General features: G+C 68.1%; 40 protein-coding genes, 5 tRNA genes and 1 pseudogene (1 of these 46 running past the window's edge). 14 read left to right on the forward strand and 32 right to left on the reverse strand.

The window, feature by feature from the left end; genetic code table 11:
• Positions 1 to 797, forward strand: the 3' portion of a protein-coding gene (locus AC3WMR_RS16235) for a tripartite tricarboxylate transporter substrate binding protein (protein WP_492264184.1). It extends 175 nt beyond the left edge of the window; the window shows 797 of its 972 coding nt (coding positions 176-972); its start codon lies off the left edge, out of view; its stop codon occupies positions 795 to 797.
• 78 nt (positions 798 to 875) lie between these two features.
• Here AC3WMR_RS16235 and AC3WMR_RS16240 read toward each other — a convergent pair whose 3' ends face one another.
• The 7 genes from AC3WMR_RS16240 to AC3WMR_RS16270 form a co-directional block, all read right to left on the reverse strand.
• Positions 876 to 2246 carry a DUF1501 domain-containing protein gene (locus tag AC3WMR_RS16240; RefSeq protein WP_492264183.1) on the reverse strand — a complete coding sequence of 457 codons (1371 nt, stop codon included), beginning with the start codon at positions 2244 to 2246 and terminating at the stop codon, positions 876 to 878.
• Positions 2247 to 2312: 66 nt separating this feature from the next.
• Entirely contained in the window at positions 2313 to 3884 is a 1572-nt protein-coding gene (locus AC3WMR_RS16245; protein ID WP_492264182.1) for a DUF1800 domain-containing protein, read from the reverse strand.
• Positions 3885 to 3990: 106 nt separating this feature from the next.
• Positions 3991 to 4695 carry an SDR family oxidoreductase gene (locus AC3WMR_RS16250; RefSeq protein WP_492264181.1) on the reverse strand — a complete coding sequence of 235 codons (705 nt, stop codon included), beginning with the start codon at positions 4693 to 4695 and terminating at the stop codon, positions 3991 to 3993.
• A 90-nt stretch (positions 4696 to 4785) separates the two neighbouring features.
• Entirely contained in the window at positions 4786 to 5238 is a 453-nt protein-coding gene (gene azu, locus AC3WMR_RS16255; RefSeq protein ID WP_042884797.1) for an azurin, read from the reverse strand.
• Between the two features lie 207 nt (positions 5239 to 5445).
• On the reverse strand, positions 5446 to 6759 hold the full coding sequence (locus AC3WMR_RS16260) for a PQQ-dependent sugar dehydrogenase (RefSeq protein ID WP_492264180.1): 1314 nt from the start codon (positions 6757 to 6759) through the stop codon (positions 5446 to 5448).
• A gap of 88 nt (positions 6760 to 6847) precedes the next feature.
• On the reverse strand, positions 6848 to 7000 hold the full coding sequence (locus tag AC3WMR_RS16265; protein ID WP_492264179.1) for a hypothetical protein: 153 nt from the start codon (positions 6998 to 7000) through the stop codon (positions 6848 to 6850).
• A gap of 20 nt (positions 7001 to 7020) precedes the next feature.
• Entirely contained in the window at positions 7021 to 7359 is a 339-nt protein-coding gene (locus tag AC3WMR_RS16270; RefSeq protein WP_492264178.1) for a PepSY domain-containing protein, read from the reverse strand.
• A gap of 199 nt (positions 7360 to 7558) precedes the next feature.
• On the opposite strand from AC3WMR_RS16270, the gene AC3WMR_RS16275 reads away from it, so the two are divergent.
• The 3 genes from AC3WMR_RS16275 to AC3WMR_RS16285 are packed head-to-tail and all read left to right on the forward strand — an operon-like array spanning position 7559 to position 9947.
• Positions 7559 to 7906, forward strand: coding sequence for a PepSY domain-containing protein (locus AC3WMR_RS16275; protein WP_492264177.1), 348 nt, complete (start codon positions 7559 to 7561; stop codon positions 7904 to 7906).
• Positions 7906 to 8568 carry a response regulator transcription factor gene (locus tag AC3WMR_RS16280; RefSeq protein ID WP_492264176.1) on the forward strand — a complete coding sequence of 221 codons (663 nt, stop codon included), beginning with the start codon at positions 7906 to 7908 and terminating at the stop codon, positions 8566 to 8568. The genes AC3WMR_RS16275 and AC3WMR_RS16280 overlap by 1 nt, the downstream gene beginning before the upstream one ends.
• Complete coding sequence (locus AC3WMR_RS16285) at positions 8565 to 9947, forward strand: sensor histidine kinase (protein WP_492264175.1); 1383 nt, start codon at positions 8565 to 8567, stop codon at positions 9945 to 9947. Before AC3WMR_RS16280 ends, AC3WMR_RS16285 begins: the two co-directional genes overlap by 4 nt.
• A gap of 41 nt (positions 9948 to 9988) precedes the next feature.
• Here AC3WMR_RS16285 and AC3WMR_RS16290 read toward each other — a convergent pair whose 3' ends face one another.
• The 4 genes from AC3WMR_RS16290 to AC3WMR_RS16305 form a co-directional block, all read right to left on the reverse strand.
• On the reverse strand, positions 9989 to 10417 hold the full coding sequence (locus AC3WMR_RS16290) for a universal stress protein (RefSeq protein ID WP_492264174.1): 429 nt from the start codon (positions 10415 to 10417) through the stop codon (positions 9989 to 9991).
• Positions 10418 to 10428: 11 nt separating this feature from the next.
• On the reverse strand, positions 10429 to 10854 hold the full coding sequence (locus AC3WMR_RS16295; RefSeq protein ID WP_492264173.1) for a universal stress protein: 426 nt from the start codon (positions 10852 to 10854) through the stop codon (positions 10429 to 10431).
• Positions 10855 to 10982: 128 nt separating this feature from the next.
• Positions 10983 to 11786 (reverse strand): glutamate racemase, encoded by an 804-nt coding sequence (murI, locus tag AC3WMR_RS16300; protein ID WP_492264172.1) that lies wholly within the window; start codon positions 11784 to 11786, stop codon positions 10983 to 10985.
• 44 nt (positions 11787 to 11830) lie between these two features.
• Complete coding sequence (locus AC3WMR_RS16305; protein WP_492264171.1) at positions 11831 to 12751, reverse strand: LysR family transcriptional regulator; 921 nt, start codon at positions 12749 to 12751, stop codon at positions 11831 to 11833.
• An 87-nt stretch (positions 12752 to 12838) separates the two neighbouring features.
• Here AC3WMR_RS16305 and AC3WMR_RS16310 point away from each other — a divergent pair, with 87 nt between their 5' ends.
• From AC3WMR_RS16310 to AC3WMR_RS16320, 3 genes are read left to right on the forward strand one after another with little or no spacing between them, the layout of a single operon-like run.
• Complete coding sequence (locus AC3WMR_RS16310) at positions 12839 to 13414, forward strand: chromate transporter (protein ID WP_492264170.1); 576 nt, start codon at positions 12839 to 12841, stop codon at positions 13412 to 13414.
• Positions 13411 to 13935 carry a chromate transporter gene (locus AC3WMR_RS16315; RefSeq protein WP_175194041.1) on the forward strand — a complete coding sequence of 175 codons (525 nt, stop codon included), beginning with the start codon at positions 13411 to 13413 and terminating at the stop codon, positions 13933 to 13935. The genes AC3WMR_RS16310 and AC3WMR_RS16315 overlap by 4 nt, the downstream gene beginning before the upstream one ends.
• Before the next feature lie 32 nt (positions 13936 to 13967).
• Complete coding sequence (locus AC3WMR_RS16320; RefSeq protein WP_025137282.1) at positions 13968 to 14657, forward strand: DUF1345 domain-containing protein; 690 nt, start codon at positions 13968 to 13970, stop codon at positions 14655 to 14657.
• A 59-nt stretch (positions 14658 to 14716) separates the two neighbouring features.
• Here the strand turns inward: AC3WMR_RS16320 and AC3WMR_RS16325 are convergent, their stop codons facing one another.
• From AC3WMR_RS16325 to AC3WMR_RS16355, 7 genes are all read right to left on the reverse strand, one after another.
• A complete protein-coding gene (locus tag AC3WMR_RS16325) occupies positions 14717 to 15859 on the reverse strand; it encodes a methyltransferase (protein WP_492264169.1) in 1143 nt (380 codons plus the stop codon).
• Between the two features lie 156 nt (positions 15860 to 16015).
• Positions 16016 to 17683, reverse strand: a complete 1668-nt coding sequence (locus AC3WMR_RS16330) for an OFA family MFS transporter (protein WP_492264168.1) — start codon at positions 17681 to 17683, stop codon at positions 16016 to 16018.
• Positions 17684 to 17796: 113 nt separating this feature from the next.
• Entirely contained in the window at positions 17797 to 18054 is a 258-nt protein-coding gene (locus tag AC3WMR_RS16335) for a formate dehydrogenase subunit delta (protein WP_492264167.1), read from the reverse strand.
• 18 nt (positions 18055 to 18072) lie between these two features.
• Positions 18073 to 18903 (reverse strand): formate dehydrogenase accessory sulfurtransferase FdhD, encoded by an 831-nt coding sequence (gene fdhD, locus AC3WMR_RS16340; protein ID WP_492264166.1) that lies wholly within the window; start codon positions 18901 to 18903, stop codon positions 18073 to 18075.
• 22 nt (positions 18904 to 18925) lie between these two features.
• Positions 18926 to 21802: a formate dehydrogenase subunit alpha gene (fdhF, locus tag AC3WMR_RS16345; RefSeq protein ID WP_492264165.1), complete on the reverse strand. Its 2877-nt coding sequence runs from the start codon at positions 21800 to 21802 to the stop codon at positions 18926 to 18928.
• Positions 21803 to 21815: 13 nt separating this feature from the next.
• Positions 21816 to 23387: a formate dehydrogenase beta subunit gene (locus AC3WMR_RS16350; protein ID WP_492264164.1), complete on the reverse strand. Its 1572-nt coding sequence runs from the start codon at positions 23385 to 23387 to the stop codon at positions 21816 to 21818.
• Complete coding sequence (locus AC3WMR_RS16355; RefSeq protein WP_175194054.1) at positions 23384 to 23941, reverse strand: formate dehydrogenase subunit gamma; 558 nt, start codon at positions 23939 to 23941, stop codon at positions 23384 to 23386. The genes AC3WMR_RS16350 and AC3WMR_RS16355 overlap by 4 nt, the downstream gene beginning before the upstream one ends.
• A gap of 159 nt (positions 23942 to 24100) precedes the next feature.
• Here AC3WMR_RS16355 and AC3WMR_RS16360 point away from each other — a divergent pair, with 159 nt between their 5' ends.
• The 3 genes from AC3WMR_RS16360 to mobA are packed head-to-tail and all read left to right on the forward strand — an operon-like array spanning position 24101 to position 26905.
• Positions 24101 to 25171, forward strand: coding sequence for a substrate-binding domain-containing protein (locus AC3WMR_RS16360; RefSeq protein ID WP_492264163.1), 1071 nt, complete (start codon positions 24101 to 24103; stop codon positions 25169 to 25171).
• 23 nt (positions 25172 to 25194) lie between these two features.
• Positions 25195 to 26289 (forward strand): GTP 3',8-cyclase MoaA, encoded by a 1095-nt coding sequence (gene moaA, locus AC3WMR_RS16365; RefSeq protein ID WP_492264162.1) that lies wholly within the window; start codon positions 25195 to 25197, stop codon positions 26287 to 26289.
• Entirely contained in the window at positions 26282 to 26905 is a 624-nt protein-coding gene (gene mobA, locus AC3WMR_RS16370) for a molybdenum cofactor guanylyltransferase MobA (RefSeq protein ID WP_492264161.1), read from the forward strand. Before moaA ends, mobA begins: the two co-directional genes overlap by 8 nt.
• Here the strand turns inward: mobA and AC3WMR_RS16375 are convergent.
• From AC3WMR_RS16375 to moaC, 5 genes are read right to left on the reverse strand one after another with little or no spacing between them, the layout of a single operon-like run.
• Positions 26890 to 28095 carry a molybdopterin molybdotransferase MoeA gene (locus AC3WMR_RS16375; protein WP_492264160.1) on the reverse strand — a complete coding sequence of 402 codons (1206 nt, stop codon included), beginning with the start codon at positions 28093 to 28095 and terminating at the stop codon, positions 26890 to 26892. The two genes, mobA and AC3WMR_RS16375, sit on opposite strands and share 16 nt — an antisense overlap.
• A gap of 4 nt (positions 28096 to 28099) precedes the next feature.
• Positions 28100 to 28621: a molybdenum cofactor biosynthesis protein B gene (gene moaB, locus AC3WMR_RS16380; protein WP_492264159.1), complete on the reverse strand. Its 522-nt coding sequence runs from the start codon at positions 28619 to 28621 to the stop codon at positions 28100 to 28102.
• Complete coding sequence (locus AC3WMR_RS16385) at positions 28618 to 29100, reverse strand: molybdenum cofactor biosynthesis protein MoaE (RefSeq protein WP_492264158.1); 483 nt, start codon at positions 29098 to 29100, stop codon at positions 28618 to 28620. Before AC3WMR_RS16385 ends, moaB begins: the two co-directional genes overlap by 4 nt.
• Before the next feature lie 5 nt (positions 29101 to 29105).
• Positions 29106 to 29357, reverse strand: coding sequence for a MoaD/ThiS family protein (locus AC3WMR_RS16390; RefSeq protein ID WP_492264157.1), 252 nt, complete (start codon positions 29355 to 29357; stop codon positions 29106 to 29108).
• Complete coding sequence (gene moaC, locus AC3WMR_RS16395) at positions 29338 to 29826, reverse strand: cyclic pyranopterin monophosphate synthase MoaC (protein ID WP_492264156.1); 489 nt, start codon at positions 29824 to 29826, stop codon at positions 29338 to 29340. Before moaC ends, AC3WMR_RS16390 begins: the two co-directional genes overlap by 20 nt.
• Before the next feature lie 242 nt (positions 29827 to 30068).
• On the opposite strand from moaC, the gene AC3WMR_RS16400 reads away from it, so the two are divergent.
• Together AC3WMR_RS16400 and AC3WMR_RS16405 are read left to right on the forward strand one after the other, a co-directional pair.
• Complete coding sequence (locus AC3WMR_RS16400) at positions 30069 to 33818, forward strand: DUF748 domain-containing protein (protein WP_492264155.1); 3750 nt, start codon at positions 30069 to 30071, stop codon at positions 33816 to 33818.
• A gap of 74 nt (positions 33819 to 33892) precedes the next feature.
• The gene (locus AC3WMR_RS16405) at positions 33893 to 34777 is read left to right on the forward strand and encodes a dienelactone hydrolase family protein (RefSeq protein WP_492264231.1); all 885 of its coding nucleotides are present in this window, start codon (positions 33893 to 33895) and stop codon (positions 34775 to 34777) included.
• 109 nt (positions 34778 to 34886) lie between these two features.
• Here the strand turns inward: AC3WMR_RS16405 and AC3WMR_RS16410 are convergent, their stop codons facing one another.
• A complete protein-coding gene (locus tag AC3WMR_RS16410) occupies positions 34887 to 35312 on the reverse strand; it encodes a hypothetical protein (protein WP_492264230.1) in 426 nt (141 codons plus the stop codon).
• A 246-nt stretch (positions 35313 to 35558) separates the two neighbouring features.
• Between AC3WMR_RS16410 and AC3WMR_RS16415 the strand changes: the two genes are divergently transcribed.
• Together AC3WMR_RS16415 and AC3WMR_RS16420 are read left to right on the forward strand one after the other, a co-directional pair.
• Entirely contained in the window at positions 35559 to 36062 is a 504-nt protein-coding gene (locus AC3WMR_RS16415) for a peroxiredoxin (RefSeq protein ID WP_025137301.1), read from the forward strand.
• Between the two features lie 89 nt (positions 36063 to 36151).
• Positions 36152 to 37543 (forward strand): annotated as a pseudogene (locus AC3WMR_RS16420) (MFS transporter); the annotation flags it as partial.
• Positions 37544 to 37706: 163 nt separating this feature from the next.
• Here the strand turns inward: AC3WMR_RS16420 and AC3WMR_RS16425 are convergent.
• The 8 genes from AC3WMR_RS16425 to AC3WMR_RS16460 all read right to left on the reverse strand — a co-directional run bounded on the left by AC3WMR_RS16425 (position 37707) and on the right by AC3WMR_RS16460 (position 42292).
• Positions 37707 to 38582: an EamA family transporter gene (locus AC3WMR_RS16425; protein ID WP_492264229.1), complete on the reverse strand. Its 876-nt coding sequence runs from the start codon at positions 38580 to 38582 to the stop codon at positions 37707 to 37709.
• Complete coding sequence (bioB, locus tag AC3WMR_RS16430; protein WP_492264154.1) at positions 38579 to 39670, reverse strand: biotin synthase BioB; 1092 nt, start codon at positions 39668 to 39670, stop codon at positions 38579 to 38581. The genes AC3WMR_RS16425 and bioB overlap by 4 nt, the downstream gene beginning before the upstream one ends.
• A gap of 251 nt (positions 39671 to 39921) precedes the next feature.
• Positions 39922 to 41412: a PAS domain S-box protein gene (locus AC3WMR_RS16435; protein WP_492264153.1), complete on the reverse strand. Its 1491-nt coding sequence runs from the start codon at positions 41410 to 41412 to the stop codon at positions 39922 to 39924.
• A gap of 227 nt (positions 41413 to 41639) precedes the next feature.
• Positions 41640 to 41716, reverse strand: a tRNA-Asp gene (locus tag AC3WMR_RS16440).
• A gap of 70 nt (positions 41717 to 41786) precedes the next feature.
• A tRNA-Glu gene (locus tag AC3WMR_RS16445) sits at positions 41787 to 41862 on the reverse strand.
• A gap of 34 nt (positions 41863 to 41896) precedes the next feature.
• Positions 41897 to 41972: transfer RNA gene (locus AC3WMR_RS16450), tRNA-Ala, on the reverse strand.
• Positions 41973 to 42077: 105 nt separating this feature from the next.
• Positions 42078 to 42154: transfer RNA gene (locus tag AC3WMR_RS16455), tRNA-Asp, on the reverse strand.
• Between the two features lie 62 nt (positions 42155 to 42216).
• Positions 42217 to 42292 (reverse strand) — tRNA-Glu (locus tag AC3WMR_RS16460).
• Positions 42293 to 42296 lie beyond the last annotated feature (4 nt).

Below are 42296 nucleotides of genomic sequence, written 5' to 3' on the forward strand. Positions count from 1 at the left end.
TGCTGGGCCAGACCGTCATCGTGGTCAACAAGCCCGGCGCGCAGGGCGCCATCGCCGCCGACTACGTGGCGCGCCAGCCGGCCGACGGCTACACGCTGATGCTGGGCTACATCGGCACGCACGGCATCAACCCCGCGCTGCAAAAACTCAACTACGACCCGGTGCGCGATTTCACTGCCATCGGCATGGTGGCCGATTCGCCCACGCTGATGGTGGTGAACAGCGGCATCGGCGTGCACGACGTGGCCGGACTGATCAAGTATGGCCAGGCGCATCCCGACGGCCTGAGCTTCGCTTCCGCGGGCCCCGGCACGGCGCCGGCGGTGGCGGGCGAACTGTTCAATCGCGCCACCGGCGCGGCCATGCTGGAGATTCCCTACAAGGGCTCCGCGCCTGCCATGACCGACACGCTGGCCGGCGTGACGCAGGTGATGTTCCCCAGCCTGTTCAGCGCCTATCCGCACCTGAAGTCCGGCAAGATCGTCGCGCTGGGCGTGGCCGGCGCGCGCCGCGCCAAGGTGTTGCCCGACATGCCCACGCTGGCCGAGCTGGGGGTCAAAGGCGTGGACGTGGCGCAGTGGTACGCGGTGTTCGCCCCGGCCAACGCCAATGCCGACGTGGTGGCCAGACTGAATACGGCGCTGAACGGCGCGCTGCACGACCCGGCCGTGGCCCGCAAGATCGACGAGCAGGGGGCAGAGGTCCGCACCAGCACGCCGGGCGAATTGGCCGCGTTCGTGCGGGACGAGGCGGTCAAGTGGAAGCGCCTGGCCACGTCGATGCACGCGGCGCTGTAAGGGGGCGGTATCCCTGGCGGCGCGCGTTGCTGGCGCGCCGCGTTGGCGTGCACGGCAATCGCCGCCCGCCGCGTCCGGCTAGGCGGCCCCGTCCAGCAAGGCGGGCGGGGCGGCATCGAAGTGCCGCAGGTTCGGAAACACCAGGTTCAGGTCGTCGCGGCCCGCGCCGAACCAGCCGCCTAGCGCCGCGCCCAGCTGTTCCACCGCCATCGTCGGCAGCAGCCGGCCGTTGTCCACGAAGCCGGGGCCATCCGGTGCGATCTCGGGGTGCGATCCATAGTAGCGGCCGCCTCGCACCGCGCCGCCCAGCACCAGGTGGTGCGCGCCCCAGCCATGGTCCGAGCCATTGCCGTTGGACCCCAGCGTGCGGCCGAATTCCGATGCGGTGAAGGTGGTGACCTGCCGCGCCACGCCCAGCGTCGCCAGCGCATTCTGGAACACGGCCAGGGCCTGCCCCAGTTCTCGCAGCAAGGCCGGGTGGGTGTCGTTCAGCCCGGTGTGGTTGTCGTAGCCGTTCTGCGAGACGAAAAACACCTGGCGCCGTGCGCCCAGCGCCTGGCGCGCGGCGATGATGCGGGCCACGATCTTCAACTGCTGCGCCAGCGGCGAGCCGAAGTCGCCCGGCACCGCCACGCCTGACAGCGCGGCGCGCAGGCGCGTGTCGGCATCGATCGATTGCGCGGCGATGCGCGACAGCTCGCGTTCCATCAGGTGGTCGCGCGGCTGGGTGATCAACTGGCGCAAGAGCGCGGTGCAGGCGCTGGATCCGTACATATCGCGTGTCAGCAGGTCGATGCGGGTCGAGCCGTTCACGCCGACCCGATACCCGGCCACATGCTGGCCCGCCAGCAGCACGGTGCTGCCGCCGGCCGTGATGCCGGTGAAGCTGCGCTGCGCGTTGATGCTGGCATACAGGTCCGTCAGGCGGCCGGCCCAGCCCGACGACGCGCCTTCCGGCGCCAGCGCCTGCCAGTACGACTGCTGGTCGTTGTGCGAAAACAGCTTGGGCGGCAGCGGCACGCGTGCGCCGATGTAGTCGGCCTGGGTCGTGGGCACGACCAGCGGTCCCACGTTGAGCACCACGGCCATCTCGCCGCGTTCGAACAAGGGGGCCAGCGGCGCCAGCGACGGCGCCAGCGCGAACTGCGCCCCGTTGTCGGGCGCCGCCTTGCCGCGCAACGCCGTGGCCTGCAGCGCGGGGCGCGGCAGGGCGATGTCGCTGCGGGCCGCGGCATAGGCGCGATAGGCCGCGGCATCGAAGGGCACCAGGGTGTTGAACGGATCGTTGCCGCCGTACAGGAATACGCACACCAGCGCCTTGTAGTCGGCGGGCGCGGATTGCGCCGCAGCCGCGCCCAGCGCCGCCAGGTTCAACGCCAGCGGCGCGGCCGCATGGCTGGCGCCCAGGGCACAGGCGCGCAGCAGGAATTCGCGGCGATCGGGCTTCATGGCAGCACCAGAGGGTCGTGGCGATCGGGCGTCATCTCGGCTCCCGGCATGCAAGGCGGTCGCGCGTCATTTCTGCACCAGGTATTCGGGGCTGGCCGCCACCAGCATGATCGCGGCGCGCACGCGGTCGCGCGGCCGCTCGGGCGGCAGGGTGGCCACCGCCTGCGCGATGGCGGTGGCGGTGGCGCTGCTGAACGCATCGCCCGCCAGCAGCAGCGCCACCCGCGCCACCAGCGCAGCCGGGTCCCGGGCCAGCGCGATCTCGGCGGCGTAATCCGTTTGCAGGTCTTCCCAGCCGCGGTCGACATAGATCGCCAGGAAATTCAGGTAACCCGCGATGCTGGTTTCATCGGTGATCTGTAATTCCGGCGCCACCCGTCCGCGCCGCGCCAGTTCGGTCACCGGCGGGCTGTAGCGCGGCCGGAAGAAATTGAACACGCTGGCCGAACGCATGGGGCTTTGCGCCAGGCGGATGGTGTTGTCGGTGGTGTCGGGCATGGCCCAGGCGCCGTTGTTGGACGTGGCGCCGAACGCCCGCGCCCAGCCCGAGAAACGCACGATCGGCTCGCGCACCTTGCCCCATTCGGGCGAGGTCAGGTCCGGGTATCGGGCCTCGCCGTCCAGCAAGATCGCGCGCACCACGGCCCGCAGGTTGCCGCGCACGCCCCGGCCGTCGTCATTGAACGCCGCCGTCACCCGGCCGACATAGGCGGGGCTGGGGTTGCTGGTGACCAGCCGCTGGATCAGCTGTGTGCCGATGAAGGGACCCACATTGGGGTGGGCGCTGATGACTTCCATGGCCCGCCGCAGCGACAGGTAGCCGTCGGTGCCGGGCGGAATCACCGCGCCCAGAAAGCGCTTTTCCGCCAGCGAATGCAGGGCGCCGTTCAACGCCATGGGCCGGCGGTGAAACTGCACATCGGTCTCGGGGCCGTCCAGGTCCCAGCCGGTGAAGACCTTGGCCAGGCCCTGTACGTCGGCATTGCCGTAGGTTTCCACGGGCGCGCCGTTTGCCAGCCTGGCCGTGCCGTCCGGGTTCAGCTCGACCAGGCCGATGCTGAACAGCTGCATCACCTCGCGGGCATAGTTCTCGTCGGGATGGCGGCCGGTCTTGGGGTCCTCCTTGCGGTTGCCGCGATAGGTCAGCATGCAGCCCATCGACAAGTTGCGCGTGACGGCGGTCAGCAAGGCCTGGTAATTGCCCAGCGCATGCTCGGCCAGCAGGTCCATGAACCCCGCGGCGCCGAACAGCGGCCAGTTGGCGGTAATGGCCGACACGCCCACCACGAAGATCTCGGACAGCGCGAAGGCCACCCGCGTGCGCACCTGGTCTTCGGCGCTGATGAACTTGCGCCACAGGGTGGATTCCAGCGGGGCATTGATGCCGTTGCCCTTGTAGGCCTCGGTGTTCTTGCCTTGCTGCAGCAGCCAGTCGAAATGGCTTTGCGAGGGGGGCAGGTCGAGCTGGGCGTCCAGCCAGGCCGCGTAGCCGTCGCGCACCACGGCGTCGATCTGGGCGGGCGTCGGACCGAAGGTCGCCTGCGCCAGGAAGCGCGCGGCCTGGCCTGGCGTGGGCCGGGCGGACGAAGTCGGTACAGAGGCGGCGCCAGACGCCGCTTCGGACGGCGGCGCAGGCATGCAGAAAGCCCCGGGTTCGAATGCGAAAGCCTACGGTACCGAAGCGCCGGAGGCGCTTCAATACCACCATTCGGACGAGGGGATTAATGCGTTCGAATGAGACGCCTCAGACCGAGCGGGTGATGCCGCCGTCGATGCGGATGTTCTGCCCGGTGATGTACGACGAGGCGTCGGACGCCAGGAAGGCGATCAGGTCCGCCACTTCGTCGGCGGTGCCGTAGCGGCCCATCGGGATACGCACGCGGCGGTCTTCTTTTTCAGGCAGGCTGTCGATGAAACCGGGCAGCACGTTGTTCATGCGCACGTTGTGTTCGGCGTATTCGTCCGAGAACACCTTGGTGAACGCCGCCAGACCGGCGCGAAACACGCCCGACGTCGGGAACAGCGCTTCGGGTTCGAAAGTGGCGTAGGTGGAAATGTTGACGATGGCGCCCGACTTCTGGCTTTTCATGATGGGGGCCACGAGGCGCGCGATGCGCACCACGTTCAGCAGGTAGAACTCCATGCCCAGATGCCAGTCGTCGTCGCTGATTTCAAGCAGCGGGCCCTTGGGGCCATGGCCTGCACTGTTGACCACGGCATCGACGCGGCCCCATTTCTGCACGGTGGTGTCCACCAGGCGGGCCAGGTCTTCGGGGGACCGGTTCGAGCCGGTCACGCCCTGGCCGCCCAGTTCGGCCGCCAGGGCTTCGCCCTTGCCGGACGACGACAGGATGGCCACGCGGTAGCCGTCGGCCGCCAGTTTGCGCGCCGCCGCCGCGCCCATGCCGCTGCCGCCGGCGGTGATGATTGCCACTTTATCCGTGCTCATGTGTTCGTCTCCAAGGGTGTCCGGGAAACGGCCATTGTAGGGGTGGGCACGGCGGCCTTGCGGACAATCCCGCAAGGCCGGCAGGGGCGATCAGTCGACCAGTTTCAGCACGCCCTTCATCAGCGCGAAGTGGCCGGGGAACGAGCAGAAATACGTGTAGTCCTGGCCGGCGGCCAGCTTGCTGACGTCGAACGTGACCGAGTCCGTTTCGCCGCCGCCGATGACCTTGGTGTGGGCGATGACGCGGGCGTCGTCTTTCTTGACGTAGTTGTTGTCCAGGCCCGCGGCCATGCCGTCGTTCACGGCGCCTTGCATGTCGGCCTGCTTGGTCAGCACCCAGTTGTGGCCCATGGCGGTCTTGGGCAGCTTGCCGGGGTGGGTGAGCTTGACGGTGAATTCCTTGCAGCTCTTGCTGACCGTGATTTCCTTCTTGTCGAACTGCATCTGGTCGGTGCCGGCGATTTCGACCGAGCAGTCGGCGGCCAGCGCGGGGGCCGAAACCAGGGCCAGGACGGCCGCGGCGCACAGATTCTTCAACAGCATATACATGCCTCCAGGTGACGAGTGGGTTGACCGCAAGCCCGCCGGGCAATCCGGGCGGGCGTTGCGGCTATTGTCGTTCCACTCTACGCCAGATCGAACCCGGCCGCTTACGCCGGGTTTGACGCAGCGCAAGCAAGCTGCAGCGAATGGCCGGTAATCGGTCTGATAGTGACGTGGGACCGCCATTCCATCCCCGCCCGACGCGCCCTAGGGCTTGCCGCTGACCCGCCAGATCACGTTGCCCACGTCGTCGGCCACCAGCAGTCCGCCCTGGCGGTCCACCGCCACGCCCACCGGCCGCCCCTGGGCCTGCCCGGCGGCATCCAGGAAGCCGGTCAGCACGTCCTGTGCGGCGCCGTCCGGGCGGTTGTCGGTGAAGGGCACGTAGATGACCTTGTAGCCGCTGCGGGGATCGCGATTCCAGGACCCGTGCTGGCCCACGAACATGCCGTGCGTGAACGGGGCCAGCTTGGCGTCGCCCGACCACGCCAGGCCCAGCGATGCCGTATGCGGCCCCAGCGCGTAGTCCGGCACGATGGCCTTGGCCACCAGGTCCGGGCGCGGCGGCTTGACCCGCGTGTCGACGTGCTGGCCGAAATAGCTGTATGGCCAGCCATAGAAGCCGCCGTCCTGCACCGAGGTCATGTAGTCGGGCACCAGGTCGCTGCCCAGTTCGTCGCGTTCGTTCACCGCGGTCCAGAGCGTCTTGCCGTCTGGCGCCCAGGCCATGCCCACCGGGTTGCGCAAACCACTGGCGTACAGGCGCTTGGCGCCGCTGGCCACGTCGATTTCCCAGATGGCGGCGCGGCCTTCTTCGATCTGCATGCCGTTCTCGGCCACGTTGCTGTTCGAGCCCACCGAGGCATACAGCTTTCTGCCGTCGGGGCTGGCGATCAGGTTCTTGGTCCAGTGGTGGTTGATGCCGGCGGGCAGGTCGGTCACCTTGACGCCGGGCGCGGTGATGCGGGTCTGGCCTGGCTGATAGGGAAAGCGCAGCACGGCGTCGGCGTTCGCCACGTACAGCTGGTCGCCCACCAGCGCCATGCCGAACGGCGAATTCAGGCCTTCCAGCAACACGCTGCGGCTTTGCGCCGCGCCGTCCAGCCCCAGGCCCCGCAGCAGCGTGATGCGGTTGGCGCTGTCGGTGCGCGCGCCAGCGCGTTTCATGACGATGCCGGCGGCCCAGTTCTTCAGCCCGCCAGGCGCTTCGTCCGGCTTGGGCGGTGCATTGGTTTCGGCCACCAGCACGTCGCCATTGGGCAGCACGTAGAGCCAGCGCGGGTGATCCAGGTCGCGGGCATAGGCGGTGACTGTCAGGCCGCTGGCCGGCGTGGGCTGCGCGCCATCGGCCCAGCCCACGGCCTTGGCGGTGTTGACGGTGGGGATCAGGGTGGTGTTGGGGGCGGGCAGCTCAGGGTGAGGCCCCATGCCGGCCTCGACCGGCAGCTTGGCGACCTCGCCGCACGCGGCGAGCGTGCTGACGGCCGCCAGGGCCGCCGGCAACAGGGTTCGAATACGCATGATGCGGCTCCAGGCGCGGGGACGCCCCGCAGGCATTCATCATACGACTCAGCCTGCCGGGCGAGGTTCCTTGCCGTGTCGACAGGCGCTAGCGCATGTCGAACGCTTCCTGGTGCCAGCGCACGGCGCCTTGGGCCAGGTCCGCGGCGGTCAGGCGGTGGCGGGCATCGTGCACCTGCAGCGTGACGTTGCCCAATGCCTGGCGGCGTTGCGCCAGGGCGATGAGGGGCTCCAGTGTCATGCCGGGCCCCGTGGCGCGCATCAATCCTTGATGCGGCTGCGCAGTACGGCGCCGGTCTGCGCATCCACGCGCAGCTTCACGCGCTGGCCTTGCGGGTCATCGGCCTTGACGTCGTAGGCGCGGTGGTGCTCCAGCTCGATCTCGGTGATATTGCGGTAGCCGGCGGCCGTCAGGCTGTCGTAGATCTGGCGCACGGTCAGGATCTGCGCGGGGGCGGCCTGGGTGGCAACGGGGGCGGCGGGGGCCGCGGCCGGCTGCGGGGCGGCCTGGGCGAAGGCCGCGGCGCTGGTCAGGGTGGCGGCGCCCAGGGCGAAGGCGGCCAGGGTGTGGCGGATCGAAGGCTTGAGGGTCGTCGTCATGGTGATAGCTCCTTGTGGGTTGGAATATGGCCAACAGGCCGGCCATGCATGCATTATTCGGGCCGGCCCATGAACCGTTTCTGAAGCCGCCGTTCACCTGCCGTTCATCCTCGTTTCGCTATAACGAAGGCGTAGTGCCGACTCTGTTTTTCCCCGGTGTCCCGCGTTATCCTGGACGCCACCCATCACGGAACTCCCCATGACCGCAGGCAAGCGCATCGCTCTCTGGCTGTCCGGCGGCGCGCTGGCCGCGGCGCTGGCCATCGGGCCCGGCCCCGGCCGCGCCGACGAAAGCGACCACGAACAGGCCCGCCAGGCTCTGCAGGCCGGCAAGGTGATGCCGCTGCGCGCGGTGCTCGATATCGTCGAACGCGATTACCCCGGCCAGGTCATGAAGGTTGAATTCGAAGAAGACGACGGCCTCTACCTGTACGAGATCCGGCTGCTGCAGCCCGGCGGTAACCTGGTCAAGCTGAAGATCGACGCGCGTGACGGCTCCGTGCTGGGCATCAAGGGCCGCGACATCCAGTTCCGGAACAAACACTGATGCGCCTGCTCGTTGTCGAAGACGAACCCACCCTGGCCGCGCAGTTGTCCGACGCCCTGCGCCAGGCCGGCTACACCGTCGACACCGCGGCCGACGGCGCCACCGCCCACTACATGGGCGAGGTCGAAACCTACGACGTGGTGGTGCTGGACCTGGGCCTGCCCGTGATGGACGGGCTGACCGTGCTCAAGCAGTGGCGCGCCGCCGGCCACGGCATGCCGGTGCTGATCCTGACCGCGCGTGCCAACTGGCACGAAAAGGTCGCCGGCATCGACGCGGGCGCGGATGACTACCTGACCAAGCCTTTTCACATGGAAGAGCTGCTTGCCCGCGTGCGCGCGCTGCTGCGCCGCCACAGCGGCCATGCCAGCGCGCAGTGGCGCTGCGGCCCGCTGATGCTCGACACGCGCCAGGCCAAGGTCACGGTGAACGGCCAGGCGCTCAACCTGACCAGCCATGAATTCAAGGTGCTGGCGGTGCTGATGCAGCGGCCGGGCGAAGTGATTTCGCGCAGCGAACTCACCGAACACATCTACGCGCAGGACCACGACCGCGACTCCAACACCATCGAAGTCTTCATCGGCCGCCTGCGCAAGAAGCTGCCGCCGGACACCATCGAAACCGTGCGCGGGCTGGGTTATCGGCTGGCGAGCGGCGCATGACCGTGCCGCGCCCGCCCGGGTCACTGCGCTGGCGGCTGCTGGCCGGCACGCTGGCCTGGATCGCGCTGACCATCGTGCTGGCCGGCTGGGGCCTGGGCAGCCTGTTTCGCCAGCACATCACCGAGCAATTGCGGGCCGAACTGGCGCTGCACCTGAACCAGCTGACCGCCGCGGTCAGCGTCGCGCCCGACGGGCGGCCCGTGGTGGCTCCGCCGCTGAGCGATCCGCGGCTGGAGCAGCCGCTGTCCGGCCTGTACTGGCAGATCGACCGGCTGGACGAACAGGGCCGTCTGGCGGCCGCCGGCGTGGTCCGCTCGCGCTCGCTCTGGGACCAGGTGCTGGCCTTGCCCGCGGCTGACAGCGCCGACGGCGCCTACGACATCACCGGCCCCGAAGGCCATGGCCTGACCGCGCTGACACGCACGCTCAAACCCGAAGACGCCGACGCTGCCACGCTGCGCCTGGTCGTCGCCGCCGACCGCCAGGTGCTGGCCGAGCCGATCGAACGCTTCAATCACATGCTGCTGCTGTCGCTGGGCGCGCTGGCGGCCGGGCTGGTGGCGGCGGCGGTGGTGCAGGTGGCGGTGGGGCTGCGGCCGCTGGGGCGGCTGCGTCGCCAGCTGGCCGCGCAGCAGGGCGGCAACAGCGTGCGCATCGACGGCCGCTATCCCAGCGAAATCCAGCCGCTGGTCGACGACTTCAACCGCGTGCTGGCCGTCAACGCCGACATCGTGCAGCGGGCCCGCACGCAGGCCGGCAACCTGGCCCACGCCGTGAAGACCCCGCTGACGATCCTGGCCAATGCTGCTGCGCGTGAAGACGGGCCGTTTGCCCGCCTGGCGCGCGAACAGGTCACGCTGGCGCAGCGCCAGATCGACTACCACCTGGCGCGCGCCCGGGCCGCCGCGGCGTCGGGCGCCGAAGGCGGGCGCACGCCGCTGCGGCCGCCGGTCGAGGCGCTGCTGCGCGTCATGCGCCGGCTTTACGCCGCGCGTGAACTGGACCTTGATATGACCGATTTCGCCGACGGCCTGATCTTTCGCGGCGAAGAGCAGGACCTGCAGGAAATGGTGGGCAACCTGCTGGACAACGCCTGCAAGTGGGCCGCGGGGCGGGTGCGCATCCACGCGCATGCCGCGTCGCCCGACCGCCTGCAGATCCAGATCGATGACGACGGCCCCGGCATTGCCGAAGGCGAGCGCGAACGCGTCTTCGAACGCGGCGTGCGCATGGACGAACAGCGCCCCGGTTCGGGGCTGGGGCTGGATATCGTGCGGGACCTGGCCAGCACCTACGGCGGCGAGGTGCGCGCCGAACAGTCGCCGCTGGGCGGCCTGCGCGTGACGCTGACGCTGCCGGCGCTGGCCTTGCCCGCGTAAGGCGTGCAGGGGGCAACCGCGCCAGTCGCCGCCGCAACGGCCTATTTCACCAGCGTCACCGGCACTTCGGCCAGTTGCACGACCTGGTTGGCGACCGATCCGATCAGCATGCCCGCGAAGGCGCCGCGCCCGCGCGTGCCCATGACGATGCGCGCGCATTGGTGCTGCTGTGCGTAGGCGTTGATCTCTACCGCCGGATTGCCGAATTCGACATGGCTCGTATAGTCGTTGCCGGTTACGTCGAGCAGCTTGCGCGCTTCGTCGGCGGCTTCCTGGCCTTCGCGTACGTAGTATTCGTCGATCATGTCCTGCGTGACCAGTCGCGACAGGCCGGCGCGGCCCTGTGGCGGCGTCTGGATGTTGAGCAGGTGGATGCGCGCGTCCTTCGCGCCTTGCGCCAGCTGGCGCGCGTGCAGCACGGCGCGATTGGCGTCGTCGGAACCGTCGACCGGGACCAGGATGTTCAGCATGGCGGGCTCCTTTACTTGACCAGGGTGACGGGCAGGGACGTCAGGTGCAGCACGCGGGTGGCAACAGAGCCCATGAACAGCGCCGCCACGGACCCCAACCCACGCGTGCCCATGGTGATTTCATCGGCGTCGATTTCATCGGCCACGCGCACGATGGTCTCGGCGGGGGCGCCGATCTCGATGCGTTCGCCAAAAGGCACGCCCTCGGCGGCCAGCAACGCGCGGGCTTCACGCAGTGCGGCGTTGCCTTCTTCGCGGTGATAGGCGTCGATGTCGGCCTGCGACAGGCCGCGGCCGATCTTGCCGGCCTGCAGCGGAATCTGCACGGTCAGGAGCTCGACGCGCTCGACCGGGTCGTAGCGGTGCGCCTGCAACAGGGCGCGCACGGCATGCACCGCATGCGTCGAGCCGTCCACGGGGATCAGAATGCGTTTCATCGCGTCTCCTTGGTCGATAACGCTACTTTAAGGAATTATTCAGCAATGCGGGGTGCGCCGGATCAAATGACGCCGGGATTCACCCCCAACGGCCACTGCCACGACGGACAGCCCGGGTCCGACCGCACCTAGCGCCATTGCGCAGGCGTCTGCGTGGCCTGGGCCGGCAAGCCGAGCAGCCGCGCGCCCATTTGCGCCAGCGCCGCCGGGTCGCCGGTGGTTTCCAGTGCCAGCGTGCCCGGCCCATCCGCCTTCAGCCAGCCGCGTTCCTGCAACTGGTGACGCAGCCGGCGCGCCACGGGGCCGCCGGTTTCCAGCAGCGGCACGGTGGGGCCGGCGGCCGCGGCAATCGCCTTGCGCAGGAACGGAAAGTGGGTGCAGCCCAGCACCAGCGCGTCCGCGCCCTGGGCCAGCAGTTCGCGTACGGGCGCCGCGACCGCGTGCGCGGCCTTCGGGCCGCTGATCTCGCCCTGTTCCACCAGCAGCACCCATTCGGGGCAGGGCCGGAACAGGATGCGGATCTCGGGCGCCTCGCGCTGCACCAGCGCGGCGAACTTGGGGCTGGCCAGCGTGCCGGTGGTGGCGAACACGCCGACCACGCCGCTGTGCGTCAGGTGGGCGGCCGGCTTGATCGCCGGTTCCACGCCGATGATGATCAGGTCGGGATGGCGCGCGCGCAGCGCGGCGATGGCGGCCGCGGTGGCCGTATTGCACGCCACCACCATGGCCCGGGCCTGGCGCGACACGAAGTAATCGGCAATGGCCAGCGACCGTTGCTGCACGTAGTCCTGGCTTTTTTCGCCGTAGGGCACGTGGGCCGAGTCCGCCAGGTACAGCAGGTCTTCCTGCGGCAGCGCGTCGCGGATGGCGCGCAAGACGCTCAGTCCGCCGACGCCGGAGTCATACACGCCTATGGGATGGGGGGCAGCCATTTCGATTGGGCAAAAACAAAGGTGCCGGCAAGTGTAGCGCCGCCTCAGGCCTCGGGCGTGTCGCGGTGCGCCCGCACTTCTTCGATCAGACGGCGGATGGCGCCCGACAGCGGCGCGTCGCGCCAGATCAGCGTCAGCGGGGCGCGCAGTTCCACCGGCCCCGTGATGTTCACGTACACCACGCCCTCGATGTTGACCCGCCGCAGCGACGCCGGCACCAGCGATACGCCCAGGCCCGCCGCCACCAGGCTCAGCGTGGACAGCATGCGCGGCGCTTCCTGCGCCACGCGCGGGCTGAAGCCGGCCGCGCCGCAGGCCGTGATGATGGCGTCGTACAGGCCCGGGCCGCTGTGGCGCCGATAGAGAATCAGGGATTCCTCGGCCAGCTCGGACAGCGCGATGCGCTTGCGGGCGCGGCCCTTGACCATGGGGTGGTCCGCCGGAAAGGCGGCCAGCATGCTTTCTTCCAACACGGTCTCGAACGCCACGCCGCGCTCGACGCCGTGCGAGCCGCGAATGAAGGCCACGTCCACCCGGCCGTCGCGCACCTCTTGCATCAGCTCGCCGGTGCTGCTTTCTTCCAGCACCAGCCGCACCTGCGGCGCAATTTCGCGAAAACGCCGGATCACCGACGGCACGAAGGGGTGGAAGGCCGCCGACCCGGTAAAGCCCACGGTCAGGCGCCCGGCCTCGCCCAGCGACACGCGCCGCACGCCGTCCACCGCCTGGTCCACCAGCGCCAGGATGCTGCGCGCATCAGCCAGCAGCGCGCGGCCGCTCTCGGTCAGTTCCATGCCGCGCGGCAGGCGGTGGAACAGCGTCACGCCCAGCTCCTCTTCCAGCACGCGGATCTGCTGGCTCAGCGGCGGCTGGCGGATGCCCAGGCGGGCGGCCGCGCGCGTCAGGTGGGATTCCTCGGCCACCGCCAGGAAGTACCGCAACAGCCGCAGGTCGACGGATGACATATGGAATGGATATGAATGTTTAGCCAGTCATATATTAGACATTATCTGAGGGCGGGAGTAGGCTGCGGTCTATTCATCCAGAAGATCATGAACGCAGCACCGACTCCCCCTGACGCCGCCCTGCGGCCCCCGCCCACCTGTGGGCAACTGTTCTACGGCTTTCTCATGCTGGGCCTGACGGCCTTCGGCGGCGCGCTGCCCCTGGCGCGCCGCATGGTGGTGGAAAAGCACCGCTGGCTGAGCGGCGCCGAATTCACCGACCTGCTGGGCCTGTGCCAGTTCCTGCCGGGCGGCAACATCATCAACCTGTCGGTCGCCCTGGGCATGAAATTCCGCGGCCCGCGCGGCGCCTTTGCCGCACTGATGGGCCTGATCCTGGCACCCTCGGCCATCGTGGTGCTGCTGGGCATGGTCTACGACCGTTTCCAGAACGATCCGCACATCCAGCACCTGTTCGCCGGCCTGGCCGCCGCCGCGGCGGGCCTGTTGATCTCCATGGCCGTCAAGATCGGCACGCCGGTGCTCAAGCGACGCGACTGGCTGGCCGGCCTGGTGGCCACGGCGTGCTTCATCGCCATCGCGGTGCTGCGCATTCCGCTGCTGCCCACCATGGCGGTACTGACGCCGCTGAGCATCCTGCTGGTCTGGAGGCAACGCCGATGATCCAGACCCTGATCGCCCTGGCCATCATCTTTTCGCAGCTGTCCGTGCTGGCGTTTGGCGGGGGCAACACCATCCTGCCGGAAATGCAGCGCCAGGTCGTGGAAGTGCATGGCTGGATGACGGCCGCCGACTTCTCGGCGCTGTTCGCCCTGGGCCAGGCCGCGCCCGGCCCCAACCTGATGGTCGTCACCCTGGTGGGCTGGCACGTGGCCGGCTGGATGGGCATGCTGGTGACCACCATTGCCAAGTTCGGGCCGTCGTCCATCATCACGGTCATCGCCCTGGGCCTGTGGGAACGCTTCAAGGACCGGCCCTGGCGCGGCGTGATCCAGGCCGGCATCTTCCCCATGACGGTGGGGCTGGTGGCCGCCAGCGCCGCGCTCATCACCGAGGCCTCGGTGCATTCCTGGCTGCTGGGCGCCATCACCGCGGTGGTGGCGGTGCTGGGCAGCGCCACGCGGATTCATCCGCTGTGGCTGCTGTTCGGCGGCGCGCTGGTGGGATTGCTGGCTATCGGTTAGCGTTAGGGCTCTTGCCACGCCAGGAAGCCCCCATGTCGCTGCCGGTCAAGGATCATGATGCCGACGCGCCGCCCGCCGCGGTCGCGCGCCTGCCCTTCTTTCATGCGCACCTGCGCCTGGTGCTGTGCGGCCTGCTGTTTGTCGCGGTGGCCGCGGGCCTTTACCTCGCCGGCATGTCGCCCAGCCGTGCGGGCCTGCTGGGCTTTGACGTCGCCGCGCTGGTGTTCCTCTTGGTCACCGGCGCCGCCTTCGGCAAGGCCACGCCCGAATCCATGCGGATACGGGCCCAGCAGGTCGACGTGGGCCGCACCGGCGTGCTCTGGAGCAGTGTGGCGCTGTCGTGCCTGGTGATGCTGGCGCTCTGGACCGAAATGCGCGCCGCCGGCGGCGCCGAAGGCGTGGCGGACCTGATCGCCGCCGCCGTCAGCATCGTGCTGTCGTGGCTGTACATGAACATGATCTTCGCCCTGCACTATGCCCACGGCTACTACAGCCACCGGAACGGCATGCACAAGGGCCTGGATTTCCCCGGCAAGGAAGACCCGGACTACTGGGACTTCGCCTACTTCGCGCTGGTGCTGGGCATGACCTTCCAGGTGTCCGACGTGCAGATCGTCAGCCGCCGGTTGCGGCGCACGGCGCTGATGCACAGCGTCATCGCCTTCTTCTTCAACGTCTTCATCATCGCCATCAGCGTGAACGTGGCCGCCGGGCGGGCATGAAAAAGGCCGGGGAAGCTTCCCCGGCCCGTTAGCCGTTCAGCGGGTCACGGCGCGTGCCGTCAGGCCGCGGCCTCGGCCGCCGCCAGGCGCCACAGCGACGTCACTTCCTTCGAGCGCGCTGCGTACAGCGGATCGTTCGCGTCCTTGGCGCGGGCATGCGTCGGGCGCGTATCGATGCGCTCGACCACCCGCAGGCCAGCCTGCTGGATCATTTCCAGCAATTGCTCGCGGGTGCGCAGGCCCAGGTGCTCGGCCAGGTCCGACAGGATCAGCCAGCCTTCGCCGTTGGGCGTCAGGTGCGCCGCCAGGCCGTTGAGAAAACCGCGCAGCATACGGCTGTCCGGGTCGTACACGGCATGCTCGACCGGCGAGCTGGGGCGAGCCGGCAGCCACGGCGGATTGCAGACGATCAGCGAGACCCGGCCTTCGGGGAACAGGTCGGCCTGTTCCACGTCGACCTGCTTGGACAGGCCCAGCCGGTCCAGGTTTTCGCGGGCGCAGGCCAGGGCGCGCGGGTCCATGTCGGTGGCGATGACGCGCTTGCCGCCGCGGCGCGCCAGCACGGCCGCCAGCACGCCGGTGCCGGTGCCGATATCGAAGGCCACGCTGCCGCGCGGCATCGGGGTGTTGGCGACCAGGTCCACGTATTCGCCGCGCAGCGGCGAGAACACGCCGTAGTGCGGATGGATGCGGTTGTTCAGCGCGGCAATTTCCACGCCTTTCTTGCGCCATTCAAAGGCACCGATCAAGCCCAGCAGTTCGCGCAGCGACGCCACATAGGGTTCGTCGGCCGGGCCGTGGGCTTCTTCGCAGGCCTGCCGGGCATCGGGCGCGCGGCGCAGCGAAATGCCGTGGCCGGCGTCGAACGGAATCAACAGCATGCCCAGGATGCGGGCGCGCTGCGACTGGATCTGGCGATGCTGGTTGAACGCTTCCAGCAAGGTCTCGACCGGCTTGCGCGGACGCTTGTCCACGCGCCGGGTCATGGCCTGCAGCAAGAGGCGCGCGTTCTGGAAGTCGCCGCGCCAGAGCAGGCCCACGCCTTCGCAGGCCTGGCGGTAGGCCATGTCCGCGGTGGTGCGGTCGTCGGCCAGCACCACCCGCTTGGGGGGCGTGGCGCCGGTTTCCGAGCGCCAGCGGGCGGTGTGCGTGGTCTGGTCGGGGGCGTCGCCTTCCGTCCAGCTCAGTTCAGGCAGGGTCAACGTGGCGCTCCAGCAATAAGGGGCTTCTTGGGCAGGCAGGTCATGGGGGAGGGGAATTGGGGGAAAAGAGAAAAAAGAAAGGGCGCGGCTGCCAATGTAGCAGCTTCGCGCCCTGGGGACGGGCTGGCGCGCGCGGCGCCGCCCGGGCAAACGGGGTCAGTGGAACAGCACCACGGCCTTTTGCAGCGTGATCCAGACGCCCCACGCCAGCGGAATGCCCACGCAGGCCCAGGCAAACAGCACCAGCGCCAGCGGCGTGCGGAAGGTGGACGTGCCCGACCCGTGGGTCTCGGCCGCCGCGGCGCGTTCGTGCGCCAGGGCCTTTTCGCGGGCCAGTTCCTCGTCGGTCATGAAGTACTTGGGGTTCACCGGGCGGATCGCCAGGTTGCACAGGAACCCCAGCACCAGCATGCCCGCCAGGATGTACATGGTGATGTCATACACCTGCGCCCGCGGCACGCCGATGGACAGCTGGTATTCGCGGATGTAGTTCACCAGCACCGGGCCGAAGATGCCCGCCGCCGACCAGGCCGTCAGCAGGCGGCCGTGGATGGCGCCCACCATCTGGGTGCCGAACAGGTCCGCCAGGTAGGCCGGCACCGTGGCGAAGCCGCCGCCGTACATCGACAGGATCACGCAGAAGGCGGCCACGAACAGCGCCAGCGCGCCCATGTGCGCCGTCCAGGGAATGGCGGCGTACAGCACGAAACCCAGCACGAAGAAGATCAGGTAGGTCAGCTTGCGGCCCAGCTTGTCGGACAGGCTGGCCCAGAAGAAGCGGCCGCCGATGTTGAACAGGCTGAGCAAGCCTGTGAAGCCCGCGGCGATGGCGGCAATGGCCGCCAGCTGGCTCTTGTCGAGCTGGCCATAGCCCAGTTCAGGCTTGTTGATCAGGCCGCCGCCGAACACTTCCTGCAGCAGCGGCGAAGCCATGCCCAGGATGCCGATGCCGGCGGTCACGTTCAGGCACAGCACCAGCCACACCAGCCAGAACTGCGGCACGCCCCAGACCCGCTTCACGTGGACGTGGCCCTTGGTGATCATGGCATTGTTGGCCTGCTTGGCGGGCGCCGTCCAGCCCTCGGGCTTCCAGCCGGTGGGCGGCACGCGGTAACCCATCGCGCCGGACATCATGAAGACGAAATACACCACCGCCATGGTCAGGAAGGTCTGCCAGACGCCGACCGAGGTGGGCGTGGCGAAGTGGCGCATCAGCAGGTCGGCCAGCGGCGCGCCGATCATGGCGCCGCCGCCAAAGCCCATGATGGCCATGCCGGTCGCCATGCCGCGGCGGTCGGGGAACCACTTGATCAGCGTGCTGACCGGCGAGATATAGCCCAGCCCCAGGCCGATGCCGCCGATGACGCCGGACCCCAGCCACAGCATCCACATCTGGTGCAGGTAGACCCCGAAGGCCGAGATCACCAGGCCGCAGCACCAGCACACCGCCGACACCACGCCCGCCTTGCGCGGACCGGCGCGTTCCAGCCAGCCGCCCCACAGCGCCGCGGAACAGCCCAGCAGCACGAAGAACAGGGTGTACATCCACCCCATGGTCGAGATCCGCCAGTCGCAGCTGGTGGTGAACAGCTCGGCCGCCAGGCTCATGTCGGCCGGGCAGGCCAGCGGCTGGGCGCCGCCGATCGCCTTGGACAAAGGCAGCCAGAACACCGAGAAGCCATAGGCCATCCCGATGCACAGGTGGATGGCCAGGGCGGCCGGGGGCACCAGCCAGCGGGAAAAGCCCGGCCCGGCGATGGTGCGTTCTTTGTCCAGAATGCCGGGCTTTGAGCCAGGCAGATCCAGTGTTGCAGTGCTTTCCATGAGGTCTCCTCGGGGTGCGGCTTTATAGCGCGCGTCAGACCGGAAAATCCAGTCCCGCGCTTCTTGTGAACCCTTTGCTGCGGTAAAGCGTGCTGCGGCGGCGCCTGCCCGGTCTACGACACGCGGGCAAGCGGCGTCAGGCGCTGGCGGTTCTGCGTGACCGCCTCCAGCACCAGGGGGTGCAACTGCTGTTCGCCGGCATCGCCATCGGGCTGCCGGGCCAGGAAGTCCAGCAATTCGTTGCGCATGCGCGGTTCCCAGAATTTGTGGATATGGTTGGCCACGCCCTCCACCGCTTCCGGGTGCACCGGCATGGCTTCGAAGAATTGGCCGATGCGGTTGGCCATGCGGATCAGGTTGCCGATTTCCATGCGTGTGTCGCGTCCGGTCTAGGAGGTGATGCGTTCAGGGTGGGAATACAGGGTGGCGTCGTCGCCGCGCAGAAAGCCCAGCAGCGCGATGCCGGCGCTGTCCGCCAGCCGCACCGCCAGCGCGGTGGGGGCCGATACCGCCGCCAGCACGCCGACGCCGGCAGAAGCCGTCTTCTGCACCATTTCAAAACTGGCGCGGCTGGACACCAGCACCATGCCGCCGCCGGCCGGCATGGCTTGGCGCGCCAGGGCGCCCACCAGCTTGTCCAGCGCGTTGTGGCGGCCCACGTCTTCGCGCACCAGCGCGACCGTGCCGTCGGCGTCCGCCCAGCCGGCGGCGTGGGTGGCCCCGGTCAGGTCGTGCAGGGCCTGGCGCGCGCGCATGGCGCCCATGGCTCGCAGCACGGCGCCGATGGCCAGCGGCGCGCCGGCCGGTACCGGGTCCACGGGCCGCAGCACTTCGGGCAGCGTTTCCACGCCGCACAGGCCGCAGCCGGTGCGCCCGGCCATGGCGCGGCGGCGCGACTTCAGCCGCGCTTCGCACGCGCTGGAGATTTCCACCTGCACCACGATGCCGTCGCATTGCGGCAGCACATCGATGCCGCGCACGTCGGCCACGCTGTCGATGATGCCTTCCGACAGCGAAAAACCCACTGCGAAGTCTTCCAGGTCGGCCGGCGTGGCCAACATGGTGGCGTGGCTGATGCCGTTGAATTCCAGCGCCACGGGCGTTTCCTCGGCCAGGTGGTCGGCCTCGGCGCCGGCCACGAGGGCGCCGGCCCGCACGCGGGTCACCTGGGCCGCCACGCTATCTAGGCGGTCGGACGGGGAAGAGGGGCGTGGGTCCATGGCGGTTCCGGGGCAGTCGGGGTTATTTCCCCGTCAGCGCGGCTTCGCTTTCGCGTGAACGTTCACGCAGCAGCTTTTGCTGGATGTCCGCGAAACGCGACCATTGCCGCTGCCATTCCGAAGGTTGGGACACCCGCGTCAGCTGCACCGCGGTGACCTTGTATTCGGGGCAGTTGGTGGCCCAGTCGGAGTTGTCGGTCGTGACGACGTTGGCGCCGGACTCGGGGAAGTGGAACGTGGTGTATACCACGCCCGGCTGTACGCGGTCGGTCAGCGTCGCACGCAGCACCGTCTCGCCCGCGCGGCTCTGCACGCCGACCCAGTCGCCGTCCTTCACGCCGCGGTCTTCCGCGTCCTGCGGGTGGATTTCCAGCACGTCCTCGCTGTGCCACATCACGTTGGGCGTGCGGCGGGTCTGCGCGCCCACGTTGTATTGCGACAGGATGCGCCCGGTGGTCAAGAGCAGCGGGAAGCGGCGCGTGCTGCGTTCGTCGGTGGGTACGTACTTGGTGATCATGAACTTGCCCTTGCCGCGCACGAAGGCATCGATGTGCATGATCGGCGTGCCTTCCGGCGCATCGTCATTGCACGGCCATTGCAGGCTGCCCAGCTTGTCCAGTTTTTCGTAGCTGACGCCGCTGAAGGTCGGCGTCAGGCGTGCGATCTCTTCCATGATCTCGCGCGGATGGCGGTAGTTCATGGGGTAGCCCAGCGCGTTAGACAACGCCACCGTCACTTCCCAGTCCGACTTGCCGTTCTTCGGTTCCATCACCTTGCGCACCCGCGAAATGCGGCGCTCGGCGTTGGTGAACGTGCCATCCTTTTCCAGGAACGACGAGCCCGGCAGGAACACGTGCGCGTACTTGGCCGTTTCGTTCAGGAACAGGTCCTGCACCACGATGCATTCCATCGCCGCCAGCGCCGCCGCCACATGCTGCGTGTTCGGGTCGGACTGCACGATGTCTTCGCCCTGGCAGTACAGACCCTTGAACGAGCCGCCCAGTGCGGCCTCGAACATGTTCGGAATGCGCAGGCCGGGTTCGGGCTGCAAGGTCACGCCCCAGTCGGCCTCGAATTGCGCCCGCACGACGTTGTCGGAAATGTGGCGGTAGCCGGGCAGTTCGTGCGGGAACGAACCCATGTCGCACGAACCCTGCACGTTGTTCTGGCCGCGCAGCGGATTCACACCCACGCCTTCGCGGCCGACGTTGCCGGTCGCCATGGCCAGATTGGCGATCGCCATCACGGTGGTGGACCCCTGGCTGTGTTCGGTCACGCCCAGGCCGTAATAGATCGAGCCATTGCCGCCGGTGGCGAACAGCCGCGCCGCGCCGCGCACGGCCTGCGCCGGCACGCCGGTGATCTCGGCCATGGCTTCGGGCGAATTCTCGGGCAGCGAGACGAAGTCGCGCCATTCCTGGAAGGCGCGGGTTTCGCAGCGCTCGGCCACGAAGGTCTCGTCGATCAGGCCTTCGGTGGCGATCACATGGGCCAGCGACGACAGCAGCGCGGTGTTGGTGCCCGGGCGCACCTGCAGGTGGAAATCGGCCTTGATGTGCGGCGAGCTCACCAGTTCGATGCGGCGCGGGTCGATCACGATCAGGCGCGCGCCCTGGCGCAGCCGGCGCTTCAGGCGCGAGGCGAACACGGGGTGGCCGCTGGACGGGTTGGCGCCCATCACGATCACCACGTCGGTATGCATGACCGAATCGAACGTCTGCGTGCCGGCCGATTCGCCCAGCGTCTGCTTCAGGCCGTAGCCGGTGGGCGAATGGCAGACCCGCGCGCAGGTGTCGACGTTGTTGGTGCCGAAGGCGGCGCGCACCAGTTTCTGCACCAGCCAGGTTTCTTCATTGGTGCAGCGCGACGACGTGATGCCGCCCACCGCGTCACGGCCGAATTCGCCCTGGATGCGGCGAAATTCCGATGCGGCGTAGTTGATCGCCTCGTCCCAGGACACTTCCTTCCAGGAATCCGTGATGTGCTTGCGGATCATCGGCTTGAGCACCCGTTCCTTGTGCGTGGCGTAGCCCCAGGCAAAGCGGCCCTTCACACACGAGTGGCCGCGATTGGCCTGGCCGTCTTTCCAGGGCACCATGCGCACCACTTCCTGGCCCTTCATTTCGGCCTTGAAGCCGCAGCCCACGCCGCAGTAAGCGCAGGTGGTCACGACCGAATGCTCGGCCTGGCCCATCATGATGACGGTCTTTTCCTGCAGGGTGGACGTGGGACAGGCCTGCACGCAGGCGCCGCAGGACACGCATTCGCTTTCCAGGAAAGGCTGGTCCTGCCCCGGCGACACGCGCGACGCAAAGCCCTTGCCCGAGATCGTCAGCGCGAAGGTGCCCTGGGTTTCCTCGCACGCCCGCACGCAGCGGTTGCAGACGATGCACTTGGACGCGTCGTAGGTGAAGTACGGGTTCGACTCGTCCTTTTCGCTCTTCAAATGGTTGGCCCCGTCGTAGCCGTAGCGCACGTTGCGCAGGCCGACCACGCCGGCCATGTCCTGCAGCTCGCAATCGCCGTTGGCCGGACAGGTCAGGCAGTCCAGCGGGTGGTCGGAAATGTACAGCTCCATCACGCCGCGCCGCAGGTCGTGCAGCTTGGGCGTTTCGGTGTACACCACCATGCCGTTCTCGGCCGGCGTGGTGCACGACGCGGGATAGCCGCGGCGCCCTTCGATCTGTACCAGGCACAACCGGCACGACCCGAAGGGTTCCAGGCTGTCGGTGGCGCACAGCTTGGGGATGTTGATGCCGGCCTCGGCGGCCGCGCGCATCAGCGACGTGCCTTCGGCCACGGTGATTTCCTGGCCATCGATGGTCAGGGTGACGGTCTGCTCGGACACCCGCGCCGGGGTGCCCAGATCGCGGTCGCGCTTGATGACGGTTTCTAGCATGGCGGTCTCGGGGTCAGGCCGGGTGAGCGGCGGGCTGAGGGGTATCGATGCCGAAGTCCTGCGGGAAGTGGTTCAGCGCCGACAGCACGGGGTAGGGCGCCATGCCCCCCAGCGCGCAGAGCGAGCCGCCCAGCATGGTGTCGCACAGGTCCCGCAGCAGATGCACCTGCTGCGCGCGGTCGGGGCCGCCGGCCGAAATCCTGTCGATGGTTTCCACGCCGCGGGTCGAGCCGATGCGGCAGGGCGTGCACTTGCCACAGGACTCGATGGCGCAGAATTCCATCGCGTAGCGCGCCATGCGCGCCATGTCGACCGTGTCGTCGAACGCCACCAGGCCGCCGTGGCCGATCATGGCCGAGATCTGCACGTAGGCCTCGTAGTCCAGCGGCACGTCCCATTGCGATTGCGGCAGGTAGGCGCCCAGGGGGCCGCCGACCTGCACCGCGCGCAGGGGGCGGCCGGACGCGCTGCCGCCGCCAAAGTCATACAGCAGGTCGCGCAGGCTCAGCCCGAAAGCCTTTTCCACCAGCCCGCCTTGCTTGAGGTTGCCGGCCAGCTGGAACGGCAGCGTGCCGTGCGAGCGGCCCACGCCATAGTCGCGGTAATAGGCCGCGCCCTTGGCCAGGATGATCGGCACTGTCGCCAGCGAGATCACGTTGTTGATGACCGTAGGCTTGCCGAACAGGCCCGAGATCGCGGGCAGCGGCGGCTTGGCGCGCACCACGCCGCGCTTGCCTTCCAGGCTTTCCAGCAGCGAGGTTTCTTCGCCGCAGATGTAGGCGCCCGCGCCCTTGCGCACTTCCAGGTCGAAGCGGCGGCCGCTGCCGTGCACGTCGTCACCCAGCCAGCCCACGCTGCGGGCCCGCGCGATGGCGGCTTCCAGCGTGGCGATCGCGTGCGGGTATTCGGACCGCACGTAGATGTAGCCGTAGGTGGCGCCCACCGCCAGGCCGGCGATGGTCATGCCCTCGATCAGCACATAGGGGTCGCCTTCCATCAGCAGGCGGTCGGCAAAGGTGCCCGAATCGCCCTCGTCTGCATTGCAGACGATGTACTTGCGGTCGGCGGGCGAGCCCAGCACCGTCTTCCATTTGATGCCCGTGGGAAACGCCGCGCCGCCGCGGCCGCGCAGGCCCGATGCCACCATCTCGTCGACGATGGCAGCCGGTTCCATGGACAGCGCGCGTTTCAGCCCCTGCAGCCCGCCGTGCGCGGCGTAGTCCTGCAACGACAGCGGGTCGATCACGCCGACCCGGGCGAACGTCAGCCGTTCCTGGTGCTTCAGGTAGGGAATTTCCTCGGTCAGGCCCAGGCGCAGCGGATGTTCACCGCCCGTTAGCCAGCCGGCCTCGAACAGGGCGGGCACGTCTTCGGGCTGCACCGGGCCATAGGCCAGGCGCCCTTCGGGCGTGGCGATTTCCACCAGCGGTTCCAGCCACAGCAGCCCGCGCGAGCCGTTGCGCACCACCTGCACGGCCAGGCCGCGTTCATCGGCGGCCTGCTCGATGGCCTGGGCCACGGCGTCGGCATCCATGGCCAGCGCCGCGGCATCGCGCGGCACGTAGATCGTCAAGGGGGCGGTCATTGGCCGGCCTCCCGCGTGCGGCGCAGCAGCCGGTCCAGCTTGTCGGGCGTGACCCGGGCATGCGGCTGGCCGTCGATCATCACCGCCGGCGACTGGGCGCACAGGCCCAGGCAATACACCGGCTCCAGCGTGAAATCGCCGTCGTGCGTGCTGGCGTGGAAATCACAGCCCAGCGCCTGGCGCGCGTGGGCGGCCAGGTGTTCGCCGCCCATGGCCTGGCAGGCTTCGGCACGGCACACTTCCAGCGTGTGGCGCCCGGCCGGCTCGCTGCGAAAGTGGGGGTAGAAGGTAATGACGCCATGCACTTCGGCGCGGGACAGATTCAGGGCCTCGGCGATGGTCTGCACCGCCTCGGCCGGAATACAGCCCAATTCGTGCTGCACGGCATGCAGCACCGGCAACAGCGGGCCGGGCTGGTCTTTCAGCTGGGCCAGGATGCGGGCCGTGGCGGCGATGGACGGGCTGGCCGACGCCTGGGCGGCATCAAGGGCCAACGGGCCGCCTCGGGCGCCCCCGCTGGACGCCAGATCGGATTTTGCCTCGCGCTGACGCATGGCGGTCTCCTCCAGTTGTGTGCTGGACCCCATTGCAGGGGTTTTATCGTGGGGCGGCGTCCAGAGGTTTAATATGCTTTTAAAAACATATTAAATACCCATGCGCCGCGTTATTTGTGTACTCTAAACAGGTAATTAAACCCGTTCAATAAGAAATAAATGACATATAAGATCGGCCTGCGGCCCCAATGGACCCTGGGTGGAGACGACGCGGCGCCGGTGCCCTTGCAGGACATGCTGGCGCTCTTGGCCGCCATCGACGCCACCGGCAACATCGCCGGCGCCTGTCGCGCCTGCGGGCTGTCGTACCGCCACGCCTGGGGCGTGCTGCGCCGTTTCGAAGGCATCTTCGGCACCCAGCTGCTGATCACCAACCGGCGCCAGGGCACGCAGCTGTCGCCGTTCGCGCAGCGCCTGTTGTGGGCCAACCGCCGCATCGAGGCGCGGCTGATGCCCACGCTGGACAGCATGGCGTCCGAATTGCAGGAAGAACTGGCGCGGCTCCTGCCCGAAAACGGCCCCCACCTGCGACTGCACGCCAGCCATGGCTTTGCCGTGGAATCGCTGATGGAACACATGGGCACGCGCAAGCCGGGGCTGGAATTGCGCTACCGCACGGCCATCGAGGCCCTGGCCTCGCTGGAACGCCACGAATGCGACCTGGCCGGCTTCCAGGTGCCGCTGGGCGACTTCGAGGCGCCCATCATGGAACGCTACGCCCAGTGGCTGCACGCCGACGAATACCTGCTGATCCACCTGGCGGTGCGCAACACGGGCCTGTTCGTCATTGCCGGCAACCCCAAGCGCATCCGCGGCATGGCCGACCTGGCGCGCCAGGACGTGCGCTTCGTCAACCGCCAGATCGGCTCCAGCACCCGCTACCTGGTGGGCCTGATGCTGCAACGCGCGGGCGTGTCGATCAGCGAGGTGCAGGGCTACGAAACCAACGAATTCACCCATATGGCCATTGCCGCCCACATCGCCAGCGGCATGGCCGATACCGGCGTGGGCGTGGAAACCGCCGCCTGCCGCTTCGGCCTGGACTTCATCCCGCTGGTGCGCGAACGCTACTTCTTCGCCATCCGCAAGACCTCGCTCGATACGCCCGCCATGCAGGATCTGCTGGCGCTCATGCGCAGCCCCGACTACGTCGGCTACGTGGGCCAGCTGGTGGGCTACGACGCCAGCCATACCGGCCAGCTGCAAACCCTGGACGAGGCCTTTGCCTGAACGCACCGGGCTATGATGATTCCATGAGCAAAGTGATCCTTCTTGCTGATCGCCGCAACGACCTGCCGGCCCCCGTCGCGCCCCCCGCGCCGGGCCAGCCCGCGCTCGACCTGCGCGCGCGGCCGCTGCGCGACCTGCGCATTTCGGTCACCGATCGCTGCAACTTCCGCTGTACCTACTGCATGCCGCGCGAGGTCTTCGATGCCGACTACACCTTCATGCGGCATTCCGACCTGCTGTCGTTCGAGGAAATCGCGCGCCTGGCCGGCGTGTTCACCCGCCTGGGCGTCGAAAAAATCCGCCTCACGGGCGGCGAGCCCCTGCTGCGCAAACACCTGGAAAACCTGGTGGGCCTGCTGGCCGACGTGCGCACGCCCGCCGGCCAGCCGCTGGAACTGACCCTGACCACCAACGGCAGCGTGCTCGAACGCAAGGCCGCCGACCTGAAAGCCGCGGGCCTGACCCGCGTCACCGTCAGTCTGGACGCGCTGGACGCCGCCATGTTCCAGGACATGAGCGATAGCGGCTTCACGCCCGACGACGTGCTGCGCGGCATCGATGCCGCCGCCCGCGCGGGGCTGGCTCCCGTCAAGGTCAACATGGTGGTGCGGCGCGGCCTGAACGACGCCCAGATCCTGCCCATGGCCGAACGGTTCCGCCGCAGCGGCCACATTCTGCGCTTCATCGAATACATGGACGTCGGCAACACCAACGGCTGGAACCTCACCGAAGTCGTGCCCAGCCAGGAAGTGCTGGCGCGCATCGGCGCGGTCTATCCGCTGGCGCCGGTGGCCGCCGACGACATGGGCCGTGTCGCCGAGCGTTGGCGCTACCTGGATGGCGGCGGCGAGATCGGCGTCATCTCCAGCGTGTCCCACGCCTTCTGTGGCGGCTGTACGCGCGCGCGCCTGTCGCCGGAAGGCAAGCTCTTCCTGTGCCTGTTCGCGCACCAGGGCTACGACTTGCGCGCGCCGCTGCGCGACGGCGCGAGCGACGACGAACTGGCCGCCATCCTCACGGGCATCTGGGCCGGCCGCGGCGACAATTATTCTGAACAACGCGGTCGCCACATGGCCGACCCGGCCCGCAAAGTCGAAATGAGCTACATCGGTGGCTGATCCCGCATCGGCCTTGAATCCGCAGCACATCGCCGGCCTGATCCTGGCTGGCGGCCAGGGCTCGCGCATGGATGGGCGCGACAAAGGCCTGGCGGAGCTGCGCGGCGAACCGCTGGTGGCCCACGTGGCGCAGCGTCTGGCGCCGCAAGTCGGCACGTTGATCATCAGCGCCAACCGCAACGCCGACCTCTATGCCCGCTACGGGCGGGTCGTGGCCGACGACACCGACGCGCTGGGCGCCTGGCAAGGGCCGCTGGCCGGCCTAGCCGCCGGGCTGGCCGCCGCCGCTGCCTGTGATTGGCTGGTGGCCGTGCCTTGCGATACGCCTTTCCTGCCCGGCGACCTGGCGGCCCGCCTGATCGCCGCGGCGCAAGCGGCCGGCGCGCCGCTGGCCTATGCCGTGGCCGGTGGCCGGCGTCATCCGGCCTGCATGGCCGTGCGCCCGGCCTTATTGCCGGCGCTGCGTGATTACCTGGCGGTTGGGGAACGCAAGGTCGGCCTGTGGCAGTCGCAGGCGGGCGGCGTGGCCGCCGTCTTCGACGATGCGCCGGACGCATTCATGAACCTGAATACGCCCGACGACCTGGCCGCCGCCGAACGCTACGCCAGCCAGTGACGCAGGTCGTAGTAGGGCACGCGGTCGCGGTCCTGCACGGGCACGTCGGCCGGCAGGCGCGCCAGGCCCGTGGCCCAGGGCAATGAACTGATCACCCCAGACCCTTGATGGCCGTAAGGCACCAGTTCGGCATTGCCGTCGTCGCCCGTGCGGCGCTGCACGCGCAGGAATTCCTCGCGCGCATCCTGGCGCGGATGCTCGGTGCGCAGCGGCAACCGGCTGACCGGCGGGAACAATTCCTCGCGGCCCTGCATGCGCCGCACCAGCGGCGACACCAGCAGCGTGAACACGGCGTAGGCCGACACCGGATTGCCCGGCAGACTCACCACCGGCTTACCGTCGATCTGTGCAAGCGCCACCGGCTTGCCCGGCTTCATGCGTACCTTCCACAGCGACAGTTCGCCGCCCAGCGTGGCCAGCGCCGGCTTGACCAGATCGCGCTCGCCCACCGACACGCCGCCCACGCTCAGCACCAGGTCGCATTCGGCCAGCAAAGTCTTGAAGGCGGCCAGCAGGTCGGCTTCGGTGTCGCGGGCGTGCAGCACCAGGGCAGGGTCCGCGCCCATGCCGCGCACCAGCGCGGCCAGCATCGGGCCGTTGGAGTTGTAGATCTGCGCCGGCTCGCGCGCGCCGCCCGGCGGCACCAGTTCGTCGCCGGTCGTCAGGATGCCGACCTTCAGGCGGCCCACCACCGGCACGCTGGCCAGGCCTTGCGAGGCCAGCAGCGCAATATGGGCCGCTTGCAATGGCGTGCCGGCGGCCAGCAGCGGGGCGCCGGCCAGCGTGTCCTCGCCGCGCAGGCGAATGTGCTGGCCCAGGCGCGGTTCGCGCGTGATTTCCACCTGGTTATCGGCTTCGTGCGTGTCTTCCTGCATCACCACCGTGTCGGCGCCCGCGGGCACCAGGCTACCCGTGAACAGGCGGATGGCGTGCCCGGGCTTGAGCGGCTCGGGCGTGTCGCCGGCATAGCAGCGCTGCTGGATGGGCAGGCGGGCGCCGGGCTGCCAGTCGGCCAGGCGCACCGCGTAGCCGTCCATGGCGCTGTTGTCGGCCGGCGGGATGTCCACCGTGGCGTCCAGGTCGGCCGCCAGCACGCGTCCGGGGGCGTCGGCCAGGCTGGCATGCTCGCGGCGGGCGAGCGGGGCGGCCGCATTGGCCAGCAGGGTCTGGGCTTGATCGAAATCCAGCATGGGGTCAGTGGTCTTGTTCGCGGTGTTGAAGATGCGTGGCGAAATTGCAGGGGCGATGGCTGTTGTCCAGCTGCTCGCGGATGATCTTGGTCCAGGCCGTTTCGCAGGCGTTGTTGGACCCCGGCAGGCAGAACAGCAGCGTCTGGTTGGCCGACCCGGCAAAGGCGCGCGACTGGATGGTCGAGCTGCCGATCTCGGTGTAGGACAGCTGGCGGAACAGTTCGCCAAAGCCAGGAATCTCGCGGTCCAGCAGCGGGGTGATGGCCTGGGGCACGTGGTCGCGGTGCGAAAAGCCCGTGCCGCCGGTGGTCAGGATGACCTGCACCTCGGGGTCGGCGATCCAGTCGCTGATGACGCGCCGGATCAGGTAGATATCGTCTCGGACGATGTCGCGCCGCACGCATTGGTGGCCGGCCTGCGCCAGGCTGTGCGCCAGCAGGTTGCCGGACGTGTCGTCGCCGGCGCTGCGGGTGTCGCTGATCGTCAGCACGGCGCAGGCCAGCGAGACGGGGGTGACGTCGTTCATGCGGTCTCCTTGGAGGGCGGGGTGTCGGCGTCCCAGGACTGCGTGCGGTCCTGGTCGGATTGGCGCTGTTCGACCCAGAAGCTGTCGCCGCCTGCCAGCGTCTCGCGCTTCCAGAAGGGCGCGCGGGTCTTGAGCGCGTCGATGATGAATTCGCAGCCGCGGAAGGCGTCGCCGCGGTGGGCGCTGGCGGCGGCCACGAACACGATCTGCGCGTTGCGGGCCAAGGCGCCCACCCGGTGCACGATCACGGTGCCGTCCAGCTGCCAGCGCGCGCGCGCCGTGGCGGCAATGTCTTCGAGCTCGCGCTCGCACATGCCGGGGTAGTGTTCCAGGTACAGCGTGTCGGTGGGGGTGTCCGGGGCGTAGTCGCGCACATAGCCCACGAACGTGACGATGCCGCCCACGCCCGGGCCGGCGCTGGCGCGCAGGGCCGCCGTCAGCGCGGCCGCGTCGAAATCGGCTTCCTGCACGATGACCATGGCGCTCAGCCTCCGGTGACGGGTTCGAACACCGCCACCTCGTCGCCCGCGCGTATCGGCGCCGACGGCTTGGCGTGGGTCTGGTTGATGGCCAGCTTCAGCCGCGCGGTCGGTGCCAGCTGCGGATAGCGTTCGCCCAGCGCGGCCAGCAGCTGCGAGCCGGTGGATTCGCCGTCCAGCGGCCAGGCTTCGGTCCGCTTGCCGACCAGTTCGGCCACGCGGGCAAAGTACAGCAGATTAATCGTTGCGCCATTCACCGCTTTTTCCTCCCGCCTTGTACTTCAGGCGTACCTGTTCGATCACGATGCCCTTGTCCGCCGCCTTGCACATATCGTAGATGGTCAGCGCGGCCACGCTGCAGGCCGTCATGGCTTCCATTTCGACACCGGTCTTGTAGCTGGTGCGGCAGGTCGCCTGGATGTCGATGCGATGCGCGGCGTCGTCCAGCGAGAATTCCACCCCCACGAACGACAGCGGCAGGCTGTGGCACAGGGGAATCAGCTCGGCGCAGCGCTTGGCGGCCAGGATGGCGGCCACGCGCGCGGTGTTCAGCACCTCGCCCTTGCCGCGGCCCGGCTGCGTCAACAGGCCATAGGCCACCTCGTTCATGCGGATGCTGGCGGCGGCGACGGCCACGCGCTCGCTGTCCGTCTTGGCGATCACATCGACCATACGGACCTGGCCGGCTTCATCCAGGTGGCTCAAGGTGGGGGTGGGCGTGGACATGGGAATCGGGGACCGAGAATTGTTAATGATTGAAAAGCCTGGCCCCGGCGGGCCGTGGCGGGGCCATTGATACGCCTATGATAACGAGGGTTTATCGGCCCGGCCTTGCTGAAGAATAAAAGCACCTTATGTTTTCATGCCCCTGCGGGGGCATTTTGCTTTTCGGGATGGGCCGCAAAAAGCACCCCACATTTGCTCGAAGGACGCGATAATGGCCTTCAATTCGTATCAGGAGACGCGTAATGCCCTTGCGGATGCCCAAGTTCCGGTTCACCCGCCGCTTAGGCAAGATTCTCTTGGGCGTCGTGGCCGTGGCGCTGATCCTGTGCGGCGTTGCAGCATGGCAGGTGCCCAAGGTCCTGCAGGATGTCCTGACCCAGGACGTCGCCAAGATGATCGGCCGCGACGTCTCCGTCGGCAAGATCACCTTCAATCCCTTCACCCTGACCGTGCGCGCGCGCGATCTCGCCGTGGCCCAGCCCGGCTCGCAGACGCCGCTGCTCACCGCCGCCGAACTGAACGTCAGCGCCGCCTGGTCCTCGCTGTTCTGGTTCGCGCCCGTGGTCGACCGCTTCACCCTGCGCTCGCCCACCGTCTCGATCGTGCGCGAGGACGTCACCCGCTTCAATTTCTCCGATATCCAGCAGCGCGTGGCCGAAATGACGGCCGCCAAGCCCGAAGAGCCGCCCAAGCCCGACGAAGGCCCGCCGCGCTTCTCCCTGAACAACATGGTGATCGAAGGCGGCGTCGTCACGCTGGACGACAAGGTCACCGGCCGCAAGCAGGTCATCGACGAGCTGGCCGTGGGCGTGCCGTTCATTTCCACCTTCGGCTACGCCACCGACATCGACGTGCAGCCCCGGCTGCACCTGCGCATCAACGGCAGCCCGTTCGACCTGACCGGCGTGGCGCGGCCCTTCGACAAGGTCCCGTCATCGACCCTGCGGGTGGCCTTCACCGGCCTGCAACTCGAAAAATGGGCCGACGTCTGGCCCATGCCGCTGCCCTTCAAACTCGAACGCGCGTTGCTCGACTCCAACCTTCAGGTCGTGTTCGAACAACCCAAGGACGCTCCGCCCAAGATCCGCGTCGTCGGCGACCTGGGCCTGCGCCAGTTCGACCTGCGCGACACCGCCGGCGAAAGCCTCGCCGCCTGGAGCGCCCTGACTGTCAGCCGCCTCGAACTCGAACCCATCGCCCGCCAGGTCTACGTCGGCGACGTCGGCCTGTGGGCCCCGCAAGTCTATGCCCGCCGCTATAGCAACCAGCACCTGAACTGGCAGGACGTGGTCGACAAGCTCAAGGCGCTGGGCGGCCCGGCCCCGGCGGCCAAGCCCGCTACCGCCAAGCCCGGCGCGGCAAAGGCTGACGCGCCCAAAGTCGAACCCGCGAAGACCGACGCCGCCAAGCTCGATGCCGCCAAGCAAGCCCCCGCCAAGGTAGCCGCGGCACCGGCCGGCGCGGCATCGGCCGCCGCGGCATCGGCCGCCGCGGCATCGGCCGCCGCACCCGCCGCACCCGCCGCAGAAGCCGGGAAGGGCGCCGCTCCCCCAGCCGGTACGCCCGCCGCCGGTATGCCCGCCGCTGGTACGCCCGCCGCTGGTACGCCCGCCGCCGGTACGCCCGCCGCCGGTACGCCCGCCGCCGGTATGCCCGCTGCCGGTACGCCCGCCGCCGGTATGCCTCCCGCCACCGACGGCACCCCGGCCACCCCCGCCGCGCCTGCCGAATGGAAGGTCACGCTCGACGCCTTCAACATCCACGAAGGCGAGCTCTACGTCACCGACGCCATCAGCAAGCTCGACTACGCCATGACCGGCCTGGCGGTCACCGTCGAAGGCGTGGCGCTGCCGCAGGTCAAGGACCAGCCCATCAACCTGTGGCTCACCGTGGATAACAGCACCGACGGCGGCTGGATTCGCGCCAAGGGGCCGCTGGTGCTGCAACCCCTGTCGCTCGAACTGTCGGTCCGGCTGGGCAACGTCGCCCTGGCGCCGTTCGCCCCCGCCGTGCGCAGCCTCTCGCCCGTGCAACTGCTGGACGGCCGCCTTGGCCTCACCGCTCAGGTGCACGTCCTGGACAAGAACGGCGCCATCGACGCGTCCGCCACCGGCGTGCGCGCCGAACTGGCCCAATTCAAGGCTCGCGACGAAACGCTGAACCCGCCGCTGGACATCGCCCTGCAAAAGCTCGCCGTCACCGCCGACCGCCTGGCCATGGGCCCCGGCCAAAGCAACTTCACCCTGGCCGCCTCCGGCATCCAGGGCGACGGCAAGCTCGACCTCAAGGGCGTCTTCACCCCGCAGCCGCTCACCGTCAAGACCTCGGTGGACCTGGCTGGCTTGAACGTCGCATCCTTCGCGCCCTACGCCGCCTCCAGCCTGAACGCCACCGTGCGCGCCATCACCCTGGCCGCCAAGGGCGACGCCGAATTCGTCGCTGCCGCCGGCAACGCCCCCATGAAGGCCGGGTGGAAAGGCGGCGTCGACATCACCGACGTCGACCTGCAGGACCGCGTCAACAAAGACGACTTCCTGAACTGGAAGCGCCTGGCCTTCTCGGGCATGAACATCTCGGTGGCCGGCGACAAGATCGGCGCCGCCCTGGGCGACATCGCGCTCGACGACTTCTATGGCCGCATCCTGCTCAACGCCCAGGGCCGCCTGAACGTCATGGACCTCGTCGCCGCGCCTGGCCAGGCCGGCGGCTCCATCACCCAGGACACCCAGACCCCTGGCCGCAACGCCGCGCCACCCACCCCGGCAGCGGCCGCCGCGCCCAGCGCCAAGGGCGGCGGCATGCCCGACATCTCGCTCAACAGCGTCACCCTGTCGCGCGGCCGCATGACTTTCACCGACCGCTTCGTCAAACCCAACTACGTTGCCGAACTGTCCAGCATCGACGGTTCCATCACCGCCGTCTCGTCCACCAACCCGCAGCCCGCCAAGGTCAAGGTCACCGGCCGCGTCTACACCACCGCGCCCTTGTCCATCAGCGGCATCGTGCAGCCCTTCGCCAAGTTCCTGTCGCTGGACCTGAAGGCCTCCGCCAAAGGTGTGGACCTGCCGCGCTTCAACACCTATTCGGCCAAGTACGTCGGCTACCCCATCAAGCGCGGCAAGCTGTCCGTCGACCTGGAATACAAGATCAAGGACCGCGCGCTGCTCGCCACCAACCACGTGGTACTGAACCAGCTCACCTTCGGCGACAAGACCAACAGCCCCGACGCCACCAAGCTGCCCGTGCTGCTGGCCGTGGCCTTGCTCAAGGACTCGCGCGGCAACATCGACATCAACCTGCCCATCTCCGGCTCGCTGGACGATCCCGAATTCTCCGTCGGCGGCATCGTCGTGCGCGTGCTGCTCAACCTTGTCGTCAAGGCCGTCACCTCGCCCTTCAGCCTGCTCGCATCCGCCTTTGGCGGCGGCGAAGAACTGTCCTACGTCGAATTCGCCCCGGGCAGCGCCGCGCTCACCGAAGACTCGCTGCAGCGTATCGAAACCCTCACCAAGGCCCTGGCCGACCGCCCCGCGCTCAAGATGGACCTGAGCGGCCGCGCCGACCCCAAGACCGACATGGAAGGCCTGCGCCAAGCCTGGGTCGACGCCAAGATCCGCGCCGCCAAGGCCCGCGACGTCGCCCCCCGCGGCAAGAAGCCCGACCCCGCCGGCGTCGAGGTCTCCGGCGCCGAACGCGCCAAATACCTCGAAAAGGTCTATGACGACACCGACATCAAGGACAAACCCCGCAATTTCATTGGCATGGCCAAGTCCGTGCCGCCAGCAGAAATGGAGGAGATGCTGCGCGGCGTTGCCCAGGTGGGCGACGAACAGTTGCGCCAACTGGCCGACGCCCGCGCGCAAGCGGTCTATGAGAAGCTGCAAGCCCAGGAAGGACTCGCGGATCGCGTGTTCATCGTTGCCCCGCAACTGAACGCCGATGGCATCAAGGACGAGGGCCAGCCCTCGCGCGTGGACTTCTCCCTGAAGTGAACCCGGCGGTCCGCCGCGACGCCCAGTCAAGCAAACTGGCGTCCGGCAGCCCGCCCTTTGCCCGGAGATTCATGATGAAAGACCAGGACGCCCATTTCGACAGCCTGCTGCCGCCCCTGCGACTGGACCGGCGAGGCTTCATCGCCACCACCGTCGCCGCCGGTTTCTCCCTGGCCGCCGGCCCCGCCGTCGCCCAGACCGCCATCCACACCGACGCCAACGGCCTCACCGCCGGCAAGGTCGACATCCCCACCACCGACGGCAAGATGCCGGCCTACCGCGCCGCACCCGCCGGCAAGAAAAACCTGCCCACCGTCCTGGTCATCTCCGAAATCTTCGGCGTCCACGAATACATCCAGGACGTCTGCCGCCGCCTGGCCCACCTGGGCTACCTGGCCATCGCCCCCGAACTCTTCGCCCGCCAGGGCGACCCGTCCAAGTACACCGAAATCCCCAAGCTGCAAGCCGACATCATCAGCAAGGTCCCCGACAAACAAGTCGAAGCCGACCTCGACGCCACCACGGCCTGGGCCGCCGCCAACGGCGGCAGCGCCGACAAGCTCGGCATCGTCGGCTTCTGCTGGGGCGGCCGCCAAGTCTGGCTCTACGCCGCCCACAACCCCAAACTCAAAGCCGGCGCCGCCTTCTACGGCCAACTGGGCGGCGAACCCAGCGACCTCAAGCCCAAGTCCGTCCTGAGCCAGGTCAACGACCTCAAGGCCCCCGTCCTGGGCGCCTACGGCGGCAAGGACGCCGGCATCCCCCTGACCGACGTCGACAAGATGCGCATCGAACTCGCCAAGGGCCCCGCCGCCGCCAAGGCCTCCCGCATCGACGTCTACCCCGAAGCGCCGCACGCGTTCCACGCGGACTATCGGCCGAGTTACCGCAAGGCGGAGGCCGAACAGGCGTGGCAAAGAATGCTGGACTGGTTCAAGCAGAACGGACTGGGCGTCTGAAGCGACTATCCGGTTTCGAAACTCACCCCTTGCGGCACGCACCGAAGCCGCAAGGCCCCCGGCGCTTCGGGCGTCCCAAGAACTCAGCCCGAAGCCAGCAAAAACACCGCTACTTCTCCGCACTCTCCCCAGGCAACCCATCACTGACCTCAGCCAGAGCCGCCTTCATATCCTCATAGGAAATCACCCGCTCATTCTGAAAGCTGCCGAGCACCCCCCGGCAACCATCCACCCCCGAGCGCTTCATTTCCTCCATCATCGTCGTCCCGTCAGAAAGCCCCTTCTGATAAAGCCCGTCGTACCCCGAAGCAGAAAACCCATATTCCTTGGCATAGCGTTCAAGGTTCTTGCGGGAAGTCGTCTCGTGCTGCGCCAGGTCCGGTTCAGACGCCCCGCAAGCCCGGGCGGCGCCGTTGGACGCGCCCGCCGCCACCACGAACGATTCAAATTGCGCCTGCTCCGCCGCATCCGGAGCGGCCCAGGCCGGCGTGGCCGCGGCCATCATCCAGGCCAGGCCGATCAGTAATTGACGCATCGATATCCCTCCACAAAGCGCCCACCGCGCCGCATCTGCGCGATAGCCATTGATCACCGTCACATTATGGCAACGATCACGTTGCATGCCGTTTCATTGAAAGTGTGGAGTCGTATCAGACTGTGCTTCTTTTTTTCCCATTCCGGTCTGCCCGCCTGCAGCCGCCGCGCGCAAGAACTATGATGGCGGTTGTGGGGCGCCTTGCGCCCCAATGCAACCCCCCCATCACATACTGGAGATCTCCCCATGACCATCAAAGTCGGCGACCGCGTGCCCGATGGCACCCTGACCGAATTCATCGAAACCGAAAGCGAAGGCTGCTCCCTCGGCCCCAACGCCTTCCAGGTCGCCGACCTGACCCGTGGCAAGACCATCGCCCTGTTTGCCTTGCCCGGCGCCTTCACCCCCACCTGCTCCGCCAAGCATCTGCCTGGCTACGTCGAGCAAGCCGCCGCCCTCAAGGCCAAAGGCGTCGACGAAATCTGGTGCGTGTCCGTCAACGACGCCTTCGTGATGGGCGCCTGGGGCCGTGAACAAAAGACCGAAGGCAAGGTTCGCATGCTCGCCGACGGTTCCGCCCTGTGGACCAAGGCCCTGGGCCTGGAACTGGACCTGATCCAGCGCGGCATGGGCGTGCGCTCGCAGCGCTACTCCGCCCTCATCGTCGACGGCGTGGTCAAGCACCTGAACATCGAAGGTCCTGGCAAGTTCGAAGTCAGCGACGCCGCGACCCTGCTGTCGCAGGCCTGATGTTCCCCGCGTAGTCTCGTTTCACCGCTTAACGCGCGGGCCGCTCAAGCGGCTCGCCGCGCTACCGCCAGCAGCGGTTGCCCAACGCCATGCTCGCCACCATCTCCTCCTTCTCGTCGCTGTATTTCGCGACCCTGCTGATGCTCATCGGCACCGGTCTCTTCAACACCTACATGGGGTTGAGGCTCACTGCGCAGTCCGTCAGCGAGGTCTGGATCGGCACCCTCATCGCCGGCTACTACCTGGGCCTGGTGTGCGGCGCGCGTCTGGGGCACAAACTCATCATCCGCGTCGGCCACATCCGCGCCTTCGTTGCCTGCGCGGCCATCGCCACCAGCATGATCCTGGCCCAGACGCTGGTCGACTCCATGCCGCTGTGGCTGGTGTTCCGCGTCATCTCGGGCATCGTCATGGTGACCGAATTCATGGTCATCGAAAGCTGGCTCAACGAACAAACCGAAAACCACCAGCGCGGACGCGTCTTCTCCGTCTACATGGTGGTGTCCGGCCTGGGCACCGTGCTGGGCCAGTTGGCCCTGACCGCCTACGCCACCCTTGACCTGCGGCCCCTGACCCTGGTGGCCATGTGCCTGGTGCTGTGCCTGGTGCCCATTGCCGTCACGGCCCGCTCGCACCCGCCCACGCCGCTGCCGGCCGCGCTCGACATTCGCTTCTTCATGCGGCGCGTGCCGCTGTCCATGACCGTGCTGTTCGTGGCGGGCAACCTGTCGGGCGCCTTCTACGGCCTGGCCGCCGTGTACGGCGCCAAGCATGGCCTGTCCACCTCACAGGCTGCCATCTTCGTCGCGGCCGCCGTGACCGCCGGCCTGCTGTCGCAGTGGCCCATGGGCTGGCTGTCCGACCGCATCAACCGTGCCGGCCTGATTCGCTTCAACGCCTTGTTGCTGGTCGTGCTGCCCACCGTCATGTGGGGTTGGCTTACCTTGCCCTACTGGGCGCTGGTGGCCATGTCCTGCGTCTTCGGCATCCTGCAGTTCACGCTCTACCCGCTGGGCGCCGCCTTCGCCAACGATCACGTCGAGTCCGAGCGCCGCGTCAGCCTGTCGGCCGTGCTGCTCATGACCTACGGCGTGGGCGCCTGTGTCGGCCCCATGATCGCGGGCCTGTTGATGTCGCTGGCCGGGCCCAGCATGTACTACGTCTTCATTTCCGCCTGCGCGCTGATCCTGGTGTGGCAGGTGCGGCCCACCCGCGTCACCGGCGCGCACCAGGTCGACGAGGCCCCGGTGCATTTCGTGCCCATGCCCGACACCCTGCAAAGCTCGCCCGCTGCGGCAGTGCTCGATCCTCGGGTCGACGTCGAAAACGACCTCAACATCGAAATGGTCCAGCCCGACCCGTCGGCCGCGCCTGCGCCGGTCGAGGGGGCAGGCGCGGTCGATCCTCCCATTGCCGAGCCGGTGGCGCCGGTGGCCGACGCGGGGCAGGCATCGACCGCCGAATCGGCTGCTCAGCCTGCCGCAGGGCTTGCTGCCGAGTCGGCAGCCGAACCCGCGGCCGCGCTGCCTCCGATTGCCGGCGTGGTCTCGAACCCCGTGCCGACGCCCGCGCCCGAGCCGGATGCCAGCGACGACGAACGGGATCACGCCGAGGCAGAACGGCGCAAGCGCACCGGAACGTGATTCAGATGGGGGCCATCAGCACGATGGCCGCCAGCGCCAGCACCAGCCCCAGGCCGTTCCAGCGGGTCAGCGGTTCGCGAAACACCAGGGCGCCGACCAGCGTGCCCAGCGTGATCACCCCCATGTTCATGGACGCAAACACCAGTGCGGGGTGCTCGGGCAGCGCCTGGTGCGCCCGGATATAGGTCAGGATGTTGGCGAAGTTCAGGCCGCCCAGCGCCACGCCCGCCACCAGGTGGCGCGGCGCCCAGGCCACGCGGCGCCACAGTAGATAGGCCAGCGTCAGCACGCCCGCCAGCGTGAACGCCAGCAGCAGGCCGCCCGCGAACGCCGTGCCGGCGCGCGCCATCTGCTTGAACAGGATGTCCACCAGCCCATAGGCCACCCACACCGCCAGCGGCCAGAGCCACAGGGCGTGGGTATCCGCCAGAGATGATGCCGGCGCGTCAGGCCTGGCCGCCGTCCGGCGCAGCAGGAAGAACAACGCGCCGAACGCCAGCGCGATCGCGCCCAGCTTGCGGGCCGTGACCGGTTCGCCGAACAGCAGAAAAGCCGCCAGCAGCGGAATGAACAGCGACAACCGCTGCGCCGCATCGCTGCGCACCACGCCCGCGTGGCGCACGGCCAGCGCCATGGCCATGAAGCCGCTGGGCAGCAAGACGCCCAGCGCGGCCAGCACCAGCCAGGGCGTCTGCGGCGTCAGCAGCGCCGCAGGGTCGGGCCGCAGCACCAGCCAACAGAGCAGGGCGGCCACGGCGTAGTTCGCCAGGATGGCCTGGCGCACGTCCACCTGCCAGTGCCGCGCCAGCTTCAGCAGCGCGGCCACGCCGACGCTGCAGGCCACGCTGGCCAGCAGGTAGAACAGGCCCGGTGTCAGCGGCATGCGGGGGCGTCGTGCGCGCCGGGGTGGGCGCAGTCATGGGAATGCGTGTGAGCCGGGGCCGCGTGCAGGTCCTGGTGCGCGTGCGAGTGGCTGTGCGTGCCCGCGTCGATCCGCATGCCCAGGCGTTGCAGCAGGCGCTGGTCGGCTTCCATGCGCGGGTTGCCCGTCGTCAGCAGCACGTCGCCGTAGAACATCGAATTGGCGCCTGCCATGAAGCACAGCGCCTGCATCGCGTCGTCCATGGCCTCGCGGCCGGCCGACAGGCGCACCATGGCGCGCGGCATCGTGATGCGCGCCACGGCGATGGTGCGCACGAACTCGAACGGGTCCAGCGCCTCGACGTCGGCCAGCGGCGTGCCTTCCACCCGCATCAGGTTGTTGATCGGCACCGACTCGGGGTAGGGCTCCATGTTGGCCAGTTGCGCGATCAGGCCGGCGCGCTCGCGGCGCGATTCGCCCATGCCCACGATGCCGCCGCAGCAGACGTTGATGCCCGCGTCGCGCACGCGTTCCAGCGTGTCCAGCCGATCCTGGTAGGTGCGGGTGGTGACGATCTTGCCGTAGAACTCCGGCGACGTGTCCAGGTTGTGGTTGTAGTAGTCCAGCCCCGCGTCCTTGAGCTGCTCGGCCTGGCCTTCGCGCAGCATGCCCAGCGTGACGCAGGTTTCCAGGCCCAGCGCCTTGACCGCGCTGACCATCTCGGCCACGGCCTCCAGGTGGTGCGGCTTGGGGCTGCGCCAGGCCGCGCCCATGCAGAAGCGCTGCGCGCCGCCGGCCTGGGCCGCGCGGGCCGCGGCCAGCACCTCGTCCAGCGGCATCAGCTTTTCCGCTTCCAGGCCCGTGTCGTAACGCGACGACTGCGAGCAGTAGCCGCAATCCTCGGGACAGCCGCCGGTCTTGATCGACAACAGGCTCGACAGCTGGATGCCGTTCGGGTCGAAGTGGGCGCGGTGCGTCTGTTGGGCGCGGTGCACCAGGTCCATGAACGGCAGCTCGTAAAGCGCCATCACGGCCTCGCTGCTCCAGGCGGGCGGGGGCAGCGTCTTGGTCGGTTTGGGAACGGGGATGTAGGCGGTCTGCATGAACGGACTCTCCAGAGGGGCTTGCGGGATCGCGCCGCTCGCCTTGGGACGGCGGCTTGATCGGCGGATCGTAAGAACCTGCGCAGGGTTTGCGCAATCTGGCGTCAGTTCTGATTTTTAAAGGCGTGTTGCCGCCATTTTTATTGGAAATGGCGTTTTTTGAGGGTGTGGCTGCGCGAACGAGGCGGTATTTTCGCGCAGCCGTAACCCCCGATTATTTTGATTCAATTTGTAAATTCATCGCGTCGGGCTCAGGTTTTTCCCGTTTTGCCGCGTGCCCGGGGCTTTTCGTGGCCGGTGATGCCACGGTCGCGCGCCCAGACGATGGCCGCACTGCGCCGGTGCACGCCGATCTTGCTGTAGATGGTGGCCACGTGGTTGCGCACCGTGTTGCGCGACAGGCGCAGCTGCTTGGCGATGTCGTCGTCATCGTGCCCCTGGCACAGCAGCCCCAGCACTTCGCGTTCGCGCGAGGTCAGTTGCGCCAGTTCGGCCACGTCGCGGGTCGCAGGCGCGGGCGATCGCAGTTGCGCCAGCTTCTCGATGATGCCGCGGCTGAACCAGGACGTATCCTGCATCACGGCCTCGATCGCGGTCAGCAGCTCGGTCTCGTTGCGCTTGCGTTCGCTGATGTCCTGCATCACCAGCAGCACGCGGCGCTCGCCGCCGATCATGACCGGTTCGGCCGAGACCAGGCAATCCAGTTCGCCGCCGTCGGCCGCGACCAACTGGCTGTCGCGATTGCGCACGCTTTCGCCGCGCGCCAGGCTCTCGGCCATGCCTTCGAAGGGGCGCAACCCCAAGGCCGTCAGCTCCTGGCCGGCGGCGTCTTCGGGCGAGGCGCCGGTGGCCTGCGCAAAGGCATCGTTGATGTCCAGGGCGCGCAGCGATTCGCCTTCGCACAACGCCATGGGAACCGGCGCCAGGCGGAATGCCTTGGAAAAACGTTCTTCGCTTTGCTGCAGGGCCTCTTCGGCGCGCTTGCGCTTTTCCAGGTCGATGAAGGTGAACAGCATGCAGGGTTCGTCGTGCATGTCGATCGGCTGGCCCGCGACGATGACGAACTTGGCGCCGCCGTCGGTCAGTCTCAATACACCTTCGCGTTGGGTGATGGTCAGGCCGGCATTCAGCTTGGCCACCGCGTCGTCCTTGTCGTCGCCGCCGTCCAGCACATCCAGTTCATAGGCGGACTTGCCCAGCACCGCGTCGCGCGTCAGGCCGGTCATGTCCAGGAAGCCCTGGTTGACCTTCACGTAGCGCAGGTCGGACAGGCGGCAGATCAGGGCCGGGGCGGGGTTGGCGCCGAAGGTGCGCTCAAAGCGCTGTTCGGCGTTGAACTGATCGGTCTGGTCGTCCAGGATCAGCACGCGGTAATCGCCGCCGTCGCCTTCGAGAAGCAGGCCGCGCGCCCGGATGTTGCGCAGAAAGTCGGCGTCGTCCTTGCGCGTCAGGTCCAGCTGCAGGTCGTCGAAGGGCTCGGCCGCCGCCAGTCGGTCCAGCGGGTAGTGGCGGGCGGGTACGCGATGATGGTTGCGGTAGGTCAGGGCGAAGCGCTTGCGGTAGCCGGCCGGCGTCTGGCCCAGGCCTTGCAGCGTTTCGACGGCATGCAGCGCCAGAGCGCTGTCGTTGGCCCAGGCGATGGCGCCATCGGGCTCGATCAGGATGATGCCTTCGTTCAGGCCTGCGATGATGTGTTGCAGGTGTTGGCGGTGCGCGTGAGGAGCGGCATTGCTTGCGGTCACGTAAGCCTCTTTGCTTGGCGGGCACAAGCGCACAGGATGCGTTGGCAAGGCCGGCCTGTCCAGAGGATAAACGGACGAGACACACAAGGGAAAGGGTGCAGGGCGCTTGGCTGCGCCAAACAAAAAAGCTCCGGAATCCGGAGCTTTTGGCGGGCGCCTTCTGGCGCATTGCAGGGGTACCCCTGCGGAACAACTGGTCTCGCGAAGCGAGAAAAGCACAGCGTGCTTGGCGGAGCGGACGGGACTCGAACCCGCGACCCCCGGCGTGACAGGCCGGTATTCTAACCAACTGAACTACCGCTCCGCAGCGGCAAAATCAACGTGCGCAACACACTGCTTGTCAGGGCAGCTTGGTAAAACATGCCAGGGTGAACTGGCGTCCCCTAGGGGATTCGAACCCCTGTACTCACCGTGAAAGGGTGATGTCCTAGGCCTCTAGACGAAGGGGACTTGAACAGAACTACTTTACTGCGAACTGCTTCACTGGTGGAGGTAAGCGGGATCGAACCGCTGACCTCTTGCATGCCATGCAAGCGCTCTCCCAGCTGAGCTATACCCCCCAGAAGTCCCTGCTGTTCCATACTTCAAACAACAAGGCTTACACCCTTATAAATGCAAAAAGCTCCCGGAACGGAGCTCTTGAACGGCACTGCGTAGAGCAAACTTGGCGGAGCGGACGGGACTCGAACCCGCGACCCCCGGCGTGACAGGCCGGTATTCTAACCAACTGAACTACCGCTCCGCAGCGGCATACTCAACTACTGTGACACTTCAACTGCATTCACATACTGCTGCCAGTAAGACTGGCGTCCCCTAGGGGATTCGAACCCCTGTACTCACCGTGAAAGGGTGATGTCCTAGGCCTCTAGACGAAGGGGACTTGG

This window comes from Achromobacter sp. FW305-C-28 (assembly GCF_058783235.1).

Coding starts and splice junctions, on each gene's coding strand:
- AC3WMR_RS16320 (WP_025137282.1), top strand. CDS start 13,968: ATGTCGCTGCCGGTCAAGGATCATGATGCCGACGCGCCGCCCGCCGCG.
- AC3WMR_RS16285 (WP_492264175.1), top strand. CDS start 8,565: ATGACCGTGCCGCGCCCGCCCGGGTCACTGCGCTGGCGGCTGCTGGCC.
- AC3WMR_RS16250 (WP_492264181.1), bottom strand. CDS start 4,695: ATGAGCACGGATAAAGTGGCAATCATCACCGCCGGCGGCAGCGGCATG.
- AC3WMR_RS16245 (WP_492264182.1), bottom strand. CDS start 3,884: ATGCCTGCGCCGCCGTCCGAAGCGGCGTCTGGCGCCGCCTCTGTACCG.
- fdhD (WP_492264166.1), bottom strand. CDS start 18,903: ATGGACCCACGCCCCTCTTCCCCGTCCGACCGCCTAGATAGCGTGGCG.
- azu (WP_042884797.1), bottom strand. CDS start 5,238: ATGCTGTTGAAGAATCTGTGCGCCGCGGCCGTCCTGGCCCTGGTTTCG.
- moaC (WP_492264156.1), bottom strand. CDS start 29,826: ATGTCCACGCCCACCCCCACCTTGAGCCACCTGGATGAAGCCGGCCAG.
- fdhF (WP_492264165.1), bottom strand. CDS start 21,802: ATGCTAGAAACCGTCATCAAGCGCGACCGCGATCTGGGCACCCCGGCG.
- AC3WMR_RS16275 (WP_492264177.1), top strand. CDS start 7,559: ATGACCGCAGGCAAGCGCATCGCTCTCTGGCTGTCCGGCGGCGCGCTG.
- AC3WMR_RS16385 (WP_492264158.1), bottom strand. CDS start 29,100: ATGGTCATCGTGCAGGAAGCCGATTTCGACGCGGCCGCGCTGACGGCG.
- AC3WMR_RS16405 (WP_492264231.1), top strand. CDS start 33,893: ATGAAAGACCAGGACGCCCATTTCGACAGCCTGCTGCCGCCCCTGCGA.
- bioB (WP_492264154.1), bottom strand. CDS start 39,670: ATGCAGACCGCCTACATCCCCGTTCCCAAACCGACCAAGACGCTGCCC.
- AC3WMR_RS16280 (WP_492264176.1), top strand. CDS start 7,906: ATGCGCCTGCTCGTTGTCGAAGACGAACCCACCCTGGCCGCGCAGTTG.
- AC3WMR_RS16350 (WP_492264164.1), bottom strand. CDS start 23,387: ATGACCGCCCCCTTGACGATCTACGTGCCGCGCGATGCCGCGGCGCTG.
- AC3WMR_RS16400 (WP_492264155.1), top strand. CDS start 30,069: ATGCCCTTGCGGATGCCCAAGTTCCGGTTCACCCGCCGCTTAGGCAAG.
- AC3WMR_RS16315 (WP_175194041.1), top strand. CDS start 13,411: ATGATCCAGACCCTGATCGCCCTGGCCATCATCTTTTCGCAGCTGTCC.
- AC3WMR_RS16360 (WP_492264163.1), top strand. CDS start 24,101: ATGACATATAAGATCGGCCTGCGGCCCCAATGGACCCTGGGTGGAGAC.
- AC3WMR_RS16295 (WP_492264173.1), bottom strand. CDS start 10,854: ATGAAACGCATTCTGATCCCCGTGGACGGCTCGACGCATGCGGTGCAT.
- AC3WMR_RS16290 (WP_492264174.1), bottom strand. CDS start 10,417: ATGCTGAACATCCTGGTCCCGGTCGACGGTTCCGACGACGCCAATCGC.
- AC3WMR_RS16240 (WP_492264183.1), bottom strand. CDS start 2,246: ATGAAGCCCGATCGCCGCGAATTCCTGCTGCGCGCCTGTGCCCTGGGC.
- AC3WMR_RS16305 (WP_492264171.1), bottom strand. CDS start 12,751: ATGTCATCCGTCGACCTGCGGCTGTTGCGGTACTTCCTGGCGGTGGCC.
- AC3WMR_RS16270 (WP_492264178.1), bottom strand. CDS start 7,359: ATGACGACGACCCTCAAGCCTTCGATCCGCCACACCCTGGCCGCCTTC.
- AC3WMR_RS16375 (WP_492264160.1), bottom strand. CDS start 28,095: ATGCTGGATTTCGATCAAGCCCAGACCCTGCTGGCCAATGCGGCCGCC.
- AC3WMR_RS16265 (WP_492264179.1), bottom strand. CDS start 7,000: ATGACACTGGAGCCCCTCATCGCCCTGGCGCAACGCCGCCAGGCATTG.
- AC3WMR_RS16335 (WP_492264167.1), bottom strand. CDS start 18,054: ATGGAAATCGGCAACCTGATCCGCATGGCCAACCGCATCGGCCAATTC.
- moaB (WP_492264159.1), bottom strand. CDS start 28,621: ATGAACGACGTCACCCCCGTCTCGCTGGCCTGCGCCGTGCTGACGATC.
- AC3WMR_RS16310 (WP_492264170.1), top strand. CDS start 12,839: ATGAACGCAGCACCGACTCCCCCTGACGCCGCCCTGCGGCCCCCGCCC.
- AC3WMR_RS16410 (WP_492264230.1), bottom strand. CDS start 35,312: ATGCGTCAATTACTGATCGGCCTGGCCTGGATGATGGCCGCGGCCACG.
- AC3WMR_RS16355 (WP_175194054.1), bottom strand. CDS start 23,941: ATGCGTCAGCGCGAGGCAAAATCCGATCTGGCGTCCAGCGGGGGCGCC.
- murI (WP_492264172.1), bottom strand. CDS start 11,786: ATGGCTGCCCCCCATCCCATAGGCGTGTATGACTCCGGCGTCGGCGGA.
- AC3WMR_RS16330 (WP_492264168.1), bottom strand. CDS start 17,683: ATGGAAAGCACTGCAACACTGGATCTGCCTGGCTCAAAGCCCGGCATT.
- AC3WMR_RS16415 (WP_025137301.1), top strand. CDS start 35,559: ATGACCATCAAAGTCGGCGACCGCGTGCCCGATGGCACCCTGACCGAA.
- moaA (WP_492264162.1), top strand. CDS start 25,195: ATGAGCAAAGTGATCCTTCTTGCTGATCGCCGCAACGACCTGCCGGCC.
- AC3WMR_RS16260 (WP_492264180.1), bottom strand. CDS start 6,759: ATGCGTATTCGAACCCTGTTGCCGGCGGCCCTGGCGGCCGTCAGCACG.